Origin of the sequence: Lacrimispora sp., from assembly GCF_036758025.1 — a bacterium.
Taxonomy (GTDB): Bacteria; Bacillota; Clostridia; order Lachnospirales; family Lachnospiraceae; genus Lacrimispora.
Genome location: NZ_DAIOXM010000005.1, coordinates 61,815 through 119,485 on the forward strand (window position 1 = coordinate 61,815; position 57,671 = coordinate 119,485).

At 46.1% G+C, this 57,671-nt stretch carries 51 protein-coding genes and 1 pseudogene (1 of these 52 only partly in view); 8 read left to right on the plus strand and 44 right to left on the minus strand.

Annotation, left to right across the window (positions count from 1 at the left end; translation table 11 throughout):
- Positions 1-898: pseudogene (locus tag V7M78_RS06350) on the minus strand (putative DNA modification/repair radical SAM protein); the annotation flags it as partial.
- 233 nt (positions 899-1,131) lie between these two features.
- On the opposite strand from V7M78_RS06350, the gene V7M78_RS06355 reads away from it, so the two are divergent.
- The 4 genes from V7M78_RS06355 (at position 1,132) to V7M78_RS06370 (ending at position 5,459) form a co-directional block, all read left to right on the plus strand.
- Positions 1,132-2,118: a hypothetical protein gene (locus V7M78_RS06355; RefSeq protein ID WP_333647563.1), complete on the plus strand. Its 987-nt coding sequence runs from the start codon at positions 1,132-1,134 to the stop codon at positions 2,116-2,118.
- Positions 2,119-2,176: 58 nt separating this feature from the next.
- On the plus strand, positions 2,177-2,728 hold the full coding sequence (locus tag V7M78_RS06360) for a nitroreductase family protein (RefSeq protein WP_333647565.1): 552 nt from the start codon (positions 2,177-2,179) through the stop codon (positions 2,726-2,728).
- Positions 2,729-2,882: 154 nt separating this feature from the next.
- Positions 2,883-4,556, plus strand: coding sequence for a S8 family peptidase (locus V7M78_RS06365; protein WP_333647566.1), 1,674 nt, complete (start codon positions 2,883-2,885; stop codon positions 4,554-4,556).
- A gap of 144 nt (positions 4,557-4,700) precedes the next feature.
- Entirely contained in the window at positions 4,701-5,459 is a 759-nt protein-coding gene (locus V7M78_RS06370; RefSeq protein WP_333647568.1) for an AIM24 family protein, read from the plus strand.
- A 123-nt stretch (positions 5,460-5,582) separates the two neighbouring features.
- On the opposite strand, the gene V7M78_RS06375 is transcribed toward V7M78_RS06370, so the two are convergent.
- The 31 genes from V7M78_RS06375 to V7M78_RS06525 form a co-directional block, all read right to left on the minus strand.
- A complete protein-coding gene (locus V7M78_RS06375; RefSeq protein ID WP_333647570.1) occupies positions 5,583-6,170 on the minus strand; it encodes a methyltransferase family protein in 588 nt (195 codons plus the stop codon).
- A gap of 78 nt (positions 6,171-6,248) precedes the next feature.
- Positions 6,249-7,274, minus strand: a complete 1,026-nt coding sequence (locus tag V7M78_RS06380; protein ID WP_333647572.1) for an LCP family protein — start codon at positions 7,272-7,274, stop codon at positions 6,249-6,251.
- 238 nt (positions 7,275-7,512) lie between these two features.
- Entirely contained in the window at positions 7,513-8,166 is a 654-nt protein-coding gene (locus tag V7M78_RS06385; RefSeq protein WP_333647574.1) for an HAD family hydrolase, read from the minus strand.
- Positions 8,167-8,367: 201 nt separating this feature from the next.
- Positions 8,368-10,296 (minus strand): PTS fructose transporter subunit IIABC, encoded by a 1,929-nt coding sequence (locus V7M78_RS06390; RefSeq protein ID WP_333647576.1) that lies wholly within the window; start codon positions 10,294-10,296, stop codon positions 8,368-8,370.
- Positions 10,296-11,213, minus strand: a complete 918-nt coding sequence (gene pfkB, locus V7M78_RS06395; RefSeq protein WP_333647578.1) for a 1-phosphofructokinase — start codon at positions 11,211-11,213, stop codon at positions 10,296-10,298. The genes V7M78_RS06390 and pfkB overlap by 1 nt, the downstream gene beginning before the upstream one ends.
- A 259-nt stretch (positions 11,214-11,472) precedes the next feature.
- Entirely contained in the window at positions 11,473-12,327 is an 855-nt protein-coding gene (locus V7M78_RS06400) for a MurR/RpiR family transcriptional regulator (RefSeq protein ID WP_333647580.1), read from the minus strand.
- Positions 12,328-12,356: 29 nt separating this feature from the next.
- Positions 12,357-13,937 (minus strand): metallophosphoesterase, encoded by a 1,581-nt coding sequence (locus V7M78_RS06405; RefSeq protein WP_333647582.1) that lies wholly within the window; start codon positions 13,935-13,937, stop codon positions 12,357-12,359.
- 86 nt (positions 13,938-14,023) lie between these two features.
- Positions 14,024-15,193 (minus strand): cyclopropane-fatty-acyl-phospholipid synthase family protein, encoded by a 1,170-nt coding sequence (locus tag V7M78_RS06410; protein WP_333647584.1) that lies wholly within the window; start codon positions 15,191-15,193, stop codon positions 14,024-14,026.
- A 49-nt stretch (positions 15,194-15,242) separates the two neighbouring features.
- A complete protein-coding gene (locus V7M78_RS06415) occupies positions 15,243-15,800 on the minus strand; it encodes a 4'-phosphopantetheinyl transferase family protein (protein ID WP_333647586.1) in 558 nt (185 codons plus the stop codon).
- A gap of 5 nt (positions 15,801-15,805) precedes the next feature.
- Positions 15,806-16,465: an MBL fold metallo-hydrolase gene (locus V7M78_RS06420; RefSeq protein WP_333647588.1), complete on the minus strand. Its 660-nt coding sequence runs from the start codon at positions 16,463-16,465 to the stop codon at positions 15,806-15,808.
- A 100-nt stretch (positions 16,466-16,565) separates the two neighbouring features.
- Positions 16,566-17,861: a phosphopyruvate hydratase gene (gene eno / locus V7M78_RS06425; protein ID WP_333647591.1), complete on the minus strand. Its 1,296-nt coding sequence runs from the start codon at positions 17,859-17,861 to the stop codon at positions 16,566-16,568.
- 19 nt (positions 17,862-17,880) lie between these two features.
- Positions 17,881-19,524, minus strand: coding sequence for an FAD-dependent oxidoreductase (locus tag V7M78_RS06430; protein ID WP_333647593.1), 1,644 nt, complete (start codon positions 19,522-19,524; stop codon positions 17,881-17,883).
- A gap of 13 nt (positions 19,525-19,537) precedes the next feature.
- Positions 19,538-20,101: an alkyl hydroperoxide reductase subunit C gene (gene ahpC, locus V7M78_RS06435; protein ID WP_333647596.1), complete on the minus strand. Its 564-nt coding sequence runs from the start codon at positions 20,099-20,101 to the stop codon at positions 19,538-19,540.
- Positions 20,102-20,377: 276 nt separating this feature from the next.
- Positions 20,378-21,469, minus strand: coding sequence for a tryptophan--tRNA ligase (gene trpS, locus V7M78_RS06440; protein WP_333647598.1), 1,092 nt, complete (start codon positions 21,467-21,469; stop codon positions 20,378-20,380).
- Between the two features lie 31 nt (positions 21,470-21,500).
- Positions 21,501-23,939, minus strand: a complete 2,439-nt coding sequence (locus V7M78_RS06445; RefSeq protein ID WP_333647600.1) for a homocysteine S-methyltransferase family protein — start codon at positions 23,937-23,939, stop codon at positions 21,501-21,503.
- Between the two features lie 18 nt (positions 23,940-23,957).
- Positions 23,958-24,602, minus strand: coding sequence for a vitamin B12 dependent-methionine synthase activation domain-containing protein (locus tag V7M78_RS06450; protein ID WP_333647602.1), 645 nt, complete (start codon positions 24,600-24,602; stop codon positions 23,958-23,960).
- Positions 24,603-24,675: 73 nt separating this feature from the next.
- Positions 24,676-25,533: a methylenetetrahydrofolate reductase [NAD(P)H] gene (gene metF / locus V7M78_RS06455; RefSeq protein WP_333647605.1), complete on the minus strand. Its 858-nt coding sequence runs from the start codon at positions 25,531-25,533 to the stop codon at positions 24,676-24,678.
- Positions 25,534-25,569: 36 nt separating this feature from the next.
- Entirely contained in the window at positions 25,570-26,529 is a 960-nt protein-coding gene (locus tag V7M78_RS06460; RefSeq protein ID WP_333647607.1) for a hypothetical protein, read from the minus strand.
- 14 nt (positions 26,530-26,543) lie between these two features.
- Positions 26,544-26,870 (minus strand): hypothetical protein, encoded by a 327-nt coding sequence (locus tag V7M78_RS06465; protein ID WP_333647609.1) that lies wholly within the window; start codon positions 26,868-26,870, stop codon positions 26,544-26,546.
- Positions 26,871-26,940: 70 nt separating this feature from the next.
- Complete coding sequence (ftsZ, locus tag V7M78_RS06470) at positions 26,941-28,269, minus strand: cell division protein FtsZ (protein ID WP_333647611.1); 1,329 nt, start codon at positions 28,267-28,269, stop codon at positions 26,941-26,943.
- A gap of 118 nt (positions 28,270-28,387) precedes the next feature.
- Complete coding sequence (locus V7M78_RS06475; RefSeq protein WP_333647613.1) at positions 28,388-29,116, minus strand: cell division protein FtsQ/DivIB; 729 nt, start codon at positions 29,114-29,116, stop codon at positions 28,388-28,390.
- Positions 29,113-30,363: a UDP-N-acetylglucosamine 1-carboxyvinyltransferase gene (murA, locus tag V7M78_RS06480; RefSeq protein WP_333647615.1), complete on the minus strand. Its 1,251-nt coding sequence runs from the start codon at positions 30,361-30,363 to the stop codon at positions 29,113-29,115. Before murA ends, V7M78_RS06475 begins: the two co-directional genes overlap by 4 nt.
- A gap of 257 nt (positions 30,364-30,620) precedes the next feature.
- The gene (locus tag V7M78_RS06485) at positions 30,621-31,772 is read right to left on the minus strand and encodes an FtsW/RodA/SpoVE family cell cycle protein (protein WP_333647617.1); all 1,152 of its coding nucleotides are present in this window, start codon (positions 31,770-31,772) and stop codon (positions 30,621-30,623) included.
- 97 nt (positions 31,773-31,869) lie between these two features.
- Positions 31,870-33,222 (minus strand): UDP-N-acetylmuramoyl-L-alanine--D-glutamate ligase, encoded by a 1,353-nt coding sequence (gene murD / locus V7M78_RS06490; protein WP_333647782.1) that lies wholly within the window; start codon positions 33,220-33,222, stop codon positions 31,870-31,872.
- A gap of 3 nt (positions 33,223-33,225) precedes the next feature.
- Entirely contained in the window at positions 33,226-34,194 is a 969-nt protein-coding gene (gene mraY / locus V7M78_RS06495) for a phospho-N-acetylmuramoyl-pentapeptide-transferase (RefSeq protein ID WP_333647619.1), read from the minus strand.
- A gap of 80 nt (positions 34,195-34,274) precedes the next feature.
- Positions 34,275-36,035 (minus strand): peptidoglycan D,D-transpeptidase FtsI family protein, encoded by a 1,761-nt coding sequence (locus V7M78_RS06500; RefSeq protein WP_333647621.1) that lies wholly within the window; start codon positions 36,033-36,035, stop codon positions 34,275-34,277.
- Between the two features lie 70 nt (positions 36,036-36,105).
- On the minus strand, positions 36,106-38,247 hold the full coding sequence (locus V7M78_RS06505; protein ID WP_442914629.1) for a peptidoglycan D,D-transpeptidase FtsI family protein: 2,142 nt from the start codon (positions 38,245-38,247) through the stop codon (positions 36,106-36,108).
- Between the two features lie 40 nt (positions 38,248-38,287).
- Positions 38,288-38,770 (minus strand): cell division protein FtsL, encoded by a 483-nt coding sequence (locus V7M78_RS06510; protein WP_333647625.1) that lies wholly within the window; start codon positions 38,768-38,770, stop codon positions 38,288-38,290.
- A gap of 16 nt (positions 38,771-38,786) precedes the next feature.
- Positions 38,787-39,725, minus strand: coding sequence for a 16S rRNA (cytosine(1402)-N(4))-methyltransferase RsmH (rsmH, locus tag V7M78_RS06515; RefSeq protein WP_333647627.1), 939 nt, complete (start codon positions 39,723-39,725; stop codon positions 38,787-38,789).
- Positions 39,722-40,147, minus strand: coding sequence for a division/cell wall cluster transcriptional repressor MraZ (gene mraZ, locus V7M78_RS06520; RefSeq protein ID WP_333647629.1), 426 nt, complete (start codon positions 40,145-40,147; stop codon positions 39,722-39,724). The genes rsmH and mraZ overlap by 4 nt, the downstream gene beginning before the upstream one ends.
- 275 nt (positions 40,148-40,422) lie before the next feature.
- A complete protein-coding gene (locus V7M78_RS06525; protein ID WP_333647631.1) occupies positions 40,423-40,905 on the minus strand; it encodes a MarR family winged helix-turn-helix transcriptional regulator in 483 nt (160 codons plus the stop codon).
- A 266-nt stretch (positions 40,906-41,171) separates the two neighbouring features.
- Between V7M78_RS06525 and V7M78_RS06530 the strand changes: the two genes are divergently transcribed.
- The 3 genes from V7M78_RS06530 to V7M78_RS06540 are packed head-to-tail and all read left to right on the plus strand — an operon-like array spanning position 41,172 to position 45,480.
- Positions 41,172-42,365: a MalY/PatB family protein gene (locus V7M78_RS06530; RefSeq protein ID WP_333647633.1), complete on the plus strand. Its 1,194-nt coding sequence runs from the start codon at positions 41,172-41,174 to the stop codon at positions 42,363-42,365.
- Complete coding sequence (locus V7M78_RS06535) at positions 42,366-43,745, plus strand: cation:dicarboxylate symporter family transporter (RefSeq protein WP_333647635.1); 1,380 nt, start codon at positions 42,366-42,368, stop codon at positions 43,743-43,745.
- A 37-nt stretch (positions 43,746-43,782) separates the two neighbouring features.
- Positions 43,783-45,480 (plus strand): FAD-dependent oxidoreductase, encoded by a 1,698-nt coding sequence (locus V7M78_RS06540; protein WP_333647637.1) that lies wholly within the window; start codon positions 43,783-43,785, stop codon positions 45,478-45,480.
- Positions 45,481-45,546: 66 nt separating this feature from the next.
- On the opposite strand, the gene V7M78_RS06545 is transcribed toward V7M78_RS06540, so the two are convergent.
- The 10 genes from V7M78_RS06545 to V7M78_RS06590 form a co-directional block, all read right to left on the minus strand.
- Positions 45,547-46,464, minus strand: coding sequence for an ABC transporter permease (locus tag V7M78_RS06545; RefSeq protein WP_333647784.1), 918 nt, complete (start codon positions 46,462-46,464; stop codon positions 45,547-45,549).
- Between the two features lie 8 nt (positions 46,465-46,472).
- Entirely contained in the window at positions 46,473-47,537 is a 1,065-nt protein-coding gene (locus tag V7M78_RS06550) for an ABC transporter permease (protein ID WP_333647639.1), read from the minus strand.
- 3 nt (positions 47,538-47,540) lie between these two features.
- Positions 47,541-49,106 (minus strand): ABC transporter ATP-binding protein, encoded by a 1,566-nt coding sequence (locus V7M78_RS06555; protein WP_333647642.1) that lies wholly within the window; start codon positions 49,104-49,106, stop codon positions 47,541-47,543.
- 81 nt (positions 49,107-49,187) lie between these two features.
- Positions 49,188-50,279 carry a BMP family protein gene (locus V7M78_RS06560; RefSeq protein ID WP_333647644.1) on the minus strand — a complete coding sequence of 364 codons (1,092 nt, stop codon included), beginning with the start codon at positions 50,277-50,279 and terminating at the stop codon, positions 49,188-49,190.
- A 248-nt stretch (positions 50,280-50,527) separates the two neighbouring features.
- The gene (locus V7M78_RS06565) at positions 50,528-51,265 is read right to left on the minus strand and encodes a response regulator transcription factor (RefSeq protein WP_333647646.1); all 738 of its coding nucleotides are present in this window, start codon (positions 51,263-51,265) and stop codon (positions 50,528-50,530) included.
- Positions 51,266-51,307: 42 nt separating this feature from the next.
- Positions 51,308-53,083, minus strand: a complete 1,776-nt coding sequence (locus V7M78_RS06570) for a cache domain-containing sensor histidine kinase (protein WP_333647648.1) — start codon at positions 53,081-53,083, stop codon at positions 51,308-51,310.
- Between the two features lie 200 nt (positions 53,084-53,283).
- Entirely contained in the window at positions 53,284-54,120 is an 837-nt protein-coding gene (locus V7M78_RS06575; protein ID WP_333647650.1) for a MerR family transcriptional regulator, read from the minus strand.
- Positions 54,121-54,254: 134 nt separating this feature from the next.
- Entirely contained in the window at positions 54,255-54,746 is a 492-nt protein-coding gene (locus V7M78_RS06580) for a GNAT family N-acetyltransferase (protein ID WP_333647652.1), read from the minus strand.
- Between the two features lie 28 nt (positions 54,747-54,774).
- Positions 54,775-55,119 carry a GNAT family N-acetyltransferase gene (locus tag V7M78_RS06585; RefSeq protein WP_333647654.1) on the minus strand — a complete coding sequence of 115 codons (345 nt, stop codon included), beginning with the start codon at positions 55,117-55,119 and terminating at the stop codon, positions 54,775-54,777.
- Positions 55,120-55,145: 26 nt separating this feature from the next.
- Positions 55,146-56,015: a GNAT family N-acetyltransferase gene (locus V7M78_RS06590; RefSeq protein ID WP_333647656.1), complete on the minus strand. Its 870-nt coding sequence runs from the start codon at positions 56,013-56,015 to the stop codon at positions 55,146-55,148.
- A 191-nt stretch (positions 56,016-56,206) separates the two neighbouring features.
- Between V7M78_RS06590 and V7M78_RS06595 the strand changes: the two genes are divergently transcribed.
- Entirely contained in the window at positions 56,207-56,374 is a 168-nt protein-coding gene (locus V7M78_RS06595; RefSeq protein WP_333647658.1) for a hypothetical protein, read from the plus strand.
- Between the two features lie 59 nt (positions 56,375-56,433).
- Here V7M78_RS06595 and V7M78_RS06600 read toward each other — a convergent pair whose 3' ends face one another.
- Positions 56,434-57,177 carry a GNAT family N-acetyltransferase gene (locus V7M78_RS06600; protein ID WP_333647660.1) on the minus strand — a complete coding sequence of 248 codons (744 nt, stop codon included), beginning with the start codon at positions 57,175-57,177 and terminating at the stop codon, positions 56,434-56,436.
- A gap of 459 nt (positions 57,178-57,636) precedes the next feature.
- Positions 57,637-57,671, minus strand: partial view of a hypothetical protein gene (locus tag V7M78_RS06605; RefSeq protein ID WP_333647662.1) — the final stretch only. Its footprint extends 448 nt past the window's final position; the window shows 35 of its 483 coding nt (coding positions 449-483); the start codon falls outside the window, past its right edge; its stop codon occupies positions 57,637-57,639.

Consider the following 57,671-nt stretch of genomic DNA (forward strand, 5'->3'; position numbering starts at 1 on the left):
CGGCACGGAATCCGTAAAAACGCATAAGCCAGTCCGCCTGATAAAGCCTGTGTTCCCTTAAAAGAGGCGGACCTCCCGGAAGAGCGGGCAGGCTGCTGTCTTTATTGACGGGAACAAAAGCGGAATAAAAAACTCGTTTTAAGTCATAATTCTGATAGAGGGCTTCCGCCACCATCATCATCTGAAAATCATTTTCCGGAGTCGCTCCCACGATCATCTGGGTGCTCTGCCCTGCCGGAACAAAGGCCGGGGCCTTCCCATACTCCATCAGCTCATACTTGTTTACCGCAATTTTCTTCTGAATCTGCTTCATAGGTGTTAAAATCTTGCTCCTGCTCTTTCCTGGAGCCAGCTTCTTAAGTCCGTCAGCAGTAGGAAGCTCCAGATTGATGCTCATCCGGTCCGCCAAAAATCCAGTCTTTTCTATGAGAACCGGATCTGCACCGGGAATTGCTTTTACATGGATGTAGCCGTGAAAGTGATACTCTTCCCTCAGCTTTTTCAAGGTCTGGTATATCAGGTCCATGGTAAAATCAGCACTGTAGAGAACCCCGGAACTGAGAAACAGCCCTTCAATGTAATTACGGCGGTAAAATTCAATGGTCAGGCTGCACACCTCATCAGGGGTAAAGGCAGTTCTTGGCACATCATTGGAACTGCGGTTGATGCAGTATTTACAGTCATAAATACACTGGTTGGTAAATAGTATTTTCAATAGGGAAATACATCTGCCGTCTGCCGAAAAACTGTGACAGATCCCGGCTGCAACCGTATTCCCCAGGGTTCCTGCTTTTCCTTTCCGGTCTGAGCCGCTGGAAGTACAGGCAACATCATATTTGGCTGCATCTGATAAAATAGCCAGCTTTTCCTGAACGCTTAATTCTTCCTGAATTAACATATCCTCACCTCGAACGCATGTTCTTTTTCTTTATTCTAGCATACTTTTTTTCTCTTTTCAAGCATTTTCGAATGTACGTTCGTCTGTCAGTTTTTACCATTAACTTTTTATAAAAAAATCAGGACCCGGGTTTAAAGCCTTATCTTTTTGGCATAAGTAACCGATATATGTTTTGTAATGTAGGATAATAGATGTTTGATATCCGAATCAATGCATATGCGAGGAATATTACAATGCCAAATTCTCAAAAAACCCCTCAAACAAAAGCAGACGGAACCTCAAAAAAGGTGAAACCGGCTAAAAGCAGGGTCAAAAAAGCAAAACCTCCTAAAGCCAAGGAAAAAAAGGCCCATAAAAATAAAAAGGCATTCATCTTTCTGACAGCCATTCTGGTAGTTGCGGTTACCGGTTCTGCTGCTGCCATTACTTTGCTGACTTTGGCAAAGACAGGCACTTCCAGTGAAAAGGAACCGGAAGCGCCGGCTTATTATTTTTCAAAAGAAGAAGGACTTTCTTCTGTAACTACGGTTTTAGGTCCCAGAGACTTTAAAAAGCTGGACAGCCTCTCTTCAGAACAGGAAGAATCCCAGACCTCAGGCGAAGCGGAACCAACCGATGCAGGGGAATCATACAAGTATTTTCACGCAGCAGATGTGTCTGCAGATTTAAAAAGCTATAAAACCTATCTGGAAGAGGAAAAGAATTTTATTGATGTGACAAAAAACAGCCAGGAGGAGGAGAAGTCATCTTCCCCGGAAGAAAAGCTGGAAGTCTATCAGCTTTCAGGTCCTTCCGCCGATTCCGGTTCCTATCTTTCCATTACTTTGAAAGAGGAAGAAGACGGCTACACCGTGACTGCCTATAAGGGGGACCAGCCATGGAATGCCTATATTAAGGAAATCTGGAACCAGCAGAAAAAGGAACTTGCTGAATCTGACGACTCTTCACAAACAAACAATACCATCGAAGAAGCTGAAAGGTCTGTTTCTTCCCAGGAGCAGAAAAAGCTGGGACTTCCGGAACCGACAAATTCTTACGAGTATATTGCAGCTCCCGGAATCGCGAAGATAGATGGCAGCAATTATTATACAGTCAGAACCTACAAGCGTCAGGCAGACAGCACCCTGATTTACATTGCCACCTATTTATCGGATTATTCCACAGGCGATGTCGCTTTTCAGTATGATGAGGTTACCAGAGAGGTCACTCCTCTTCCCTGACCCTTGGCATCGTAATTCATATTTTAATTACTATAAAAATTAATAAGGAGACACGACTATGGATTTTTTACAATTGGCTAAGAAACGACATTCCGTCAGGAAATTCAGCAACCAGAAAATAGAGAAGGAAAAGCTGGACTTAATTCTGGAAGCAGGGAGAATCGCTCCCACTGCGGCAAATTACCAGCCCCAGCGCATCCTTGTTCTTGACAGTGAAGAAAGCCTGGAGAAATTAAAAGCCTGCACTCCCTGTCATTTCCACGCTCCTTTGGCATTGTTGGTATGCTATGATACTTCTGCCAGCTGGAAAAGATCCTATGACAACGAAGATACCGGAATCACTGACGCCAGCATCGTTGCCACCCAGATGATTCTTCAGGCTACTGAAGCAGGCATTGGCTGTACCTGGGTAGCCCACTTTGACCCTCAGCTGATACGGACTTCCTTTGGACTCCCTGATTACCTGGTACCTGTTGCCCTGATTCCCATGGGTTATCCGGCTGTGGATTCAGCTCCAAACCAGACTCATGAAAACCGTTTTTCTTTAAACCGCACTGTTTTCTTTAATTCCTTTGACGGAATTTCAAAAGGAAAACCTTCTGAAAAATAAGTAAAAAACCATGTCATCCCTCTTTCCTCTGCTGACGGCCTTCTTGACAGAATGGACCAATAAGCAGGAAAGAGGGATTTTTTATCTGCCTTCCCGCATACATATGACATAGTATATAAATATACCGGGTCTAAAAAGGACAGGGGGCTTTGCCATGGAAAAAATACTGGATAACCGATATTATGACCTGATCATTCATAACTCTATGGTGCCGTCATTTGACAGCGGAAATAATATTACAGTTTTAAATGAGACCCATTCCCTGCTTCACATTCAAAAAAGCAGCATGGATCCTTGTGACCTGGGACGTCAGCCTTATGACAGCTTTCCGTTTCTTTTTACCCTTTCTTCCAAGGTGAGTATGGAACGGTCAGGCATTAGCAACATTCAGCGTGTTCCCCAGCTTGGACTGTTTGGTTCAGGCATCATCATCGGTGTGGTTGACACGGGCATTGATTACCTTCACCAGGCCTTTCGGAATCAGGATGGAACTACCCGCATTCTTTCTATATGGGATCAGACAGAGGGGAGCGGAAGACCTCCCAATGATTTTACCTTTGGGTCTGAATACGGGGAAAATCATATCAACACTGCTCTGAGGTCTGAAAATCCTTTGTCCATTGTTCCAACCACTGATCCTTACGTTCATGGAACAGCCATCACCAGCGTTATTGCCGGTTCTCCCGACCAGCAGCACTCCTTTACAGGTGTTGTTCCCAGGTCAAGGCTCGTGGTTGTAAAGCTGAAAGAGGCAAAGAAGAATTTAAAAGATGTTTTTTTCGTTTCGGAAAACGCTCTATGTTATCAGGAATCGGATATTATGCTGGGAATCCGTTATCTCATCTCAGTTGCCAGGCGGTTAAGCCGCCCCATTGTCATATGCATTGCCTTGGGAAGCAGTCAGGGCGGGCACGACGGCAACAGCCCTCTCAGCATCTACCTAAACCATCTGACTGCCATGCATAAAACAAATGCAGTGGTGGCATCAGGCAATGAAGGGAACAAAGGAAGACATTATTTCCACAATTGCATTGAAGTTCCCTTTGAACACAGCTTTGATTTGAATGCAGGACAATATGATAAGAAGTTTTTCATGGAAATCTGGCCTTTTCCTCCGGGAAGAATCTCCATCCAGATCTCCTCTCCCACCGGAGAAACCATCGGCACCATCTCCCGGCCCACCAGCGACTGCGGGAAATTCACATTCTCCCGCAGTAAAACCGTTGTCTGGATCAACAACATTTTGCTGGAAGGGGACAGCGGAGACCACTTAATACTGGTGCGCTTTGACAATCCGGTTCCAGGAGTATGGAATTTTAAACTCAGGAACATGGAATCTGCACCCTTCTCCTTTCACTGCTGGCTGCCTTCCGGCGATATGATTTCAAATGAAACTTATTTCAGCCTGTCAGATCCGGATACTACCATTACAGCCCCGGGAAATGCCAGGCTTCCTCTTACGGTCACCGCCTATAATCAGTTTGATGACACCATTTTAGAGGAGTCCGGAAGGGGTTATACCCGGTCCAATCAGATCGCTCCTGACATCACTGCTCCCGGCTACCGGATTCCCTGTGCCCTTCCGGGAAATGAATACGGAACCATTACAGGCACAGGAGCCGCAGCAGCTCACGGGTCAGGAGCCGCCGCCATGGTGGTGGAATGGGGATTTTGCAAGGGCAATCTTACCACACTTACGGGAAACCAGGTCAACCGCATGATAATCCGGGGAGCCCAGCGCAGCCATGAAATGGTTTATCCCAACAATATATGGGGATATGGAATTCTGGATTTATACGAACTGTTCAAGCGGATAACAGTGTTTTAGCCAGATTTATCGGCAGCAGGAACACCCCGGAAAGACTCTCTGATGGAAAATTATAGTTGTGTTTTCTTTTTATTTTCTGTATAATCAAGTCAAAGAAAACCAAATGTCAAAATTTTCATTTAAGGATACAGAGAGGAGACTTCCATGTTTCAGATTCATAATTTTACAGACAATGATGATATTAAAACTTTAGGCTCTTTAGGCCCTTTCACCGTAATCGAATACCAGCGTGATTTAAGTGTAATGCCTTCGGAGGCTCAGTTCGCTTATTTCTGCAATGAAATGAATGTCCGCAAAAGGCAGGTCATCTGCGACTTATCCAAGGCCGATATCACCCTCCAGGCCGGAGCCATGCAGTGGACTGTGGGCAATGTAAGTGCCACCACCGGCATCAAGGGCGTAGGAGACTTATTCAGCAAGGCGGTCCGGGGAAAAGTAACCGGAGAATCCGCCATCAAGCCGGAGTACACCGGAGACGGCATTTTGGTGCTGGAGCCCACCTACCGCCATCTTTTATTGATTGATCTTCAGGAATGGAACGGTTCCATTGTACTGGATGACGGTCTGTTTCTCGCCTGTGATTCTAAATTAAAGCACAAGACTGTCCTGCGTTCCAATCTCTCCTCTGCGGTTGCAGGCAATGAAGGGCTGTTCAACCTGGGCGTAAGCGGCGACGGCATCCTGTGTCTGGAATCCAAATGCCCCCGTGAAGAATTGGTGGAAATCACATTAAATGGTGATGTCCTTAAGGTAGATGGAAATATGGCTATTGCATGGAGTGGCAGCTTAGACTTTACCGTAGAGCGCTCCGGAAAATCCCTGATCGGTTCTGCGGCTTCCGGCGAAGGACTTGTAAATGTTTACCGGGGCACCGGAAAGGTTCTTCTTGCTCCGGTCAGCTAAAAGCGAAATAACTTCAGATGGTACACAAGAAAGAGCAGCTGCGATTTACAAGCAGCTGCTCTTTCCCCTATGGTGCTTTTAAGTTGTGCGGGACGTAACTATGTATCTTGGGCTGCCTCATGCCTAAAAGTCCCTTTTTCTTCCTATATACCGCGCCACCCGGTTTTTGTATCTGATATAATCATCTCCAAAAACCGTAGGCAGGTATTCTTCTTCCTTTATAATCTGAAGATGGAGCAAGACAATGGAAAATATTGTAAAAGCCAGAAGGATCCAGTTAAAAAAGGTGAGAAGGATTCCAATATAAGTCAGGTAAAAGCCCACAAACGCAGGATTTCTGCTGATACTGTAAATTCCTTCCGTAACCATGGCTGTCTTCTCTTTTTCCGGAATTCCAGCCCTCCAGCTATCCCTCATGGTATATACGGCTATCCCAAAAACAATCACACCTGCAAAACCTATAAAAATTCCCGTTATCCGGACAGCCGGATCTAAAGAACCGGCATTTAAAACAATGCTGAAGACCTCAGCCGCCACAATGCTGTATGTGGCAGTCTTCATAACGGCCTCAGTTGTCATGAGGGCTTTTTTCTTTTCCCCTTTTGCAATGTGATCCGTCTGAATCCCCTTCTTTCTTTGGGCAAGCATTTTTCCAATATAGATTGTGTAAAACGCAGCCAATGTCAGAAGGGATAAAATCTGATACCCCAAATCGTCTCCTCCCGCCTTTTAATTGATTATCATACCTTTTTCAGTATACCATATTTTACCTTTCCGAGATAGCTTCTTTTACCTTCTCGCCTGAGCCTTTAGCTGAATTTGCCTGCTGATTTCCTTTACCTGCTCAGAGGGCTCATAATCCTCCTCCTGGAACAAAAATTCGTGAAGCCTTTTTACGTTTTCCTCCAGTGTCACCGGGATGACGCAGTCTCTTTTTCCAATCATCACATCCTTTAAATTGGAGGGAAAGCCTTCTGTTTCCGTCAAATGAAACCGCTTCATATTTTTTATCAGAGGAAGCAGATCCTTCATGCCGACGCTGGTAGAAATCTGAGGCAGTACGGCACCTGCCATCTGGTTTAAGGTGGAAAGATCCGCTTCCCTGGCCTTTTTTAACACCAGGTCTGCAACCTCTCTCTGCCGCTCCGTCCGTTTGAAATCCGTATCCATTTTCCTGAGCCTGGCATAAGCAACCGCCTGGACACCGTCCAAATGGTTAAGTCCCTCCTTTTTCAAGTGATGGGAACCCACTCCTGTAGACTCTACGGTTTCCGTAATAAAACCATTGATCACGCGGAATTCCTCCCGGCTGATGTCCACATCAATGCCTCCCAGGATATTGATGGCATCTGCCACCGCCTTCCAGCTAAAGGATGCGTAATCATCGATGTTTAAATCGAGATTTTCTTTTAAGGCTTCTATGGCCTGGTTAGGGCCTCCGTAAAAATAGGCTTCGTTGATCTTATCATACCTTCCCTTTTCATTGACTTTCAAATAGGTGTCCCGGTAAACAGAAACCATCCGGATTTCTCCTGTGTCCAGGTTCGCATTTAAAAGCATCTGCATATCCGACCTGGTGCCCCTTCCCAGCTCTCCTTCCCTGGAATCCACACCAAATACAGCCACCGTCCAGTAGCCCTCCATTTTTTCCTGGGTTTCTATGCTTATATTGGTATTTTTAATCTGGGGCATTTCTCCTGCCGGAAGCCTTTGGGGCATATGGATGATGTTCCAGCCGTGGCCCAGTATAATCCCCGCCAATGCGGCCCATACAGCTCCTATGACAATAAATCCCCATCTGTAATGATTCGCCATGAATTCCTCCCATATCGTTGAAAATTCTACAGTTCAGCCATGCATAGATAATTTGGTGGAAATGCACCACCAAATTATCTATGTCGGGCTGCGCCCTATAGAAAAATTAATGCCATTTGTGCTTAGTGAGCAAGCTCCCACGCACAAATCCCATTAATTTTTCTGCATGGCTTAGTTATCGCAAAAAAAGAAGAGATACTGTTTCTATCTCTCCTTAATTTTCCTTAATTTCAGAATTTTATTCAAAAACCGGTTTTATCTCATTGGGATGATCAATGACATACTTTGGCTGAAATGCTTCCAGCTCTTCCCGTCCCCTGAATCCCCAGGTTACGGCCACCGTATCCATTCCTGCATTGAGCCCTGTCTTCATATCCGTATCCGTGTCCCCGAAGTAAAGGCATTCCTCAGGCTTGGCCTGAAAGTGTTCGGCCGCCATCCATGCTCCGGAGGGGTCCGGCTTACACACAACGCCTTTTCCTTCCCCGATGATCAAGTCAAAATATCCCTTTTGGAAAACAGCATCCGCACATTCAACAGCCCTGTCATGGGGCTTATTGGTCAGGATTCCGATTTTGATTCCTCTTCCCTTTAGAAATTCCAGAAGCTCCGGAATGCCGTCATAAGCCTCTGCCCGGTAAAGGCTGTTTTCCTTAAATATTTCCCTATAAACGCCCAAAGCTTCCTCGTAATGAGTCAGAGCTTCATCTCCTGAGTAAATCAGGGCTCTTTCTACCAGCTTTTTATACCCATCTCCCACAAATACCTTAGTATGAGCCACATCCACATCACCATAGCCAAAGTGATTCATGGTCAGGCTGACAGAACGTGAAAGAGAATCAATGGTATTGACAAGAGTTCCATCCAGATCAAAAATACAGCACTTATACATATTGTTCCCCTTCCTGTTTTGTGAATAACAACTTCATTCCCGATCATACTGAATCAGGAAGTTACCCGGTTTTCTGCAATCTTTCTTAAGTATAGCCCACAGCAGAGGGGTTGTAAAGTCTTTTCCCGGAATCCCAAAAATACGCTTTGATCCGGCTTGTTAAAACCGGATCAAAGCGTATCCCAAGGGTTCAGAAACTATTTATTCTGTCTCTCTGTTCTTTTTCAGAACTGCCAGCACAAGACAGCCGGCCGCAGATCCGATTACAACAGCCAGCAGATATCCAAAGGGATTTCCAATGGTAGGAAGTACGAAGATACCGCCGTGAGGCGCCCTGAGCGTACAGCCAAGAGCCATGGAAAGCCCTCCGGCCACTGCAGAGCCTGCAATACAGGAAGGAATCACCCGGATAGGGTCAGCGGCTGCAAAAGGAATCGCACCCTCTGATATAAAGGACAGTCCCATAATATAGTTAACCAGACCGGACTGGCGCTCTTTTTCCGTAAATTTCTTCTTGAAAAATGTAGTACAAAGGGCAATTGCAATAGGAGATACCATACCGCCTGCCATAACTGCCGCCATAATGTCAAAGTTTCCTTCTGCCAGCTGGGCCGTTCCAAATACATAAGCTGCCTTGTTCACCGGACCGCCCATATCCACTGACATCATTCCTCCCAATACGATACCAAGAAGAATCCTGCTGCTGCCTCCCATGCTGTTTAATCCATTGGTCATGGCATCGTTGATGCCTCCGACAAAGGGATTGATAAAGGTAGTTACAACTGCAGCCAATAAAATACCGATCAGAGGATATAAAAGAACAGGTTTGATTCCTTCCAAAGATCTTGGAAGCTTACTGAAAAGCTTTTTCAGCAGAATTACAATGTATCCGCCGATAAAACCGGCCAAAAGCGCTCCAAGGAAACCGGAATTCACATCTCCGCCTCCGGGATTTGCAAAGGTGGAACCCATTTTAGCAATAAGCCCGCCTACAAAGCCCACCGCCAGACCGGGACGGTCCGCAATACTCATGGCAATATATCCCGCTAAAACAGGAAGCATCATGCCAAAGGCCTGCTCTCCCACAGTCTTTAAATAAGCTGCCAAAGGAGTATTTTTACCAAAATTGCCGGGATCAATGGAATAATCATCAAACAGGAACGCCAATGCGATCAGGATTCCTCCGCCGATAACAAAGGGGAGCATATGGGATACACCATTCATCAAATGCTTATAAATAGAACGGCCGATTCCATCCTGGCTGCCGCTGTTCTCTGAGGAAGCATTGGCTCCTCCTGTGTGGTGGTAAACAGGCGCTTCCCCGCCGGAGGCCCGTTTTATCAGTTCTTCTCCTTTGTGGATTCCATCAGAAACAGAAGCTATGACTACCCGCTTTCCGTCAAAGCGTCCCATATCCACGTTCTTATCAGCCGCTACGATGATTCCATCCGCTGCTGCGATTTCATCTTTTGTCAGAGGATTTCCAATACCTTCTGCCCCGTTAGTCTCCACCTTAACGGCGATTCCCAGTTTCTTGCCCTGCTGTTCCAGGTTCTCAGCAGCCATAAAGGTATGGGCAATTCCTGTCGGGCAGGCAGTGACAGCCAGAACCCGGTATCCGGCAGCAGCCTTTGAAGGTTCCGCTGGCTTTTCTTCCGTTTTCTTTCCGTACCGCTCTGATTCCTTGTCATCAATTAACTGGAAAAATTCTTCCTTTGATTTGGCTTTCACCAAATCACCTTTAAAATCGGGGTCCATAAGCAGAGTGGATAATCTTGACAGTGCCTCCAGATGAACATCGGCTCCGTCAGCCGGTGCTGCAATCATGAAAATCAGATTGGCAAGGGAACCGTCAAAAGCTTCATAATCCACGCCCTCCGGTACCACCATGGCAGCAAGGCCCGGCTCCTTTACAGCGGCTACTTTTGCATGAGGAATGGCAATCCCATCTCCCACTGCAGTGCTGCCCTGGGCTTCTCTCGCCAAAATCCCTTCCTTGTAACCGGCCTTATCCTTCAGCCTTCCGCCGGCATTCATTAAGTCCACAAGGCGGTCAATGGCTTCTTCCTTGCCGGAAACCTTTACCCCCAGTTCAATACTTTCCTTTTTAAGCAGTTCCGTAATCTTCATCAAAAGCCCTCCTTTGACAATTCCTCATACAATTTCATAATATCCTCCCTGCCTGCAAGCCCTTCAGAAAAAGCGCTGGCGCTTCCTGCGGCGCTTCCAAGGCGCAGAGCATGCTCATAGCTTCCATTCTCCAGGTAACCGGCTATGAATCCGGCCACCATGGAATCTCCGGCACCTACCGAATTCTTTACTTTGCCCTTTGGAACACCCATCCGGTAAACCTGTTTGTCTTCGGTAATGAGAATGGCTCCGTCTCCTGCCATGGAAATCAGCACATTTTGAGCTCCCCTCTCCTGAAGGCGCTTTCCATAGCTGATGATTTCATCTTCCCCGTGAAGCACCACTCCAAACATCTCCCCTAATTCATGATTGTTTGGCTTGATCAGGAATGGATGGTAAGAAAGCACATTGGCCAGCAAATCTTTCGTCGCATCCACAGCAATACGGACTCCCCTTCCGTCTAACTGTTCCATAATTCTCTCATAGATGTCATCATCAATGGATTTGGGAATGCTTCCGGATAAAATCAGTACATCTCCCTCTTTTAAAGCGTCCAGTTTCTCAAAAAGCAGCTTCACATCCTGGGCGGTGATCTCAGGCCCCATGCCATTGATCTCCGTCTCTTCCCTGGATTTCAGCTTGACATTGATTCTGGACATTCCTTTTTCCACCTGGATAAAATCTGACTGAAATCCAAGGCCCTTTACTCCCTGTTCAATTTCCCGTCCGGTAAATCCAGCCACAAAGCCCAGGGCGGTATTTTCATACCCTAAAGCCGCTAAAACTGCAGATACGTTCAGCCCTTTTCCCCCATAATAGATGTTTTCCTGCTGGGTTCTGTTGACTGCTCCCAGCGTGAACTGATCCACCTTTACTACATAATCCAGGGCGGGATTAAATGTTACGGTGTAAATCATATATCACCCCTCCTTTAATATATAAAATTTTATTTCTTCTCGTATCTATAATATAATACGATTTCTTCATTTCGTCAATAAGTTTATTCAAGAAAAAATATTTCTTATATCATTTCAGCATTTTAGCCAATCCTTAGAAAGCATTCCAAAGAATTATCCCAGTTTTTTATGCAAACTGCACTCTTCTCCTGGCTTTACCGGACAAAAAAAGCTCCCTTCATGGCCATACTGCATTATGCCGTACCCAGGGAGCATTTTATCATGTTTTATCGTCAGAAATAGTAATCTCATGGCGCCTGATACGGTCATGGGAATCCTTTATGCTGACAGATAAAAATAAGTATAATATTTCAATCACAGCAGTGGCCGTCACTCTGGAAAAACAGAATTCTCCCAGAAGAAGCTTCTCCCTTGTAGCCGTTGTAATGTGAAAGTCACAGGCTTTTCCAAGGGGAGAGGAGGCATTATTTGTGATTGCTATGGTTTTTACATGGTTTTCCTTTGCCACTGCCACAAGAGTCATAAGACGTTTGGAAAATCCGGAATTGGATATGATGATGACTACATCCTCTGCCCTTAAATTGCAGGTATAAGCCACCTGGGTTTCCCAGATAGACCCTGACACAGCGGCAATTCCCAATTGATTAAACTTAAAGGCACCATCCAAGGCAACGGGAGTGGTATTTCCCACGGCCACCAGCTGCACCATCCTGGCCTGTTCAATCACTCTTAAAATCTTTTCCAGGTTCTCCTCATCCATCATGGATATGGTCTGGGTCAGCTCCGCCACCTTATTGGCAAGAATATTCTGGAGGGACTGGGCGATGTTGTCACGGCTGATGTCATTGGAAACCTCAATGGAATTTCCCCGTTCCTCAGCCACTTCTTTTGCCAGATTGATTTTTAAATGATGAAAGCCGTTAAAACCGCATCTTCTGCAGAACCTGGACACCGTGGCATCGCTTGTACCGCTTGCCAGGGCCAGTTCTGCCACCGTCATGTCAATAATTTCACTCTTATGTCCTAAAATATAATCTGCAATCTTTTTTTCCGCCTCAAAAAGTGAATCATAAGATGAACAGAGAACACCGGATACGCTGATATTTTCCTGCATAAACAACCTTTCCCTCATTTCATGTAATATTATTTCACCATTATATCACGATGTGAAATATCTTGTAAAGAGGGTTCATACTCCCACTCATTGTGATCTCGCCCCGTATCCCTTAAAATCTCATCAATCTGGGCAAAGAGCTGGCTGTCAGGCAGGTTTCTCTGCCACAGGCGAAATGCTTCTTCGGACCGCACCGCCTTTGCATCAACCGGAATTCCCGCACAGTAATCCCGGTTTAGATCTCCGTAAAGGCCGGCCATCTTCTCCATCTGTTCCTCCGGCAGATTGCGGAGCTGGTCATAGATCTGACTGCTGACCACTTCTTTTAGAAACCCGGAAGCATACTCTTGAAAGGAAAGCAGGTTTTCATCTAAAATCCCCTGCTGTCTCGCCCAGCCCTCCACGTCCGTCTCCCGTGTTTCATAGGCCAGGCTGCCGTTTTCCGTCCATTTTAACACGCCGTACCTGCAGGGAGCGATGGGAAAGGCATCCGCCACCACTTCGCTGATCCGGAATGCACTTTCATCCTCTCCCGGTGACAGCTTATTTCTCTTAGTTCTTTGCAGATGGAGATGTCCGCTTATATAGAGAGGAACGTGATAGCTTTCTAACAGCTCCGCCACATCACGGCTGTTTTCCAGAGTGCAGTCCACCGGATAGAGGATACTCTCCTTTAACAGATTGTGATGGGCAATGGGTATTAAGGAGGCACCTTCCCGGTCTGCTTCCTCCAACTGCTCTTTCATCCATGCCAGAGTTTCTTCCCTGATACGCCCTCCCACCTTGTTCACCGGTTCATACTGGGCGGAATCCAGCATCAGAAGCCAGTTTTTCTCATCCAGCTCATAGACATAGCTGAGGGAGGCTTCATCAAGACTTCTGGCCTGATCATAGCCAAACTGGCGGTAAATCTCATAAAAGTCCTCAGGCCCGGTCATCTCAGCCTCTCCTTTTTCCTCACCGAAATAAGAGGCAGCGGCGTAATTATTGATATCGTGATTTCCGGGTATGACAAGCACCTTTACACCCTTTTCCTCCAGAATTTTCAGCTTTTCCGCCAAGGCTTCATGGCTTTCCATTTCCCCGTTCAAGGTCAGGTCCCCGCTTAAAACCACAGCAGAGGGGTTAAGCCTTTCCATATCGGCTGTAAAGGCATCCATAAGCTGGGGAATGTAATGAACCAGCTTACCGTCATCCTTCTTTAACATGGTTTCAAAGGCTTCCCCGTAATCAGTCAGACTGGGAGAAAGATAATGAACATCAGTAATCACGGCAATGACCGGAGGCTTATATGCCTCCGGCTGGTCTTCCCCTTCCTCAGGAAAAGGCATTACCGGTTTTGAGACTGTCTCAGCCCTCTTATCCGCAAGCTCTTCTCCATTCCCAAACTCTTCATCTTCTTCCGCTTTGTCCTCCGCTTTTTCTGTCTCCTCCCTATCAGGCGTTTCAGCCTGGCTTTCGGTTGCTTCCTCCAAAAGAGAACCGGAAGGTTCCTTCCCTCCCGGAGCCGGGGAATGGAGCCTGCCAATCACCAGCACAATGCCAAAGCATATAAGGAGAGTTCCTATATAAATCAGGGCCAGAAGGCCATTCTTCTTTTGTCTGCTCATGTTGTCCCACAAAGAGTCCTTTCCACATCCTGTCAATTTTTCTCCATGGAATCATAACACGCTTTTTTAAATAGGGCAACCCTTTCTCAATACCACCTGGTAAGGGGAAGCTCATTATTCACTCCCTTAGTCACAAGAATCTGATGCAGATCAATGATACCATTGTGGAAGGTGGCCGCGCATCCGCTCAGATAAAGATGCCACATCCTGGTGAACTCCTTTCCCATCTTTGCCTCAATCTCCGGGAGGTGGTCCCTGAAATTCCGTTCCCAATGAAGGAGAGTTTTGCAATAATGGCGGCGCAGGCTTTCCACATCCAGAGTATAAAACTGGTGTTCGCTGAACAAATGAATCATTTCCCTCAGGCTTGGAATCATGCCTCCCGGAAAAATGTATTTTTTGATCCAGGGATCACCGGGATACTCTCTCAATGCACTGATATAGTGAAGAAGCATCAAACCGCCCGGTTTCAGCACTGCTTCTGCGTTCTTCACAAACAGCTCATAATTTTCCCTGCCCACATGCTCCAGCATTCCTACGCTGACTATCCGGTCAAAGGTCTTTCCCTGGTCCTTTAAGTCCCGGTAGTCCATTAGCTCCACGGAAACCTTATCCCCAAGACCTTCGGCTTCGATCCTCTCTTCAAACCGCTTCTTCTGTTCTCTGCTCAGGGTAATTCCCACTCCCTTTACCCCGTACTCCTTAGCAGCCCGGATGAGGAGATATCCCCAACCGCAGCCAATGTCCAAAAGAGTCATATCTTCCTTTAAGTACAGCTTCTGCAAAATACGCTCCACCTTATTGCACTGAGCCTCATATAAGGTATCGGTTTCCGCCTTAAAATATCCGCAGGAATAGCTCATGGTCTCGTCAAGCCAGAGGCTGTAAAAATCATTTCCCATGTCATAATGGTAGGTGACCTCTTTTTCCTGGTTCTTTTTGGACTGAGAAGAAAAAATCAACTTCTTAAGCCTGGTCCTGTCAGTTGAAAACTTGTCCATCTGCCCAAGAAAGTGATCCAGGGCATGAAACAAATCGCCCTCAATCTCCAAATCCCCTTTCATATAGGCTTCTCCCAAAGCCAGGGAAGTACTGGTCAGAAGCTTACTGCTGTCGATTTCTTCTTTCAGATTTACAATAAAAACCGGATTCCCATTCCCAATGTGGTGAGTCTCCCCATGGAAGGTCACATCAAAGGGGTGGTCGTCAAATCTCTGAAGAAAAGAAACGATGAAATGATCCGTCATGTTTTTCATGGCAATTCTCCAATCTGTTCTTTATTTCTTCTGAGATTTTACCCGTTTTTCACAATTTTATAATCTGAACCTCCTCTTCTTCAAAGGTACAGACCGAAAGCACATACCCTCCCTCCAGTATTTCCTGATAAAAAAAGGCGTTGGGATCAGAGCCGGCAGAAATATCAGCCAGAGGCACAGTAATCCCGCAGCCTAAAGCTTTGACATAGCTTTCTTTCAAGGTCCATATACGAAAGAAATAGGAATCCCGCTCTTCCTCCGGCAATTCCTTCATACGGCTCTTTTCGGCAGACGAAAAGACCCTTTCCGCAACACTTTCCGGAAAGGGCCGTATCCGCTCCACATCAACTCCAAGGCTGCTCCCTCCCAGCCCGCAGGCCGCCAGTCCTGACGTATGGCTGATATTGTAATGAATGCCGGGAAAATCCTTCAAGTAAGGCTTTCCATGCTCCCCCTTTAAAATTACAACCTGATGTTCCTGCTCCGGAGCAATTCCATACACTTCTTTGAGCCCCTGATAAAGAAGGCGTTTTCCAAGCAAATGCTCTGTCTGCCGTTTTTCTCTTCCATGGACAGCCTCATACTGCGCCAGATAAATCCGTATCATCTGCCTTACCTCTCTGCTTCCTCATTTCCCCGGCCCCAGTTCCGGTTTTCCAACCGGCAGCCATGGCCGAAATATATGGTTCTCGGTCCAAGGGTGCTGATCTTATCCGCACTTTTTAACATGGCCTCCCGGTCATAATAAGTCATGGAAACTCCGGGATAAAACATGTTAGTCAGCGCATCTCCCACAATCACTGCTTTTCCATCTATATCAAGCCCAATAGAGCCCCCGGTATGTCCCGGAAGCTCTATGACTCTGGCATTGATTCCATAATCCGTCAGCCAGTCCCCCTCATTCAGGAGGATTTCCGGGGTAAATTCCGGTATGCGGTCTGTCTCCATGCTTTTAGAAGATATCTCCGCAACCACCATTCCCAGAAACCCCTGATAGCATAAGGGTTCTATATTTTTATCTTTTATAAGTCCTAAGTCTGCCCTGTGCATGGCCGCAGGCACTCCCAGGGCAGACTTTAAATAAGCCGTATTCTGCACATGATCCACATGACCATGGGTGAGTACGATCAGCTCTACCTTTGTTTTCCGGCATTGGGCCAATATTTTTTCTTCAAAACCCTTCCGTCCTGTATCCACAAGAATGGCTCTTCCATGGTCTTCTACCAGATAGCTGTTAACGCTTCCGCACCTGATACGCTTTATCTCTGCCATCGTTTCCTCTCCCCTTCAAATAGTCGGATTCCTGCCGGACTGCCTTCCGCGGAATTCTTTCCTATTCATTGTATTGAAAGAGAGTCAAGTATATTCCTTATTACCGTTTAATATGAAAGGCATCAAGGCCTGGATAAACGGCTCCCTTGCCCAGTTCTTCCTCAATTCTGAGAAGCTGGTTGTATTTTGCCACACGCTCACTTCTGCTGGGTGCTCCCGTCTTGATCTGGCATGTATTCAAAGCAACTGCCAGGTCTGCGATGGTAGTGTCCTCTGTCTCACCGGAACGGTGGGAGGAAATGGCTGTATAGCCTGCGCTGTGAGCCATCTTAATGGCTTCAAGGGTCTCTGATACGGAACCGATCTGATTGAGTTTAATGAGAATGGAGTTGCCGCATCCCTCTGAAATACCCCTTTTCAAACGCTCTGTATTGGTTACAAATAAATCGTCTCCAACTAACTGAATCTTGTCTCCAAGGGCCTGAGTAAGCTTTTTCCAGCCCTCCCAGTCCTCTTCATCAAGACCATCCTCGATGGAATAAATAGGATATTTTTCACACAGATCTTTCCAATGCTCAATCAATCCCTCTGAAGTGAAATGCTTACCGCACTTAGGAAGGATATATTCTCCCTTGTTTGCGCCCTTCCATTCACTGGCGGCTGCATCCATAGCCAGAACAAAATCACGTCCAGGCTCATATCCGGCCTTCTTAACAGCTTCCAGGATTAAGTCAATGGCTGCCTCATCACTTTCCACGTCAGGGGCAAAGCCTCCCTCATCACCTACGGCTGTAGCCAGACCCTTGGATTTTAAGATGCCTGCCAGACAGTGGAATACTTCTGTACACCAGCGAAGGCCTTCTTTAAAGCTGGAAGCACCTGTCGGCATGATCATAAATTCCTGCACGTCCACAGTATTGGCCGCATGAGCTCCTCCGTTTAAAATGTTCATCATAGGAACCGGAAGCCTGTTTCCTGTCACTCCGCCTAAGAAACGGTATAAGGGAACTCCCAGGCTGATGGCTGCAGCTCTTGCAGCAGCAATGGATACAGCCAGAATGGCATTAGCACCCAGCTTGGATTTATCGCTTGTCCCATCTGCGGAAATCATAGCTTCGTCAATGGCATAAATATCAGAAGCATCCATTCCCACAAGCACGTCATTGATTACGGTGTTGATGTTGTTAACTGCCTTGGAAACGCCTTTTCCTCCGAAGCGGGTCTTATCCCCATCCCGAAGCTCCAGGGCCTCAAATTCACCGGTGGAAGCTCCGCTGGGAGCTGCTCCTCTGCCCACGGTGCCGTCGGCAAGATATACCTCAGCCTCTACCGTAGGATTTCCTCTTGAATCAATGATCTCCCGTCCTATTACTTTCTCAATTTCCAGATAATTCATCGCTTTTTCTCCTTTTCTTTTAAATAGCTTCCAGAATGGAAAGAAGGTCCTCTACAGATTTCTTTCCAAACTCAACCGTTTCATCGTTGATGATAATACAGGGAACGCTCATGATCTGGTATCTCTCTTTTAAATCAGGATACAGGGCCAGATCGTAGGTCCGGACCTTTACCATATCATTTTCAGCAGCAATCCGGCCTGCAGCCATGACCGTAGCCGGACACATGGTACAGGAAAGGGAAACCGCCACCTTGATATCGGCAGGTTTTTTGATCCCCTCTATGCGGGCCTGTTCTGATCCGGAAAGGGCCTGTCCCGGTCCCGCCACATTATAAAGGCCTATGACAAAGGAATTAAACTCATGGCCTCCCGGGATTCCATAAAACCGGATTCCCGATTCGCTGCCGTCTTCCTTAAATACAGCCAAAGCCGGAAGGGTTTCATCTGCCTCTGTTTTTTCAGATTCCCAGCTGACCAAGCATTCCACCTGTTCAGAGATGCCGGAAAGCTCCTTTAAAAAGTCCTCCATCTGACCGGACAGACTGCTTTTGTCGAGCAGAGCCTTTACCGTTACCTTGCTCTGGAACCTGCCGAATAAATCCTTCAGCTGTCCCTTCATCTCTGAGGAGATAAGACCTTCCCCAGACTCTGTTTCTGTTTCTTCTTCTCTTACTTCCTGAGAAGCTGTGGCTTCATAAACAGTCTCTCTCTCAGGAAGCCCCAGCTTTTGGCTTATATCAGAAACATACTTTTCCAGGGATGTGGCCGCAACTGCTCCATCGGAAACAGCCGTTACCACCTGCCTCAATTCCTTTACACACACATCACCGGCCCCGAAAACTCCTGCCGTCTCAGTCATCTGGTTTCTGTCTGTCAGCAGGTATCCACGGTCATCTAATGGAAGCTTTCCCTTGATCCACTCCGTATCAGGCACATAGCCGGCAAATACAAAGATACCGAAGGACTGGCCCCCCGGCGCCTCATACAGCCACTCTTCCCCAGTCTGGCTGTTCCGGAATTTAGCGGACCGGAGCATCCGGTCCCCGGCAGCCTCTACGATTTCCGTCTGGTAATGAATCTCGATCTTTTCATGGTTCTTTGCCTTGTCAGCCACAGCACCTGCACAGGTAAAATCTTCCTCCCGCACAATGATGGTCACCTTTTTTGCATACTTGGTGAGAAAAACGGCTTCCTCAGCAGCAGCGAATCCGCCTCCGATTACAAACACATCCATTCCGGTAAAGAACTCTCCGTCACAGGTAGCGCAGTAAGCCACTCCCCGTCCTTTGAATTCCTTTTCCCCTTTAAAGCCAAGGGATCTGGGATTGGCACCAAGAGCCAGAACAATTCCCAGTGTCTGAAAATCACCTTTGTCCGTCTTTACCACCCGGATATCTCCGGACAAATCCAGATCAGTGACCCGGGCCGCCTTAAACTCAGCCCCAAAAGCCTGCGCCTGTCTGCGCATCTGCTCTGTCAGTTCTTTTCCATCGGTTTTTCCGATTCCGGGATAATTCACAATTTCGGAAGTAATGGTAATCTGGCCGCCTATGGCTTCCTTTTCCAGCACCAACACCCGGAATCTGGCCCTTGCGGCATAAATGGCAGCGGACAGGCCCGCTGGGCCTGCTCTGACTATCACCACATCATACAATTCATCCATTAACATCCCACCTTTACAGAAGGCCTACTAAGTCCAGACTGGGCTTTAAGGTCTTGGCTCCGGGCTGCCACTTGGCCGGGCAAACCTCGTCGCCGTGCTCATGTACAAACTGGGAAGCCTGTACTCTGCGGAATAACTCGTCTGCATTTCGTCCCACATTTCCTGCGGTCACCTCGTATGCCACGATTTTTCCTTCCGGATTGATGATAAAGGAACCTCTTTCTGCCAGTCCTTCTGATTCAATCAGCACATCAAAATCTCTGGCAATGGCTCCCGTAGGATCAGCCAGCATGGGATACTGAATCTTTTTAATGGTCTTGGAGGCGTCATGCCACGCCTTATGGACAAAGTGTGTATCACAGGATACGCTGTAGATTTCGCAGCCGATCTTTTTGAACTCCTCATACTTATCAGCCAGATCCTCCAGCTCTGTGGGGCACACAAAGGTGAAATCTGCGGGATAAAAGAAAAACACACCCCATTTCCCAAGAATATCCTTCTTGGTCACCTCTTTAAATTCTCCGTTTACAAAACTCTGTACCTTAAAATCACTTACTTCTTTTCCAATGAATGACATACAATCCATCTCCTTTCCTGTTTTATTGCCATGTTTTTTGGTATAACGGGATTACCCATAGGGTGCTTCCCTTATTCTTGCCATGTTTTTGGTATAATGGATACTCATAGGGTGTTTTCTATTATTATACCAGATTATTATGGTTTGTTTCTATACTTTTTATGAGTTAGTTATTACTAATCCACGCATTAATCATAGCACGTTTATTTTGAAATTTCAAGAAATAATATCGATAATAATTATTGTTTTTTAACCTGAAAATTTTTAAGGGATTTCTTACTCCTGCCCTTTGTACTTCCTTGCCTGCTCTTCAATGAAATCCAGATCTTCAAAATAATTGATCTTCATAGCTTCCTTTACGCCCTGTAAGGTCTGGGCTGCCACTGCTTCCGCTTTCTGACTTCCCTCCTTTAATACCTGATACACATAAGGGATATTGGCCTCATATTCCTTTCTTCTCTGACGGATGGGCTCCAACTCTGCCTGGAGAATACTGTTTAAGAACCGTTTCACCTTGACGTCACCCAGTCCGCCCCGCTTATAGTGGTCCTTCAGTTCGTCTAAGTTTTTGTAATCAGGAAGGTATTTTTCAAAGTCCTCTTCTTTGCAGAAGGCATCCAGATAGGTGAACACCGTATTTCCTTCCACCTGTCCCGGATCGGAAACCTGGAGGTGGTTAGGGTCTGTATACATGCTCATGACCTTTTTCTTCACTTCTTCTTCTGTATCAGACAAATAGATGCAGTTGCCCAGGGACTTGCTCATCTTGGCTTTTCCATCTGTTCCCGGAAGTCTTAAGCAGGCTTTGTTGTCCGGAAGGAGAATGTCCGGCTCCACCAGAGCGTCACCGTAAACGGAATTGAACTTGCGAACGATTTCCCTGGTCTGCTCAATCATAGGCTCCTGGTCCTCTCCCACAGGCACAGTGGTGGCCTTAAAAGCCGTAATATCAGCCGCCTGACTGATGGGATAGGTGAAAAATCCAACAGGAATGCTGGTTTCAAAATTCCTCATGGCAATCTCGGATTTCACCGTAGGATTGCGCTGAAGCCTGGATACGGTCACCAGATTCATGTAATAAAAGGACAACTCCGTCAGCTGAGGGATCTGTGACTGGATGAATAAGGTGCATTTCTTTGGGTCCAGCCCGCAGGAAAGGTAATCCAGAGCAACCTCAATGATGTTCTGGCGAACCTTTTCCGGGTTATCCGCATTGTCCGTAAGAGCCTGGGCATCTGCAATCATAATAAAAATCTCATCAAATTCACCGGAATTCTGCAGCTCTACCCTTCGCTTTAATGAGCCAACGTAATGGCCGATATGAAGCTTTCCGGTTGGGCGGTCTCCCGTCAATATAATCTTTCCCATGTGTTTCTACCTCCAAGTGTATATTCAAAATTTATTTTCCTGCAAATAATCCTTCTGCATAGTTTACGGAAGCCATGGCATCCCGGCAATACTGGTCAGCCCCTATGGTTTCTGCATACTCTTTCGTCAAAACAGCTCCTCCCACCATCACCTTTACGTGAGGTGCTTCCTTGCGAAGCTGGCGGATGGTCTCCTCCATGCTGGGAACTGTGGTAGTCATAAGAGCACTTAAGCCCACCAGGCTCACACCGTCCCTTACAGCGGTTTCCACCACTGTTTCCGACGGCACATCCTTTCCAAGATCAATCACATCGTAGCTGTAATTTTCCAAAAGCACCTTGACGATGTTCTTTCCGATATCGTGGATGTCTCCTTTTACCGTAGCCAGAATGATACGGCCCTTTTTCTCCTGTGCCGCACCGCTCATAGCCATCTGCTCTTTTATGACCTCAAAGGCCGCCTTGGCCGCCTCTGCGCTCATGAGAAGCTGGGGAAGAAATACAGTGCCTTTTTCAAAGCCCTTTCCCACCCGGTCCAGAGCAGGAATCATCTCTTCATTGATAATGGTCAAAGGCTCTTTTTCCTTTAAAAGCTCCTTTACCGCAGCATGGGCCCTGTCCTTTAAGCCCTTGGCAATGCTCTCTGCCAGGGTAATCTCACCAACCGAAGCGTTTCCTGACCCAGAACTGCCTCCCGGCTTTACCGTCTCTCCCAGAGTGGTTACCTGGCCGCTGTAGACGGCAATGTAATCGCTGCACTGGGGATCTAAATCCGCAAGGGACCTGTAGCTGTAATAGGAGCGCATCATCGCCTCTGAATTGGGATTGATGATGGCAGCGCTCAATCCGTTCTGCAATGCCATGGCAAAAAAAGTGGCATTGACGATTTCTCTCTGGGGCAATCCAAAGGAAATGTTAGAAACTCCCAAGGTGGTTCTGCCTCCCAGCTCATCCCTGATCCTTCTCAGGGCTTCCAGAGTGACTAAAGCGCCCTGGCTGTCGGAGCTTACGGTCATACACAAAGCATCAATCACAATATCCTTTGGAGAAATTCCGTATTCCGCTGCATAGGCATATATTTTCTTCGCCACCTGGATTCTGCCTTCGGCTGTTTCCGGTATTCCGTCTTCGTCAAGAGCCAGAGCCACTACAACACCTCCGTACTTCCTGACAAGAGGGAAGATCGCATCCATCACTTCTTTTTTTCCGTTTACAGAATTGATCATGGGCTTTCCATTATAAATTCTCATGGCCTTTTCCATGGCTTCGATATTGGAAGTATCAATCTGGAGAGGCAGGTCAATGATGCTTTGAAGCTCCTTTACCACCTCCACCATCATGGAAGGCTCGTCAATTTCCGGAAGACCCACATTAACATCCAGTACATGAGCACCGTTATCCTGCTGGGCCACACCTTCTCTTAAAATGTATTCCAGGTTGTGATCCCTGAGGGCCTGCTTAAATTTAGCCTTTCCCGTGGGATTGATTCTCTCTCCGATAATGACCGGATCACGGCCGATGACAACGGCCTGAGCATAAGAGGACACCACAGTCCGGTTCTTTTTATCCGGCATTCTGGCGGTCAGGTCTTTACAGAGGGCGGCGGTCTTTTCAATGTGCTCCGGCGTAGTTCCGCAGCAGCCTCCCACCACACAGGCTCCCATGTCCACAATTTCCTTCATGGTAACTGCAAACTCATCGGCATCAATGTCATAAACTGTCCGTCCGCCTTCGCTTCTTGGAAGACCGGCATTGGGATTGACAATGACCGGTGTGGAAACCACCTTCATGATATCGGATAAGATCCCCTTCATCTGCACCGGGCCGAGGCCGCAGTTGATTCCAAGGGCATCCGCTCCAAGGCCTTCCAAAAGGGCCACTGTGGACTCCACATTTCCGCCTGTCAGAAGTTTTCCCTTTTCATCGAAGATCATGGTCACAAATACGGGAAGGCTGGAGTTTTCCTTGGCAGCCAGAACAGCGGCCTTGGCCTCATAGCTGTCGCTCATGGTCTCTATAATGACCAAATCTGCCCCTTCCCGCTCTCCGATCCGCACCACCTGGGCAAACAGCTCATAAGCGTCTTCAAAATCCAGATCTCCCAGAGGCTTTAAAAGCTTTCCCGTAGGCCCTATATCAAGAGCAACGTACCCTTTATCCTTTCCGGCAGGGTAGGAGGCCGTTTTCACCGCCTCTTTGGCATTTCTCAAAGCACCTGCCACCACTTCCTCCAGGTCAAACTCCGCACCCTTATGAAACTTCAAGCCATTGGCCCCAAAGGTATTGGTGGTTATAATATCTGCTCCTGCCTCCAAATAGTCCCGGTGGATCTTTGTTATGATTTCCGGATGGCTGACATTCCAGGTTTCCGGCAGCTCTCCGGGCTTTAAGCCGTTAGCCTGGAGAAGGCTTCCCATACCTCCGTCAAAAAATACGATCCTCTTCTTTATCTCTTCCAAAATCCCTGTCATATGTTCCTCCGTCTATTTCTAACTTCTTCTGTAAGCACAGTCTGTCTTTGCACACGCCTCGCAGCCCTTTACATCACAGCGGTGAGGCTTCCCGCTGACTCCCATTACGGCAGTAACCGACTTGGAAGGAGCCATGAGAAGGCTGTCCGTCAGCATAATTCCCACCCTCTTGGGGGTTTCTAAAACTGCGGTAATGTCTCTCTGGCATTCCAAAGGAAAATCCCCGTAGCCCGGACTGAACCGGGGTCTTAAATAAAGGCCCTTGGCTTCATATTCCTGCTTTAAAAGCCTGTTTTCCTCATCACAGTACTCCTCAATCATAGCCGCTGCCGCTGCCTGCATAATCACAGCTTTGCTCATTTGAAGCTTTGTATACTTATGAAGCAGTACATCCACACCGGCTCCCAAGGTTGCGGCAAATAAAATCACCTGCTCACAATCCTTTAAATTCTTGCTCAAGTTCCTGCTCTTTGCCTGAAATACAGTAAAGTCAATTCCATCATCAGGAAGCAGTCTTAAGGGATAGACCCTGCTGATGCTTTTGGGGGAGGCTGCGGCCGTAAGCTCCTTTAAACACTCCTCTATCAGGGCATTTACAGTTTCATCCCCTTCATTTCCCCCGTATCCTAAATATCTCCGAATTTCCCGGCGGCTGATTTCCATTGCCATTCCTCCCTGTCAGGTTTTAAAAATGGGACCGGACCCTTGAAAAGGAACCGGACCCATTTGACGTAAATTACAGTATCTCAGAGAGGTTCTCTTTGATTTTTAAAGCAATATCCGGCTTGTTAAGAGAATAGACGTGAATGGCATCCACTCCGTTGGCAATGAGATCAATGATCTGTTCTGTGGCATAGGCAATTCCCGCCTGCTTCATGGCCGCCGGATTGTCTCCGAACCGGTCTAAAATGGCCTTGAACCTGGAAGGCAGATAGGTTCCGGAAAGCTGGCATATCCTGGCGATCTGCTTCACATTGGTTACAGGCATAATTCCTGCCACCACCGGAACTGTGACTCCCTTTTCCCGGATGCGGTACAAATAATTATATAATATATTGTTGTCAAAAAACATCTGAGTAGTGACAAAATCACATCCTGCCTCCACCTTCTGCTTTAAATAATCCATGTCAATGGTCTTGCTGACAGACTCCACATGTCCCTCCGGATAACAGGCTGCGCCGATGCAGAAATCTCCTGCCTTCTTAATATCCCTGATCAGCTCCGAAGCATAGCGGTAATCAGTGGCAATGGGGCCATCCTGAGGAATATCTCCCCTGAGGGCCAGAACATTTTCAATTCCTGCTTCCTTTAATTCCTTAAGAACCTGACGGACTTTTTCCTTTGTAGAAGACACACAGGTCAAATGAGCCAGAGCGGTCACGTTGTAATTGTGATAAACACCGGAAGCGATATCCACGGTATATTGGCTTGTGCCTCCGCCTGCTCCGTATGTAACACTCATAAAAGCCGGTTTCAGCTTTGCAATCTCTGATGCCGCCTGCTCTACGGACTCATACTTATCCTCTGTTTTTGGAGGAAATATTTCAAAAGACAGGGTTGGCTTTCCCTGGCCCAATATTTCTTTTATCTTCATTCTGTCTGTCTCCTATTCCTCGCCTCTTTTAATCTCTTATAATTCCTGATCTTCTATTTCTACGGGAGCTCCGCACTCCACAAAGACCGAAACTCCGTCCTCCTCCTGATAAATGCTGACGTAAAACAGCCCTTCCAGAACAAATCCTTCGCCGTTTTCTGCAAAATCCGCCCTGGCCTTTTCCATAATGCCGGAAATGCTGCTTTCCTCCTCCGGAATCAGGGCCAGAGACTCTACAACTCTTAAAAACTCCTCCAAAAAGGCGAAGGAAGCTTCCTCACTCTTAAGAAAGGATGAGTACTCATGAAGATCACCTGTGGCTGTGTCATAATCTATGTCTGCATACTGGTACACATAGTCCTCACCGTCTGTTTCCTGTCCTTCCGGCACCTCCTCCTCAAAGGAAAAGCTTTCCAGGGTCTGATAATAAGTGACAACGCCTGTCTCCTCTTCAAAGCCGTAGTTGTCTGAATAAACCGCTTCCCGCTCCACCTGGTATTCATAGTAAGATTCAATGAAAAAACGGTTCATGGCATCTGCAGCTTCTTTCCCGTTTACAGGAAAATGCTCATATCCGGTGCATGGTACTCCGGCAGATTTCACGTCCTCCTCTTCAAACTCCAAATAGTCCGAATCACCGTAATACTCTTCTTCCCAATTGCTTCTGTTGTTCACATTAGACTCTTTTGCAAGCATGAGGCCTATACAAAATACAAAAACCAGCAATACAAAGAACATTCCCGCCGCTATGCCGCCATAAACATAAATCTTGCCGGATTTTCCGGCAGGAGAATTCCGGGGCGGCGTTGGGACGGGAACCGGTTTCCGTTGTAAAGCAGCTTTCTGCTCCCCTTCTTTTTCGCCGCCAGGACGCATTTCATTCAAGTAATAATCTGTATTCCACATGACTGGCTGCCGCACCACCCGTCTGCACTGCTTACAGTAATTGGTATCGCCCAGCTGAGTATCGCATACCGGACAAATCTTTTTCATCATGGAAACTTCCCCCTTTATCCCAGCACCAGATGGGCCACAGCAATTTCATCATCCTCCCGAAATCCCTGGGCGCAGACCTGGATGTCGTAAACGTACTTTGCATCGAGCCCGGTTATGGACGCAATGGCTTCAATGCTGTTCCCCTTCTGAGCCAGGTCCAGCACCTGACGTACATCTGAAATGGTTTTTTTCAACAGCTCATCAGAAGGACCGCCTGTATTCAACCCTTCCACCCTGACATCAGACTCAGAAATAAAATCCTCCAGAGACAGCTTCTTTTCTTCCCCATTTCCGCCGTAGTATTCGTCGGACAGCTCCCAGTCCCCATCCTCCTTGTACATGGTCTGTCACTCCTTTCAAAAACAGGCAGGTTCCCGCGAACCTGCCTCATTATTTATTCGGTGTACTTAATTATCTCTTATTTCTCAAAAAATCCGGAATATTGATCTGTACTTCCTTATTTACCGTAGGACGGTACGGCTGACCGGCTGGCTGACCAGCACCCTGTCCGCTGTTTTGTCCCTGGTAATTCGGCCTTGTGTAACCGCCCTGAGCTCCATAATTAGGATTCTGGCCGCCGTAGCCGCCGCTGTTGTTATTAGGATTATTATAAGCCGGATTGGAATAATTAGCATTTCCATAACTGGGATTATAGTTCTGATTGTACTGAGGAGCTGCCGCCGTAGCCGCTGCCTCCTGATTTACGGCCTGGTTGGGGACCGCTTTAGGCTGTTTAAAGTTAGGGTTGGAAAAATTGGTCATCACTTTAGAAACAGGAGTTTCCGCCTGCTTGTCCTCTAAACCGGTGGCAATGACTGTGATGCTGGCTTCGTCATGGGCATTCTCATCATACATGGCACCAAAGATGATGTTGGCATCGTCTCCTGCCATCTCCTGGACATAGCTGGCCGCTTCATTGGCCTCGATCAGGCTGATATCGCCGGAAATGTTGATGATCACATGGGAAGCGCCTTCGATGGTGGTTTCCAGCAGAGGGCTGGAAACGGCCTGCTTCACTGCTTCCAGTGCCTTTTCATCGCCTTTTGCCCTTCCGATTCCGATATGTGCAATGCCCTTGTCCGTCATGACGGTCTGAACATCGGCAAAATCCAGGTTAATGAGACCGGGAACATTGATCAAGTCAGTGATTCCCTGAACGGCCTGCTGAAGAACTTCATCGGCCTTTTTTAAAGCGTCAGGCATGGTGGTACGCCTGTCCACGATTTCCAGCAAGCGGTCATTGGGGATGACAATTAAGGTGTCCACATTCTCTTTTAAACGCTCAATACCTGTAGTGGCATTGGCCATACGGGTCTTTGCTTCAAAGCGGAAAGGCTTTGTTACAACGCCTACTGTCAGGATTCCCATATCCTTTGCAATCTTTGCAACAACAGGGGCTGCACCTGTACCGGTACCGCCTCCCATGCCGCAGGTGACGAATACCATATCCGCACCCTTCATGGTCTGGGCCAGATCGTCCGCATTCTCTTCTGCCGCTTTTTCTCCGATTTCCGGCTTAGCTCCTGCGCCAAGTCCTTTTGTCAGCTTTTCTCCGATCTGCATAGCAGTAGGAGCCTTGCAAAACTGCAACGCCTGCTTGTCCGTATTGATTCCAAGAAATTCTACACCAGCTATATTCTCATCTATCATGCGGTTAACCGCATTGTTTCCGGCACCGCCTACACCGATCACCAGAATCCTTGCGGCATTATCCGCCTCATTTATCTTAATCTCCAACAAGATTATATCCTCCTTTAACCATAAACAGCTTACTGTATAAACCTATCTAATATAATATTTGATTTTCCAAAAAATATCAACCATTTTTTAAACAAAATTCCAAGCAAAATATGTAAATTCATGAATCCTTCACAAACCGATAAGAAGTGACTGTTTCCGCCTCATTATAAGTATCCAGATAAAGAGTTCCCGACAGCCCCTCCAAAACAGGCAATTGATCCTTCAATTCCGAGATCTTGCCGTTCATCTGATCATTGCTTCCCAGAAAAACACGGACCTGCCCGATGGTCAGGCTGGCATTGCCATGGGTATCATAGTGAACCTCATCCACTGTGATCTCATGAGTGGTCAGCATCTGGGTCAGAGTAAGAATTTCATCAAAGACCCGGCTGTTTTCCACCGGAAGGGGCTGGTGGAGGGCAATGTGCCCGAATTTCAGCCCCGTAATCCACGGAATTCCCTCCAGACGCGCGCTGAAGCTTTCCACCACAATCCCGTCCTTATCAAAATATAAGTAGCTGCCCATATAGGAAACATAGCCCACTACCGACTTTTCATAAACAATCACTTCCACCTTGAACGGGCTTGTGAATACGATTTTGTAATCCTCTACAAACGGAATCTGTTCATGCTCCTTAAACCGGTCCCGGTAAAAGCATACAGCCGCATTCCGGCTCCAGCCATCCTGAAACAAAAAGCTCTCGATCTGCTCTGCCGTGTATTTTTTGTTTCCGGTCACCTTGATTTCCTTGATCTGCAGGAAAAAAAACAAGACGGCTCCCAAAAGGAGCACCGATACCGCTGTCATTAACTTTACTTTTCTTCTGCTCTTTTTTGTATCCTTCATTCCATTCCTCTGATTGCTGCCCCAAGACTGGTCAAATCCCGGCAAATATCTTCATATCCCCGCTCAATATGATGGCAGTCGTGAATCTCCGTTATTCCTTCACTGGCCAGACCTGCTACCACAAGAGCCGCACCACCCCTTAAATCCGTGGCTGTCACGGAATTGCCCTTTAAGGGATGCTGTCCATGGATGACAGCCTTTTTTTCCTTTACAATAATGTCAGCTCCAAGCCGCTTCAATTCTTCTGCCGTCTTAAACCGTCCTTCAAAAATCGTCTCTGAAATGCGGCTGGTTCCTCTGGAAACAGCCATAACTGCCATGAGCTGTGACTGAAGGTCTGTGGGAAATCCCGGGTAGGGCTCTGTCACCACATCCAGGGCGTCAGGCCGCCCCATCATGGATACTTCCAGGTGATTTTCATACTCCCTGATCTCTGCTCCCATTTTTTCAGAAATCCGGAGGGCAGACCTTAAATCCTCAGGCAGAACACCTTTCATCACAATGCTTCCCTGTGCCGCCATAACAGCCGCTAAGTAGGTTCCGGCCACGATCCGGTCTCCTGCTACAGTAAACTCAGAATCGTGAAGCTGTTTTACTCCTGTAACCGCCAGCCTTGAAGTTCCTGCTCCGTGGATTCTGGCTCCCATGTTGTTTAAAAAGCTGCACAGAGACTTGATTTCCGGCTCCTTTGCCGCTCCATGGATTACCGTGACACCTTCTGCATAAACCGCAGCCATCAGGGCATTTTCCGTGGCTCCCACGCTGGGGAACGGGAAGTAAATGTCAGCGCCTTCAAGTTTCTTTGCCGAAACAGTCAGCTTATCCCCTTTCTCTTTAACTCCTGCTCCAAGGGCGCGAAAGGCCATCAGATGCAGGTCAATGGGCCTCTTTCCTATGGAACAGCCGCCGGGAAAGCTGGTGACCGCACTGCCGGTTCTGCCAAGGAGGGGACCGGACAGGATGATAGAGGATCTCATGCTTTTTATATACTCCTCCGGAATCTCTGACTTAGATAAGGAGGAACCGTCAATGGTCAGCCTGTGGCCGTCTAAACTGCAACTGCATCCAATGCTCTGAAGTATCCCCAGCATACAGAACACATCCTGTATCCTGGGGACGTTATGGATCACTGTCCTGCCTTTGTGAAGAACCGCTGCTGCCATTATGGGCAGTGCCGCATTCTTGGAACCCTGAACTTTTATCTCACCTTCTAAAGACCGTAACCCCTGGATCTGTATGATAGACAATCCGCTACCTCCCGTGGCTTCTTATATACTATCCTATGTAAAAAGCGAGAGAATGGTTTCATATCTCATCAAAATCGTTACAGTTCGGCCATGCCATTCATAATTTGGCGGGCTTCACTTATTATCTAAATCCGAATTAATTGGCCGCCAAATTATTCATGAGGGCGTTCCGCCCTATAGAACATCGTATAACTTGTGCTTAATGAGCAAGCTCATACGCTCCAGTTCCACAATGTTCTGCATGGCAGAACTTTAATTCAAACTTCCAGACGTATCTGGTTGGAAACTCCAAGGACCATGCCTATTTCCGCCATGAGGAAAAGCACTGAGGTTCCTCCGTAGCTGATAAAGGGAAGGGTGATTCCCGTATTGGGTATGGTGTTGGTAACTACCGCTATATTCAAAATAACCTGTATGGCAATGTGCCCCATAACTCCTACAACCAAAAGGGACCCCATCAGATCCGGAGCGTTGTCTGCAATGAGCATAAAACGGTAGATCATAAAAAGGAAGATCAGGATGACGGAAACTGCTCCGAACAATCCAAGCTCTTCACAGATGATGGAAAAGATCATGTCATTCTGTGCTTCCGGAACAAAGCCCATCTTCTGGATGCTCTCTCCCAGTCCCCTTCCCACCAATCCGCCGGAGCCGATGGCATAAAGGCCCTGGAGCACCTGGAAACCGCCGGTAGAGGGGTATGCTTCCGGTTCCTGCCACACCAGAATACGGCTAAGCTGGTAATCGTGGAGAAGGTTGATCTTCACCAGAAACTCGGCAATGGGCCCGGCAAATGCCAGAAGGGCCACGGCAAAAAATCCGCAGGCGAAAAACGGCCACTTCTTTTTGCAGGCCACAAACAGCATGACAAAGGCGATCCCCACAATAATAATGCCGGAGCTCAAGTTATTGGCAGCCACGATTCCTGCAATGGGAACAGCGGCAAGGATCACCGACAATACGCCCTTTCTCGTATTAATATTTCTTCCCATCTGAACGATCATAGCCGCCAACATAACGATAAGGGCGACTTTTACAAATTCCGTAGGCTGAAAAGAAAGACTTCCCACACCCAGCCATCTTTTTTTTCCGTTCCTCTCCTGTCCCACAAGGGATACGGCAATCATAAGAACGTAAGAAAGGATGTATGCCAGAACGGAGAATTTGGCGTACCAATGGTAATCCATCTTGGATATGATGATCATGACAACAAAGCCGCCTAAGGCGATCATGGCCTGCCTCTCCATGAAATAAGCAGGATTATTGAATTTTATCTGGGCTGCGTAGGAGCTGGCGCTGTATATCATGACCAGTCCAAAAACAGTCAGGAATATAACAGTAAACAAGAGGCTGTAATCGTAAAAACGGCGGGGTTTATTTTTTTTCTTCACTGGCCTTCTTTCTGCCATGTCATTCCTCCTTGCCATCTTCTATTCCCGCAAGCAATGAGCCAGGGGCAGGAATGCGAGCATTCCTGCATTTGGCAAATGCTGTGAGGGGCCGCTTCTACAGCTTTTGGACGCATTCCTTAAAGATTTCGCCCCTCTGTTCATAATCCTTAAACATTCCCCAGCTTGCACACGCCGGAGATAACAGCACATAGTCGCCCATATTGGCATAGGAGGCACAGACTTTTACAGCCTCCTGCATATCCTCTGCATACATTACATTGTCAAAGCCGTGTCTGGCCGCACATTCTGCGATCTTCTCCCTGGTCTGGCCCAGAAGCACCATGTACCGGACCTTTCCCTCAAAGGATTTGATCCAGGAGTCGTACTCGGAATTTTTATCATACCCGCCTGCAATGAGAATGGTGGGGCCGGGCATGGCCTTAATAGCCTGGATAGCTGCGTCAGGATTGGTTCCCTTGGAGTCATTGTAATACTTCACCCCTGCTTTTTCCGCAACAAACTCAATCCGGTGCTCCACAGCCTTAAACTCACAGACAGCCCTTTGGATCACCTCCAAAGGAACTCCCATTTCCGCCGATACGGCAACAGCAGCCATCACATTCTCGTAGTTGTGGCGTCCAAGGAGCTGAAGATCGTGAATATTTACGATTTCTGTCCGTTCTCCTCCATGGTTGCAGATAATCAAATCTCCATCCATGCAGTACCCCTCTTCCAGCAGCTGGGTGCTGCTGAAATATACGGCTCTGGGTTTTAATGTTTTCCCAAACTCCCTTAAAACAGGGTCATCGTAATTTAATACGCAGGAATCCTGTTCTCTCTGGTTTGAGGCAATGCCTTCTTTCACTTTTATGTAGCATTCCATTGTTTTATGACGGTCCAGATGGTCCGGCGTAATATTTAAGACAGCGCTGACATCAGGCCGGAAGTCCGTAATAGTCTCCAGCTGAAAGCTGCTGATCTCCGCCACAGTCACCGACTCTGCTGTCGTCTTTAAGGCTTCCTCTGTATAAGGAATCCCGATATTGCCTACCACAAATACCTGATCATAATAAGCCTTCATAATGGCTCCGGTCAGGGCCGTGGTTGTGGTCTTTCCATTGGTTCCCGTAATGGCCGCCAGCCTTCCCTTTGCGTGATGAAAAGCCAGCTGAATTTCACTCCAGACAGGAATCTCCGCTTCTTTTAAAACAGAGACAAAAGGGGCCTCCAAAGAAATTCCGGGGCTGATGACACAGAGGCTTACTTCCTTTAAATCCTCTTTCTTCAGCTCCCCCAGTAAAATTTCAATCTTGTCTTTTCCTTCAAACCGGCTGCCCAAAGCATCCCGGTCCAGGGCAGCATTGCTGTCATAGAGAATCACTTCATTTCCTGTTTCAAGAATCAGCTTAGAGGCGGCGATGCCGCTTTTTCCGCTTCCTGCAACTAATATTTTCTGAGCCATAATTATCTCCTATAATCCAAGGTATGCAAACAGGCAGAGAAGGGAGGTTACAATGGCAAATACGGCCACTACCCTTGTCTCCGACCAGCCGGTAAGTTCAAAGTGGTGGTGGATGGGAGCCATCTTAAAAAACCGTTTCCCGCCTGTTCGTTTAAAATATGTCACCTGAATGATGACCGATAGCACTTCAACCAGATAAACAAATCCGATAATTGCAATAAATATCGGAAGCTGCATCATAAAGGCGCTGGAAGCCACAAAGCCTCCAAGGCCAAGGGAGCCGGTATCTCCCATAAACACCCTGGCCGGATAGACATTAAAGAGAAGAAAGCCCAAAAGACTTCCCACCACCGCACCGGTAATGGGGCTGATGCCGGTATTTTCCCCAATGGCCACCACAGTCAGAAACGTTGCCACCAGAATGGTCACGCTGGTGCAGAGCCCATCTAAGCCGTCTGTAAAATTCACTCCGTTGTCGGTTCCGATTACAATGAAAAATACGGCTGGCACAAAAAATATACCCAGATTCAGATATAATCCCGTATTAAATCCGCCTGTAAAAGGAAGGAGCATTCCTGTTCCCACATCATTTGAATGAACCAGGTAATAAGAAAAAATTCCTGTGATGATTAACTGCCCCGCCATTTTCTGAATAGGGGTCAGCCCTTCTGAACGCTTCATAACGATCTTGATATAGTCATCCAGAAAGCCCACGATTCCAAATCCCACTGTCACAAAGAGTACAGGTATGATCTTCGGATAATCCTTCACATAAAACAGGGAGGTAATGATAATGCTGGTCAGTATAATAAGCCCTCCCATGGTGGGAGTTCCCTGCTTTTTCAAATGGCTTTCAGGTCCTTCTTTCCGGACCTCCTGACCGAATTTCAGTCTGTGAAGAAATGGTATCACTATGGGGCAAAGTATGGCGCTGATGGCAAATGCTATGATAATCGCCAGAATGGTTTCGTTAATCATGTCACACCTCAATATTTTATGTATTGTACGTTAAAATCCCTGGTACACAATAAGTAGTATACGTCTTTTTTTCCGAATAATCAACTATAGATTCGAAAGGAGGATACAGTTTCTTCCTCTTCTGGATCAATTCCCAGGTATGGAAGAATATTCTTAAAAATGTCTCCCACCACTGGTGCAGCTATGGTTCCGCCGTAGTAAATGCCTTCCGGTTCGTCGATAGTAATGAGAATAATCACCTTAGGATCATTGGCCGGAGCAAATCCAATAAAGGAAGAAATATACTTTTTTAAGCTTCTTGGAAGCTTTTCAGAAGTGGCCGTCTTTCCTCCGATCCGAAAGCCCTCCACACCCGCTCTTTTACCGCTGCCTTCTGCTACTACCTGCTCCAGAATATAGCGCATGGTCTCACTGGTTTCTTTAGAAAGGATTCCCTCTTTCACCGGATAGTCAAAGGTACGAACCCCTTTCCCGTCGGAGGTAACCGCTTTTAAACCAAAATGCGGGGTGACTCTGTTTCCGCCGTTTATGATGGAGGACGCCGTGGTAATGAGCTGCATAGGCGTGATCTGAAAGGACTGGCCAAAGGAAACCGTTGCCAGCTCCACAAGGCCCATATTTTCTTTTTTGTGCATAATGGTAGACGCTTCTCCCGGGAGGTCGATTCCTGTCTTACCCTTTAAGCCAAATTGTTCAAAATACCGGTAGTACTGGTCAATTCCCAGACGCTGTCCCACATCAATCAGAACCGGATTGCAGGAGTTCATCATCCCATGGAGGAAATCCTCGGAACCATGGCCTCCCACCTTATGACATCTGATCTTTCTATCCTCCACAATCCGAAAGCCCGGACAGGAGAAACGGTCTTCCAGTTTTACCACTCCTGCCTCCAGACCTGCGGCTGCCGTCACAATCTTAAAGGTGGAGCCCGGCTCATAGGTATCATTGATGCAGGGATTTCTCCACATCTGGTTTAACAGGTTTTGCCGCTCCTTTTCAGAAGCAGGAGCCGGGATATCAGGGCTCAAAGCAAAGGGATCATTTAAATTAAATTCCGGGGCATTGACCATAGCCATAATCTCCCCATTTTGAGGATTCATGGCAATAATCGACACCCTGTTTGCCCTTTTTTTCTCCAAAGTTTGATAGGCGGCCTGCTCGCAGTACCTTTGAATATTCACATCCAGGCTGATGTAAAGATCCTGTCCTGCTATAGGCTCAATTCTGTCCTCTGCCTCATTTTCAATCTCCACTCCCGCCGCATCGGACATGGTCAGGATTTTTCCATTCTGGCCTTTTAAATAATCTTCATACTTCACTTCCAGGCCGATGATTCCCTGATTATCTCCTCCGGTAAATCCCAGAACTGTGGAAGCCAGGGTATCGTAGGGATAGTAACGCTTGTAATCCTCATCCACTTTTACTCCAGCCAGATGATAGGTTCGGATCTGATCTCCCAGAGCCTTGTCTACATTTGTCTTAATAATCTCCCTGGAGCTGTACTTTTCCACCTTTTTGCGGACCTCTTCCTCCTTAAGCCCCAGTTCCCTGGAAAGGATCTCCACCACCTGATCTGGTTCTCTGATCTGGTTGTGTATAACCGATATGGTACAGACTGTCCGGTTTGTGGCAATGACCGTACCGTTGGCGTCTATGATATTCCCTCTGGCCGCCTTGATGGTTCTCTCCCTTTGGTGAAGGTCTTCCGCCATTGCGCTGTAATGCTCGGAACGGTAGACCATTAGAAAAATAAGCCGCCCCATAAGTCCTGTCACGGCAAGAAATAACAGGAAAAACAGGAGGGCTATTTTCTCTCTGTGATGAGTCTTATTTGAATTCATATGCTGCTCCACTGCCATCATTATTACAGTATATGAATTTCAAGACTTTTTATGAGCTTTTAAAGGCAGTTTACTCCTGTCCGGTCTGGCTTGGAAGAGCTGCCGGAAGATCGGAACCGTCATCTCCCTCATTTCTGTTTACATACTCCTCTGACGGATTTAAATACTCTTCAGGAACCCGCTCCCCATTTTCCATGGTAGGAGCCGTACTTGGGTCTTCCTCTCCCTCCGTGCCCTCTTCTCCGGGAGCCTCCTGGGTCTCGCTGGTGATTCCCTCCTGATCAGGAAGCTTTGCCTCTTCCTCAGAGGAAAGCCGGGACTCTGTGTCGGTATCAGGAAACACATTTAAATAAGGAAGAATATCTGTCATTATCTTCTGGAAAATTCCGCTGGCATAGGTACTGTGAGGCTGATCATCCACGTGAGGTTCATCAACTACCACGTATACAAGCACCTGAGGATTTTCGGAAGGGGCATAGCCTAAGAAAGAAACCAGGTAGTTGACCTTATCCCTGGGAATCTTCTCCGCTGTCCCTGTCTTTCCGGCAATTTTATATCCTGTGACCCTGGCAGTGCCTCCGGTTCCGCCCTCCACATTGACCGTTTTAAACAGAGCTTCATTGATAAATCTGGAGGTGGATTCTGATACGGTTTCCCTTACCAGTATTGGTTCTGCCTTTTTTACAACCGCCCCCTGCTCATTGAGGATCTGCTTCATCACGTGAGGCTCGTAATAGGAACCTCCGTTTATGACAGAAGAATAGGCGGCAGCCATCTGAATCATGGTGCTGTTAAAGTTCTGTCCAAAGGAATTGGTGGCAAGATCCGTGGGGCCTGCTGTTTCTGCCGTATACATAAGAGCCTTGTTATCGGCCTCTCCCGGCAAATCGATTCCTGTCTTGGAACCAAATCCAAACAGCTTCTGGTACTTGTAGAATTTATCTTTTCCCATCTGCTGGGCAATACGCATCATGACCACGTTGCAGGACTTCATAAGCCCTTCCTCCACCGTGATCAGTCCGTGGCCGTACCGGCTGGCACATCTGATTTTGTAGCCTCCCACCTCCAAAGAACCGTTGCACTCATACGTTTCACTTCCCGTAATGGACCCTTCCTCCAGGGCTGCGGAAACCGTGAATATCTTTTCCGTTGAACCCGGCTCAAAGCCGTCGCTGACGGCGAAATTACGCCAGGTCTGGTTCCACGCCACCTGGGTTCCCAGGGAAATGATTTGCTCACTGCTGTAATGATCGGGTACCGTTTCCGGGGTCAGAGGCTGGGCATTTTTATTCTTTCTCTTGTAGTCGTCAACGGCCTCTTTGATTCCCAGCTCACGCAGCACTTCCGAGGTGTATTCAGGCCGAAGCTGCCGGGGATTGTTTAAATCAAAGGCCTTGTCATTTGCCATTGCAAGGACTTCTCCGTTATTGGGGTCCATGACCACCACGCCTACCCGTTTGCTTCCCGTCTGCTGTTCCCATTCACTGATGTATTTTTCCACAATTTTCTGCACATTGGCATCCATAGTGGAAACCACAGTGTTGCCGTTGGAGGCAGGCTTGATCACCCGCTCCAGGTTGGAATCGTCATTTAAATATCCGTATTCCCTTCCATTGGTTCCCGTAAGGGTGGTGTTGTAATACTGTTCAATGCCTCCGGTTCCATCCATTCCATCCCCATTGGCAAAGCCGATGATGTTGCACCCCAGAGTATTATAGGGATATACTCTCTTGTATTCATCCTCAAACCAGATTCCCTTAATGGCTTTCCGGCTGCTCTTCAGTTCCTTTGACTTTTCTTCTTTGTACTTTTCGTAATTTTCCTTATCCGTATAGGTCAGCTGCTTTGCATAGCGGACATACTGCTTATCCTTTTTTTCCTGGATCAGATTCATGATTTCGGTCCGGTCATATCCAAAACATTCCGTTAAAGCGGCAACCGAAGGCTCTAAATAGGCTTCCGCATCTGACATGATCTGCTTGGGATCCAGGATCAGGTTATAAACCTTTTCGCTGGTTGCCAGATATGTACCGTTCCGGTCCAGAATATCACCTCTCCGGAAGGGAATCACACGGCTGTCATACTCCTGCTGGGACAAAACAATCTGGTTAAAATCGTCCTTTTTCTTTGTCATCAGATTATAAAGGCTCATAACCAATGCAAACAAAGCCAGCGTAATTACCAGAACAGTAATCGCCAGCTTCTCCTGCATATAACGAGGGAATACCTTATTCTTTTTATTTCTTTTTCTGTTAATATTTCGGGATGTCCTCATTCTGTCTTACATACTCACTTTCCGTTTTATCATAGTGAAGGATCTGATCCTTATTGGCATAGACCATACCTAGTTCCTCTGTAGCCACTTTATATACGTGGTCCAGATCAACGGAAGTGTTAATACTCATTTCCAATGCATCATTTTCAGCTTTCAGCTTTTCCAGCTCTGCCTCCTTGGACTCAATAACATGAATGCTGGATGCAATGGAAGACTGCAGGTGCAGATAATGCACACAGAAAGCCAGAGTGATGACTACGGCAACAGTCATCAGAACAACATAGGGAAGATCCATCTGCAAGGCTTTTTCCTGATTTCGTCTGACCCGGTGATTGACGGCAGGCCGGCGAACTTTATCTGGTGTATGTACCGGCATAGACGCCGGCATGGCCTTACGGACAGTATTTCCCTGTACATAAGCGGTATTTCCATAAGAACGCACATTTCTTCTTGCAGCCACTTTCTTTTCCTCCCTTTCAGTTTCGTTCAAAGACACGAAGCTTTGAACTCTTCGCCCGTTTGTTTCCTTCTATCTCTTCTTCACTTGGTACAATAGGTTTTCTCGTAATGACCTTTCCCTTGCTCTTCTTTCCGCAGACACAGACCGGAAAATCTCTGGGACAGGTACATGGGTCTTCATTGGTTTTAAATCTCGTCTTTACAATCCGGTCCTCTAAGGAGTGGAATGTAATGATGGAAAGCCGTCCTCCCGGATTCAGCAGATCGATCATCCCGTCAATAGACCGGATGAGAACCTCCAGCTCCTGATTCAGTTCAATCCGGATAGCCTGAAATGTTCTCTTGGAGGGGTGCCCTCCCACTGCCCTCACCTTTGCCGGAATCGCTGCCTTGATGATCTCCGTCAGCTCTCCTGTAGTCTTGATGGGACCGGCTTCTCTGTTTCTTACAATGTGTTTTGCAATGTTCTTTGCAAATTTATCTTCTCCGTAATCTCTTATGATACGGTACAGATCAAATTCACTGTAGGTATTGACAATATCGGCTGCGGTCTGTTCCTTTCGCTGGTCCATCCGCATGTCCAGGGGAGCGTCATCTTCCCGGTAAGTAAATCCTCTTTCCGGCATATCAAGCTGGTAAGAGGATACTCCCAGGTCTAAGTAAATTCCGTCCACCCTTTTAATCCCTAAGTCATCTAATACTGTCTGTATATTTTCGTAATTGCTTCTTACGACTGTTACCTTATCCTTATAATCCTTCAGCCGTTCTGCAGCAGCCTCAATGGCGTCTGCATCCTGATCAATTCCGATTAATCTTCCGTGTTCTCCCAGGCGCTTGCACACCTCCAGGGCATGTCCGCCGCCTCCCAGGGTACCGTCCACATAAATTCCGTCCGGCTTTACATTCAGGCTGTCAATGGTCTCATATAGCAGCACTGACTTGTGTTCAAACATCATATACCAAGTCCTTCCATAGCTTCCGCGATTTCTTCCATATCATCATAGGTATTGGCTGCTGTCCATGCATCCTTGCTCCAGATTTCTATACGGCTTCCCACACCTACAAGCACTGCGTCTTTATCAATGCCTGCATGTTCTCTTAAAACCGATGGAAGCAGGATTCTTCCCTGCTTGTCCACCTCGCAGGAAGAAGCTCCGGCCAGGAAGAATCTGGAAAACTTTCTGGCATTGGTGTTGGTCAGCGGCAGGCTTTTTAACTTTTCTTCCAGGGCGGTCCACTCTTTATTATCATACACAAACAGACAGCCGTCTAAGCCCTTCGTCACGACGAATTCTTCTCCAAGCTGCTCTCTGAACTTCGACGGGACAATGAGACGTCCCTTTGCATCGACTGTATGATTGTATTCACCCATGAACATATCAATCACCTGCTTGTACACCGAGGGCTTTTAAACCACATTCCCTCCATTTTCTACCACTTCGTACCACTTTCCACCACTTGTACATTAATTCTAGTACATTTAAGCGGAAATAGCAAGGATAATTTCGATTAATTTCCATTTTTTGTGGTGTGTACCCTGTTTTGTAACATTACTTTTCAGCTTTTCCAAAAAAGGACAAAAAAATCCCCAAACCAGCCGGCCTGTCCCTTCTGGTTTGAGGATATTCCCCGAATTATTTTCAATTGATACATCTATGATTCTAAATCAGATTTCAAAAGTTCATTATACTTCTCAATGATCCGGTAAAAGGCATCCAAATCGGATTCACCGCACTGCTCGATAAGGTAAGAAGTAGTCTGCGTAATGTCTGCAACGTCATAAGCCTTATGGACAGAAGAAAGCCTCCGTCCTTTTTCCGTCACATATAAACATATGGACTTTTCATTATTTTCCTTATAGCGTTTTTCTACATATCCGGAGTCAACCAGTTTCTTAATCACCTGGGAAATGGCGCTTTTGCTTTTATGCCATATCTTTGTCAGTTCCGTGGCAGTGATTCCGGGAGAATCATCAATGTAGGTAAGGGTGTGTATCTCCATCATGTTAAATTTTTCATTCTCATATGTGTGGTGAGAATAAATGTAATTATAATATAGGATGACAAATTCATATAATGTATCTGCCCGTGCGTTTAACTTTTGATACGCACTGTTTATATCTGAAATGTGGCTCATATAGATGCTCCTGTTCTATCAGTAATGTCTGTAAATGAATAATACCATATATAGAATCAGGCTTCAATATTTTATTTGCAAAATAATATAGTTAATCAATTTAACAATAAATTAAATATCATTATATTTTATGTAAATATTGTACTAATTATAAAAAATATATTAAAATTATATTGACATTATGCACTAAACATTTTATAATATTGTTTAGTAGTTAAACCATATTACTATATCTTGCTTACATAATGGAAAGGATGGTGTTTTTCATGAACATTGAAAAATTCTGCAGGGAAAATTGCAGGGAACGGAGGGGAACCGGTACATTAAAGTGGGACTCACTTCATGAAATCTTTGGAGATCCGGATCTTCTGCCTCTCTGGGTTGCCGATATGGAGATTCAGTCACCGGCAGCAGTAAGGGAGGCACTGATGAAGCGCGTAGATCACGGGGTGTTTGGCTACAGCACAGTAGGGGATGCATATTTCGATTCTTTCTTTGCATGGCAGAAAAAGTATCATAATGTGGAACTTACCAGAGAACACTTAAGATTTGCCACCGGTGTGGTAGGTTCCCTGTACGCAGCTGTAAGGGCATATACCAGGGAAGAGGATTCCGTTATCATCTGCCCTCCTGTATACTATCCTTTTTACGATTCCATCCTGAACACCGGCAGAAAACTGGTCACATGTGAGCTTGATAATAATAACGGCTATTACACCCTGGATTTTGAAAAGTTCGAGAAGGATATTGTGGACAATAAGGTAAAGATGTTTATCCTCTGCTCTCCTCATAATCCCGTAAGCCGGGTATGGTCAGAAGAAGAACTGGACACCATGTTCCGTATCTGTCACAAACACGGGGTACTGGTAGTCTCCGATGAAATTCACCAGGACTTCACCTATGATGAAAAGAAATTTATATCATCCGCGCTGGTAGGAGACGGTAAATACAAAGACATTTTAATCATCCTGAATGCAGGTTCCAAGACCTTTAACCTGGCCGGCCTAATTCACTCCCATGTAATCATATTTGACAAGCAGCTTATGGAAACCTATGATGCATACATCAAAAGCATTGGTTCAGCAGAAGTCAATCTTATGGGAATTATAGCCGTAGAAGCTGCCTTTCGTGATGGGGAGGAATGGCTGGAGAATGTGAAAGAGCTGATTCTCCACAATTACAATTATATGAAACAGGAATTTGCAGAGGAACTTCCAAAGGTTCTGGTCACACCTCTTGAAGGAACATACCTGACCTGGATCGACTTAAGGGGTTATCTCACCGGTGAAGAAACTGCAGTTTTCATTCAAGACACGTGCCGTCTTGCCTGTGATGCGGGAGAATGGTTCAGTCACATGGCACATGGATTTATTCGCATCAATCTGGCTACAGATACAAAGAATGTTGTTACTGCTGTTGAGAGCATTATCAGAAATATCAAAGAAAAGGAGAAAAAATAAATGTCTGTTTATATCAGTATAATCTGTTTTTTAATCTATCTTGGCTTTCTATTCATATTACAGAAAAAAGGAAAATCTTTTAATGTGCGTGTGGTTGCCGGTCTCTTCGGCGGTATTGTATTTGGTGCAATCTTAAAGGCAGTGACAGATGACGCAGCCGTTACCCAAAGCATCCACTGGATCAGCCTGGTGGGAACTGCCTATACCAAACTTTTGAAGATGATGGTCATTCCCTTGATTTTTGTATCCATTGTATGTGCCATCATCAACCAGAAATCAGGCAAAAACCTTGGTAAGATTACCGCCCTTGTACTGGTAGTCCTCCTGTCCACTGCAGCAGTGGCAGCTGTCGTAGGCGGTGCTACAGCTATGGCCTTCCATGTCAGTGCCGAAGGACTGGAAATCGGCGAAGCTGAGAGCAAGAAAACTTCCCAATTAGAAGAAAAGGCTCAGGATGGTCTTTCCATAGAAGATACCATCATTGACATCATTCCAGCCAATCCAATTGCAGCCCTATCCGGCCAGGGAAGTAATGCAACGCTTTCCGTCGTGTTCTTTGCAGCATTTCTTGGAATCGGATTAATCGGTGTACGGACATATGCCCCCGAACAGGCGGAGTTTTTCACTAAATTGATGAATTCACTAAACACCCTGGTGGTGGAAGTGGTTATGATGATCATCATGCTGACCCCTTTTGGCATTTTCTCATTGATGACCAAGACCATTGCAGGAAGTGACTACACCAGCATCCTGCGGCTTGTGACTTTTGTTCTCGCATCCTATATAGCCATACTTATCATGTTCATCATTCATGGCTTAATACTGGCTGCAGTAGGAATCAGCCCTCTTATATATTTTAAAAAGGCCATGACAACTCTGGTATTCGCCTTTACTTCCCGTACCAGTGCAGGAACCCTGCCTCTGACCATCAGGACTCTGACAGATGATATGGGCGTGGACAGCGGAGTGTCAAACCTTGCCGGTTCTCTCAGTACTTCAATTGGCCAGAATGGATGTGCCGCCATTTATCCCGCTATGCTGGCAGTTATGGTAGCTCCCTCAGTAGGGCAGCCCATTACAGTTTCCTTCTTTATCACAATGGTAATTGTCATCACCTTTGCCTCCATCGGTATTGCAGGTGTCGGCGGCGGCGCAACCTTTGCCGGCATCATAGTACTCTCAGCACTGGGTCTCCCTGTGGGCATCGCAGGTCTGTTGGTAGGAATCGAACCCGTCATTGATATGGCCCGAACAGCCCTCAATGTAAGCGACGGTATGATAACCGGCCTGGTAACTGCAAAAATGACAAACAATATTGACATGAACGTATATAACAACAAATCACTGAATCTGGAAAAGAAATCAGCTTCAGCAAAATAGGAACAATAACAAAAATATTTAAAAAGGATGTGTATACATGGGAAAACGTGTTCTTATTGTTGGAGGTGTTGCCGGCGGTGCATCCGCCGCAGCCAGAATCAGGCGTCTGGATGAAGATGCGTCCATAACTATATTTGAACGGGGAGAGCATGTATCCTTTTCCAACTGCTCACTCCCCTATTACTTAAGCAGAACCGTAGAAGAGAAAGACTATCTGGTACTGATGACACCGGAGGACTTTAAGAATTCCTACGATATTGAAGTGCGTGTTAACAGCGAGGTGTGCGGCATTGACCGCACCCTCCGGAAGATACACATTAAAGACAGCGTATCCGGACAGGAATATGATGAGCCATATGATGAACTGGTGCTTTCACCGGGTTCATATCCAATCCGCCCCAAGTCAATTGAGGGCGTGTCCCTCCCTCATGTTTTCACTGTACGTAATGTAAATGACATTGTAAAGCTGGACCAGTATACGTCCCGGGAAGATATCCGCAGAGTGGTTGTGATCGGAGGCGGCTTTATTGGCCTGGAGGTAGCAGAAAACCTGAAATCTGCCGGGAAACAGGTGTCTGTTGCAGAAGCCGCTGACCAAATTATGACACCTTTTGATTACGATATGAGCCAGATTCTTCAGAAAGAACTCCTTGACCAGGGCGTGGAACTGGTGGTAGGTGATGGGGTTAAATCCATTACTGAAAGTCATGTAATCTTAATCTCCGGCAGGGAACTGCCCTGCGATGCAGTGATCCTCTCCATTGGCGTGTTACCGGAGACAGAACTGGCAAAACAGGCCGGCCTGGAAATCGGCGAAACCGGCGGAATCACCGTAACACCGGATTACAGGACCAGTGACCCACATATCTATGCCGTGGGTGATGCTATCCAGGTATACCAACGCCTGACCCATAGACCTGTCAGACTTCCTCTGGCCGGCCCGGCCCTGCGGCAGGCAAGAGCTGCTGCCGATGCCATATATGGAATCCCCGCCAGGAATAACGGAGTCCTGGGTTCCTGTGCAGTCAGAGTCTTCAGCCTCAATGCTGCTGCCACCGGACTTAACGAAAGAACTGCAAAATCCAACAATATCCCCTGCGATTCTGTTTACACCATGTCCATGGACAAGGTTGGACTGATGCCCGGCAGTTCTCCCCTGCATTTTAAACTTGTCTTTGAAGTACCTACGGGAAAAATTCTGGGAGCTCAGGCTATAGGCAGGGGTAATGCAGACAAACGAATCGACGTCATAGCAACCCTTATTGCTATGAACGGAACTCTGGAGGATTTAAAAGAACTGGAACTCTGCTACTCACCGGTATTTGGCACAGCAAGGGATGTGGTCAATCTGGCCGCACTGGCAGCGCTGAACATTCTTCACGGAGCCGTCAAACAAGTTCATGTGAGTGAAGTACGGAAATTAGTGGAAAACAAAGCCTGCATCATTGATGTGAGAAGCAGGGGCGAATTTGAGATGGGTCACCTCATCGGAGCCGTAAATATCCCCTTAGGGGAATTGAGACAGCGCACATCAGAGATCCCCCGTGACAGACCGGTATATCTGCACTGCAGAACCAGTCAGAGAAGCTATAATGCAGCCATGGCATTAAAAGGCCGTGGATTTGACAACATCATTAATATTTCCGGTTCTTTCCTTGGAATCAGCTATTATGAGTATTTTACGGATATGACTACAGGCCGGGAAAAGATACTTACAGAATATAATTTTCTTTAAAAACCAGGCATCCTTTGACCAGTAAATCTGCCTTTCCGGTCAAAGGATGCCTTCTTAACTGTGTATTTAATTTTCCTTGCTGTAAGCCGTTCCCAATCTGGCGGGAACATTGAAATTCTTTCTGGAAACAGTCAGCACAATGGTCAGGATATAAGGCAGAGCAATGAATAATTCATTGGGGAAGTAGCCCCCTCCTCCCACTGACTGCATATAGATGGCAATGGCTTCTGTGAATCCGAATACCACAGTGCCCGCCACCGCTCCCTTGGGATTCCAGTTGCCCAAAAAGCAGATGGCAAAGGCAATCCAGCCCCGGCCGCCGATCATATTGGTGGTGAACATTCCCAAATATCCTACAGAATAAAATGCTCCTGCAACACCACCCATCATCCCGGCTAACAAAACTGTAAAGAAACGGACTGCATTGACGTGAATGCCTGCCACATCCACTGCCTCAGGATTTTCTCCGGTGGAGCGGATGGTCAACCCCAGAGAGGTCTTAAACAGCATGAAGTAAGATGCCGGAATGAGCAGATACACCACATAGGTCAGTATATTCTGCTGGAAGAAAACCGGCCCAATAAGAGGAATCTTGCTGAGAAGGGGAACAGCAATCTCAGGAAGAGGGCTGATTTTCAAAGGGGTGGTCGGTACGCCAAACAGTACTCTCTGAAGATAGGTGCAGACACCTGCTGCCAGCACATTGATGGCCGTTCCCGTCACCACCTGATGCTGTTTTAAGAATATACAGACCACACCGTAAACAGCCGCTGCCGTAAGCCCGCAGGCCATGGCTGCCAGAATTCCGATAAAGGCACTTCCAGTCAGATAGGTCCCTACAAATCCGCCCCAGGCTCCCATGAGAAAGATTCCTTCAATGGCAGTTACCATCATACCGGAGCGTTCTGCAATTACCTCAGCAATAGAGCCTAAGAGCAAAGGAGTACTCATCATTAATGCACGTTTTAATAAGCTTATGATCATAACCATTTTCACCCTCCTTTCTGCAGCTTACGCTTCTCTCGCCTGATTTCCATATAATGCCGGAAGAAATAGGACACGATGACGAAAAGCATAACAAATCCCTGCATTAAATCCACAATACTGGCAGGAACATTAACTCCTGGCATACGGCCCATGAGATTACCCATAACGCCTAAGGCTCCAAACAGGATAGATGCAAAAATGATGCCGATAGGATTGGCATTGGCCAGTATGGCAATTCCCAGTCCGGCAGAACCCACTCCTGTGTTAAAATCCTGAATCAGCATGTGCTGAACGCCGTTGACTTCTGTAAAACCAGCCATCCCTGCCAAAGCACCGCTGATAAAAAATGCAGTCACAAAGATCCGGCTGGAATTAATTCCTGACATCCTGGCTGCAGAAGCATTGCTGCCCACTGCACGGATCCGGTATCCTAAAGGTGTCTTATAAAGCAGCACCCATATTCCAATGGCAACGCAGACCGCCAGAATAAATCCTGCATGAAGCCGGGTCCCCTTTATAATAGAAGGAATCCATGCAGCCTTTGTAATAGCGTCGGTCTGAGGATACTCCCCTTTGGTCTCTTTTAAAAAGGTTCGCAGCAAATAATTCATAACAGCAAGAGCCACATAGGTGGACATCATGCTGACCAGGAATTCATTGGCCTTGTATTTTGCCTTTAAAAATCCAATCAAGGCTCCTGTAAGCCCGCCTGCCAAAGCTGTCACAAGGCAGACCATAATCAGAAGAACAGGGCCCGGAACCTTTCCATCAAGCTGGAGGGACAGAGCAATGGCTGCAACAGAACCCATATAAAACTGACCCTGGGCTCCGATATTAAACAGATTGGCCTTATAAGTAAAAGCAAATGCCAATGCCGTAAAAATGAGAGGTGTTGCTTTTAAAAACACTTCTCCCATGGTATATTTATCCGTAAACATAGTTTTCACGGAATATGCAAATACCTCTGCCGGGTTGATGTCCAAAAGCAGGAGCATCAACCCGCTTAACCCTAAACCGGCGGCAACGGCAATGGCATTTGTCACGATCATATCCCTGATTTTTGCATTCATCTCCTATGCCTCCTTCTCCTCTTTGTATCCGGCCATCAAAAGACCGATCCGCTCCGTGTTTAACTGTCCCTGATCGTAAATTCCCATAAAAGTGCCCTTATACATAACGGCAATCCTGTCACAAAGCTGGAAAATCTCCGACAACTCTGTTGACACCAGAAGAATTCCCTTTCCGTTTTTGGCCTCTGTCAGAATATTGTTGTGTATGTTATTAATGGCTCCCAGGTCAAGACCTCTGGTAGGCTGATCCATGACCAGTATCTTTCCTGCGTTTCCCACTTCTCTTGCCAGAATCACCTTCTGCTGGTTTCCTCCTGACAAGCCTCTGATCTGGGCATCAGGCCCAGGGGCCTTGATATTAAAGTCCTCAATGGCTTTCTGGGTGTCACTTTGCAGTTTCTTTTTATTTAAAAAGCCGTGGGTAGTCCACTTTTTATTAAAACTGGTCTTTAACATCATGTTTTCAGCCAGAGTCATTTCTCCCACCATTGCATCCCGGTAACGGTCCACCGGAACGTATCCGATCCCTAAATCAATGCGCTCCCTGACGGAAGTACCTGTAATATCATTTCCGTCTAAAAGCACCTTTCCTGAAGTCACTGGAAGGGCTCCGCTGATAACCTGACACAGTTCCTCCTGGCCGTTTCCGCTGACTCCTGCCACTCCGAAAATCTCACCTTCCACAATCTGAAAAGACAGATCGCTTAAAACCGGAGTTTCTCCCTTTCTCTGTACCGTAACAGAGGAAAGTTCCAGACAGACCTTTTTTCCCTTTTCAGCCTTATCCTCCAGGAGATCTTCTCTTTGCCCTTCAGGCAAATTCACCTCACCTCGTTCCCGCTTTGCAACGGTCAGCTCTTTTCCCATCATCAATCTGGTAAGAGCTACTTCATCGGTATCCTTTGCAGAAAGGTCACCCGTAAGCCGCCCGCCCCGCATGACCACAATCCGGTCCGCCACCTTCATGACCTCTTTCATCTTATGGGTGATGAAGATAACGGAATTTCCCTTGGAAACGTATTCCTTGACAAACTCCATTAGCGTGTCGGCTTCCTGAGGCGTTAAAACGGCAGTGGGCTCATCCATGATCAAAAGACTTGTCTTTAAATACAGGGCCTTGAGGATTTCCACCTTTTGCTGCACTCCCACTGCAAGGTCGCTAACTTTTGCATCTACAGGAATGTCAAATCCATACTGTTTTGACAACGCTTCTACTTCTTTTCTGCATTGATCATAATCAATGACGCCCTTTACATTGCCCAGGATGATATTTTCTGTCACTGTGTGGGCGGGCACCAGGGAAAAATGCTGCTGTATCATGGAGATTCCAAGAGCCATGGCATCCTTGGGAGAGGTGATTTTCTGTTCCTTCCCATCCATGAGAATCTGCCCTTCATCGGCCCGGTAAAGGCCGTAGAGAATTTTCATGACCGTACTTTTTCCCGCTCCGTTTTCTCCTAACAGCGCCAGTACCTCTCCCCTGTTTACAGAAAAAGAAATATCCTTGTTTGCCACTACCCTGGCAAAATATTTTGATACATTCTTTAATTCAAAAAACGGTGTGTCCACAAAGTACCTCCTTTTTCAAAGCAAAAAGCTGCTGCAATTAAACATTTTTCTTTTTAACTGCAGCAGCCTGACCCTTATCCCTTATTTTTCAAACAGAGCCTGTAAATCAACTTTTCCTTCTTTAAATTCCTCAATTCCTTTATCGACTGCATCCCTTATTTCCTGAGAAATGTGATCCGTATATACGGGTACAAAAATATCCTCGCTGATACCTGCCTCGTGAACCCTATTTCCGGCAAGTCCACCTTCCATGTAAAGGCCTAAAGCCCAGGTATAGAAATTGGTAAAATCAAAGTTAACGGAAGCCACTACAGTATCAGGATCAATGGTGGTCTGGTCGCTGGAAAAGCCGATGAATTTAGCGCCCTTTGCCTTGGCTGCTTCAATGCTTCCAAGACCAACCTCATTGGCATATACGAATAAAGTATCCGCTCCATTGTCAATCATCTGCTCTGCCATCTGCTTTCCAAGTGCAACGTCATTCCAGCTATTGGCATAAGCCCTTGTAGCCTTTGCACCGGAAATGCCCCGGCTTGTTGCAATGTCAACAGAATTCTTTTCATATACATCCATCAAATGCTCCATTGGCTCATTGGGAAATCCGCCGATGGTAGCAAAGTTTCCGTTTTCCGTCACATTTCCTGCGATAATGGAAGCAATATAGCTGGCCTCATACTCTTTGGGGAAAATGGGAGCCACATTGTCTCCGTCATACTTAGAACCGTTTACCACGCAAAATGTAGTATCGGTGTAATTGGGGGCAACTGCCGCCACTGCCTCGTCAAACTGGGAGCCTGCTGCCATAACCAGATCATAGCCCCGTTCTGCATACTCCCGGAAGGTTGATTCATAGTCGGAAGCCTGTACATTTTCCACGTATTCCATATTGGTTCCCAGGTTCTCGTTGCATGCAACAAGACCTGCATAGTTTGTGGCATTCCAGCTTTGGTCGTTGATAGGGCCGGGAAGGATGAGGACGATCTTATAATCTGCCGCGCTCTTTCCGCCTGTCTCCGCCTTTGTTTCTGCCGGGGCATTGGTTCCTGCCTCTGCCTTTGTCTCTGTACTTGCTCCTGCCGTAGTCTCTGCCTGCTTTGAAGAACCGCAGCCGCTTAATACCAGAGCCGCCGCCATTGCTGCTGCAATGAGTGATGTGCCAAATCTTTTCTTCATGAATAAATTCCTCCTCTTTTGATTTGCCCTCATTAATATCTGACACTTACTTTTGATTGGCACGTTTTACCGACGTTTCCCAATCTTTGTATCAATAGATTATCATTCTTTCACATTCATCACAATTCTATCAGATTACTATTTATTCCAAAATATTATGTTCTTTGTGATTATGTATAAATAAAATAAAGACAGGAGATGATTTTTAGTCATTTTTCCTGCCTTTCCCAAAATAATATAAAGTCAGCCTACCGTCTGTTCCGGTATTCCAGAGGTGTCATCCCATATGCCTTCTTAAAGGCACTGCTGAAATATTTCGCCTCCTTATAGCCCACCATTTCCGCTACATCTCCCACCCGGTATTCCACATGGCTTAAATATGTCTTTGCTTTTTGCATCCGGTATTCCGTCACATATTCCATGAGATTCTTTCCCGTGTGGCGCTTAAAAAGCTCACATAAATAATTGGGGGACAAATGAAGCTCCTCCGCCATATCCTTTAAGGTAATTCTGCCCCCATAATGAACCTCAATGTATTGAATAGCTTTCACCACCAGGAGATTTCCCACTTCATTTTCCCCGTCCGGCCTTTGGTCAGGTTCTGCTTCCGGGACTTTGGGAAGAAGTTCCCGTTCCATTTCCTTTAACAGGGAAAGAAGCTCCCTGGGATCAGTGGGTTTCAGCAAATATCTGGTCACTCCCAGTTCAATGGCTTTCTGGGCATAGGAAAAGTTGCTGTATCCGCTGAGGATGATGATTCGGATGTTTAAACTTCTCTCCCGAATCTGGCGGATCAAGTCCAGGCCCGATACCTCCGGCATCTTTATATCTGTAATGATCACATCAGCTTCCAGCTCATAAAGGTCTTTTAAAGCGGAAGGTGCATCTTCATACACCCCAACCACCTGCCAGCCTTCCTGCGCACTCAGCAGTTTAAAAAGTCCTTTTCTGATCTTCGGCTCGTCATCCACGATCATCAGTTTCATCTTTTAAGTCCTCTCCCTTCTCATCTAAAAACTGAGGCTGTCTTAAGGTGAATTCGTCCCTCTGGAGGATTTGGGAATATGCAGGCGCACCAGAGTTCCTTTTCCGTATTGGCTCTCTATGGAAACTCCGTACTGCTCCCCATAGTGGAGACGGATTCTCCGGTCCACATTTCTGAGTCCAATTCCCGTATGTCCTTCCTTTTCAGCATCAGGCTCTTCAACCTTTAAATGCTTAAGCTGATCCGGGTTCATGCCCATTCCGTTGTCTTCTACGGAAATGACCATGGCTTCTCCCTGGTCTTCTATACAGATGTGTATGCTTCCTTTTTGGTTTCTCGGCTCAATTCCATGGGTTATGGCATTTTCTATAATGGGCTGGAGAATCAGCTTGGGTACCTTTTCTTCCATTAGATTTTCCTGAGCCTCCATGGAATATTCCAACCTGTCCTCCAGTCGGTTTTTCTGGATCTTTAAATAACAGAGCACGTATTCCACTTCCCTTTTAAGGGGAACAAAAGCGTTTTCATCTTCTATGCTGTAACGCATTAATTCTCCCAGGGAAATAACAATATCGCTGATATCGTATTCTTCCCGGTCAATCAGCATCCAGTTGACCGAATCCAGGGTGTTGTAAAGGAAATGAGGATTAATCTGGGCCTGGAGTGCCTGGATCTCCGCGTTCTTCTGCGCGATTTTTTCCTGGTATACCTGTTTGATAAGGGTGTTGATCTCATCCAGCATGTAGTTGAAGGATTCCGCCAGCTTTCCGATTTCATCTTTTCTATTCCCCGGCACCCTGACGGCAAAATCCCCTTTCTGCACCTGTCCCATTGCGTTGGAAAGCCGCTTGATGGGCCTTGCCATGGCATAGACTAAAAGAACAATAACGACCGCACTTCCAAAAGCACTTCCAAGGACCACCAGCCATATGGAACTGTTCAAAGCACGGGCCTGGGGGAATAACCCTTCTAAAGGAATGACAGAATAAGACCTCCAGCCTGTAATACCGTTATACTGTCCACAGACATAATACTGTTTTCCATTCCATTCCAGTTCAAAACGGCGGTTTCCTCCATTAAAACGCTGGTTAATTTCGTCTTGCCATTGGTTGTTTACCTTGGGATTGCTGCAGATCACATGCCCACTCTGGTCTGCAATGAACAAATACTGATATTGAAACAATCCCTGATTCCCCAAAAGCAGGTTGCTGAACATATCCGGATCCAGTTCCATAATCATAATTCCCAGATTGTTTTTTCCGCTCTCATCCGGAATCGCCCGAATTACAGTAACTGCCTGGTCATCCTCTTCCCACCTGGAAAACATCCTGGGCATAATGCCTGTCCACACCGCTTTATTGTTTCTGCTGCCCATAATAGAATAATAGGTGCGCAGCACCTGTTCGGAAACTGCTTTCGCACCGGAATCTTCAGGATCAACAGTAGTATACATGACTTGGGAAGTATTAATAATGGAAATGTCAATGTCTTCCCCTACGGACTGAATAAGACTTTTACAGTAATCGTCAAGATAAGCCCGCATAACGTCTCCATCGTCCTGATCCCAGCCGGGAATACAGGCATTCTGCACAAGCTGGCTCTCAGACGCGTTGTCAAGTATTTCCATAATATAGCGGACCTTCACATTGATATTAATATCAATGCGGTTAATGGTATCCGACATTTCCTGCTTTTTGTTCTTCACAACAATTGCCTTGCTGTGGGAAAAAGAGAGGCTCCCAATAATAGCCCCTTCAATCATGGCTGCCACAATAAATACCAGGGTCAGCTTCATTTGAAACGACAAATGCTTTGACAAAGCGTTCTCCTCCTCCCGGATTTTTCTCTGTTTCTGTTTATACGAAAATAGGATTCCCATATCTTTATTTGCCAGTTACAAGGAACCTGTTTATTTTTCAAATTATACCATGCACATAACAGCTTTGCCACACATTTCATGAAACCTGTCTATATTCAAAAAGCCGGAGATTTCTCCCCGGCCCATGTTTGCTTTTTTGACTACGATTTTATTGAATCCTCACGCCTCTTTACTGGGTAACACACCTCTGTCACGTACTCGTCGGGATTCTGGGTTTCATGAGGGCTTACATGATAGATGCTGAAAGAAAGTCCTGCAAATTCATATCCATTATCCTGAATCCACCTGGCAACCGCCTCGTTGACCTGCCCGATTTGCTCATAGCTTCCTTTGTAAACAGCGCTGGCTATTTCTACAGGGGGCATTGTTTTAAATTTCACATGCTCCGTATCCTTGTATGTGCCGATAACAGATTTCTGAACCTCTACATCCACATCCTGCTCCTTGTATTCTCCGTCATGAAAAATAGCCAGTGTGTAACACGGGGACCCATCCTGCATGTGAAGGGGGGCTGTTTCCTCCATCAGAATTCCCCACAGCATTCCTTCGTGTGCGAAAGAGGGGATCACCTTCCTCACACTTGCTACATACCGCTTCGGCAGAGTCTTTAAACTAACGTCATATCCCATGATATTCCCATCCTTTCTCAGCCATTCAATGGCATTGTCAAGCAACCGTATCCTCTGCTGAAGCATCTGCTCCTCTTCTTCCATTTCCTGCTTCTTGATCACAAGAAACCGCTCCATTTCTCTGGCATCCTCGTATTTAGCAAGGATTTCTCTGATAACAGAAAGCCCAAAGCCTAAGTCTTTTAACGCCTGGATTCTTCCGGCTAAGGGAAGCTGTGCTTCGCTGTAGTACCGGTATCCGGTCATATGATCGACGTCAACGGGATGGAGTATTCCGATTTCATCATAATGCCGCAGCATACGGATGGTGATTCTTGACAACTTTGAAAAATCTCCTATTTTTAACATTGGTTTCACCTCACATATATATGTGTGTTTCTGAGCTCAGTTCTACTTTAAAGCATACCACTGTGTGAGAGTCAACCCCTCTGCCATTTATTTTTCAATTTTATATTTCTGTTCATACCTTGGGAAATACATTATTACAATGTATGATAATGAGGAATAATATCCTGATAGCTTCCGTCCTTCATATGAAAGCCTCCGGGAATGACACCAAGCTGGACAAATCCCAACTTTTTATATAAGCGGAGCGCTGCCGTATTGGTGCTTACCACTGCATTAAACTGCAATATTCTGAAGCCGATTTCCTTTGCCTTTTCCAGGCAATGCAAGACCAAAATTTCTCCTATTCTCTTCCCTCTCTGGCCGCTTTTTACTGCATAGCTTGCATTTGAAATATGTCCGCATCTTCCCACGTTGTTTGGATGCAGGATATAAAGACCTACAATGGTATCCGTTTCTTCTTCAACTGCAACTCCGGTAAAGGACTGGCTTTCAAAAAACTCCAGGCCAGTCTTTTCATCCAAAAGTTCTTTCTGCGGAAAAGCTACTCCCTCTTCAACCACTTCATTCCAAATGGCAATCATATCCTTAATATCTTTGTTTGTAAACTCTCTGACTGTAATTCCCATAACTCGGCCTCCTAAATTTAATCTGTATTTATTTGCACATCTTCATAAACCTGATCTGTTCTTTTTCCAAGCCATATCCTTTTGACCGGTAAAATTCATGGGCTTCTTTTCTTGATGACCCAGAATTAATTCTTATTGCATAAGCATTGGTTGAAGCAGCCCAACCCTCTATTGCATTTAAAAGCGATGTACCAACACCTTTATTTTGATATTCCTTTAAAACAGCAATCCCCAGTACATTTTTCATATGCTGAAGGTATAAAACATCATAATTTTCCCCATGAATATATCCAATGACATGATTGCTGCTTATAGCGACAAAAATTTTCTCTCTATGGCTTTCCAGTGTATTTTTCAACTTTTCCTCAACCAAATGACCTTCCAAATTTTTGTGTTTTGTCAGGTATGAAACATTTCTGGAAATATTAGCTTTTGGCCTTCAAAGATATTTTCTTTGCTTTTTAGCACAAACAAAGCGTTATCACTGTCATCCACCGGCTTGACTTCATAATTCAGACCATTTTTCGGCGTAAATCCTAAAACCACCTCCTTTGTGCCCTCCGGTGTCGCCGAACAAATAATATCATTGAGATTTTTACCATCATCACAAAAAATATCAAAACAATGGAGCATACTGCCTTTCTGTTCCGCTATGACAACAGCATCATACTGGGGAATGTAATACAAGCAGTCTTTCATAAATGAACTGCAATAAAACATCAATAAACTATAATTATTGACAACCTGTAAACTTGAAAAAGGGTTGGATTTCGTATAGTACTTTTTCAGCATCTCCCTGTCCTGTAAGCAGCTCATATCCATTTTTCTTCTTAATCCCAGTGCCTTATTAACCCTGGTACTGTACTGATACTGCTTCTCCCTTTTGAAACCGAATTTAGGATAAAAGTCTAAAACAGTTTTATTGGCAAAAAGAAAAATCGAATCACATTGATTTTCCCAGTCTTTCATTATTTCATCCATAAGAAATCTGGACAAGCCTTGATTGCGATAAGCACCATCTGTCATAACTGTGCCTAACTGTATATAACGTCGCCTTTTTCCCCGCCAGATCAATTCCATTCTGTTAGCGGAAACATTTGCCACTGCCTTCTCATTGTCAAAGAGCGTATAAGGCATATTCGTTTCTTCCCAGTATCCAGCCTGATACCAATTTTCAAATGACAGTTGAAATGTTTTAACGGCAAGTTCGTTAAACGCTTTTCTCCTGGCATCATTGCACATCACATCTTTGCATAGATGATAGTTCATTCTGACTCCCTTTCTTATTCTTCTTTTTCGTAATAACTTCTTATTTTCAACCCTCTAAAGTTCCGGTTTTTCCCATCCTGCTGTTTCCTGAAATATCTTTATATATTCTCAAATACTGTGACAAAGTACCTATACTTAGCTTTAATCCTGTGATAAAATTAAGTACCATATTAGACTGAGAGGAGAAATCTATGAATAACTTTCTTAATCGTGAATGGAGCTCTTGGGATTATAAGCTCATCACAGTCATTGCTTTTTTATCGGGTATCATTATTGGGTTTATGTTCTCTCCGATCAAAAAAGGAATTTACTGCGGCAATCACAATGGAAATACCCAGATTACCGAAAAAGACATTTAAAATCTCCGGATTATTGACCGTTCTTATGATGAAAGAGCGGTCATTTTCTTATCACAATCTCAACGATCAGCCAGAATATATGTTACATAGGGATAGTCAAGGTGATATCCCAGCTTTTCGGCTAAGGCGACAGAGCGTAAATCATGAGCATCCCAACCGGGATAAATATTCCTTTGCAAACATTCTAATATCAACCTGGCTCCGCATACTGTGGCAAGTCCTTTGCATCTGTATTCGGGTTTTGTATCTATCTCAATTTCAATTCCGCCAGGATATACTGCATAAGGAGATGCTCCGGCCACCAGCTTTCCCTGATGTAAAATTGCTGTGCCTATTGCTCTCTTTTCATAATCCTTATAGTCCTTAAACTGGGAACACAGATCGACAGACCATTTTTCACTTTTTGCCATTTCAAAAGTTTCCTGGTCAAATAGCTTTAGCTCATAACAACAATCCAGTGCTTCTATATAAGCATTCAGCCTCTTAATATCAAATACATCCGGTTCTTTTTTAATCGCATAGCGAAAAGTCTTGCTCACTCTATTGCCGTAAAAATCTTCTATTAACTTCTCCCAAGGCTCGTCTTTGGGTATCAGTAGCTTTTCTCCATGAAGAGCAGTCAGCAATGTATCATTGGGATTTCCCGCAAAAAAACAAAAATCACCAAGCTCAATGACTGCTGAAACAGGATTTTTCTCATTATCTAAAATTATATTTCCCATATGACCTTGTAAACAGGATCTTACTAACCCATCCTCCCAGCCATGAAACAGCGCTGCTGCTTTGTTTTTATCAATATTCATTCCATTCTCCATATTATATAAACGGCCTTTCGCTCAAAAGTTTATTGTTATGCCCATTATATCACAGGAAAACAGGTTTTGCAGACCAAACATTTATCTGGCAAATTATTAATGATCAGCAATATGTTTTCTTTGTTTCTCGCTTATATGCTGAAAAACAGCGGATCACAGCGCATTGCCCTTTAAGTGGCGGTTCTTATACTTTCTCTTTCTTTTACAATGTTATTTGAAGATGCATTGGGAACATTTCTGTTTTCCTTGGCATTGCAGCAGGAGTGGATATCCTTGTTTTACAGGGATTTTGGTTGAATTATATTTCCTGTTACTGCTTTATGATACACCGCAATCACTGTGTGGAAAAATTCATGAGAACCGTAACACCCGGCAAAAATCATTTCAGCAAGCAAAAGAGAAAAGGCGGTAAGAATTTGGGTTATCCATCTTCTTACCACCTTCTGCCTATTTATTAAACTTTTTCTTTTTACTCTCCAACA

Excerpts from the sequence above, each read along its gene's own strand:
- V7M78_RS06465 (WP_333647609.1), bottom strand. The coding sequence starts at position 26,870 with ATGTACAAGGAGGATGGGGACTGGGAGCTGTCCGACGAATACTACGGC.
- V7M78_RS06445 (WP_333647600.1), bottom strand. The coding sequence starts at position 23,939 with ATGACAGGGATTTTGGAAGAGATAAAGAAGAGGATCGTATTTTTTGAC.
- V7M78_RS06545 (WP_333647784.1), bottom strand. The coding sequence starts at position 46,464 with ATGATCATAAGCTTATTAAAACGTGCATTAATGATGAGTACTCCTTTG.
- eno (WP_333647591.1), bottom strand. The coding sequence starts at position 17,861 with ATGAATTATCTGGAAATTGAGAAAGTAATAGGACGGGAGATCATTGAT.
- V7M78_RS06600 (WP_333647660.1), bottom strand. The coding sequence starts at position 57,177 with ATGAATATTGATAAAAACAAAGCAGCAGCGCTGTTTCATGGCTGGGAG.
- V7M78_RS06590 (WP_333647656.1), bottom strand. The coding sequence starts at position 56,015 with ATGAACTATCATCTATGCAAAGATGTGATGTGCAATGATGCCAGGAGA.
- V7M78_RS06550 (WP_333647639.1), bottom strand. The coding sequence starts at position 47,537 with ATGAATGCAAAAATCAGGGATATGATCGTGACAAATGCCATTGCCGTT.
- V7M78_RS06575 (WP_333647650.1), bottom strand. The coding sequence starts at position 54,120 with ATGTTAAAAATAGGAGATTTTTCAAAGTTGTCAAGAATCACCATCCGT.
- V7M78_RS06415 (WP_333647586.1), bottom strand. The coding sequence starts at position 15,800 with ATGATACGGATTTATCTGGCGCAGTATGAGGCTGTCCATGGAAGAGAA.
- V7M78_RS06450 (WP_333647602.1), bottom strand. The coding sequence starts at position 24,602 with ATGGAAATCAGCCGCCGGGAAATTCGGAGATATTTAGGATACGGGGGA.
- V7M78_RS06430 (WP_333647593.1), bottom strand. The coding sequence starts at position 19,524 with ATGGATGAATTGTATGATGTGGTGATAGTCAGAGCAGGCCCAGCGGGC.
- V7M78_RS06370 (WP_333647568.1), top strand. The coding sequence starts at position 4,701 with ATGTTTCAGATTCATAATTTTACAGACAATGATGATATTAAAACTTTA.
- rsmH (WP_333647627.1), bottom strand. The coding sequence starts at position 39,725 with ATGATGTTTGAACACAAGTCAGTGCTGCTATATGAGACCATTGACAGC.
- V7M78_RS06420 (WP_333647588.1), bottom strand. The coding sequence starts at position 16,465 with ATGGCAGAGATAAAGCGTATCAGGTGCGGAAGCGTTAACAGCTATCTG.
- ahpC (WP_333647596.1), bottom strand. The coding sequence starts at position 20,101 with ATGTCATTCATTGGAAAAGAAGTAAGTGATTTTAAGGTACAGAGTTTT.
- V7M78_RS06475 (WP_333647613.1), bottom strand. The coding sequence starts at position 29,116 with ATGAAGGATACAAAAAAGAGCAGAAGAAAAGTAAAGTTAATGACAGCG.
- V7M78_RS06505 (WP_442914629.1), bottom strand. The coding sequence starts at position 38,247 with ATGCAGGAGAAGCTGGCGATTACTGTTCTGGTAATTACGCTGGCTTTG.
- pfkB (WP_333647578.1), bottom strand. The coding sequence starts at position 11,213 with ATGATTTACACCGTAACATTTAATCCCGCCCTGGATTATGTAGTAAAG.
- V7M78_RS06525 (WP_333647631.1), bottom strand. The coding sequence starts at position 40,905 with ATGAGCCACATTTCAGATATAAACAGTGCGTATCAAAAGTTAAACGCA.
- V7M78_RS06400 (WP_333647580.1), bottom strand. The coding sequence starts at position 12,327 with ATGCAGGAAAATATCAGCGTATCCGGTGTTCTCTGTTCATCTTATGAT.
- V7M78_RS06385 (WP_333647574.1), bottom strand. The coding sequence starts at position 8,166 with ATGTATAAGTGCTGTATTTTTGATCTGGATGGAACTCTTGTCAATACC.
- V7M78_RS06405 (WP_333647582.1), bottom strand. The coding sequence starts at position 13,937 with ATGAGCAGACAAAAGAAGAATGGCCTTCTGGCCCTGATTTATATAGGA.
- trpS (WP_333647598.1), bottom strand. The coding sequence starts at position 21,469 with ATGGGAAAGATTATATTGACGGGAGACCGCCCAACCGGAAAGCTTCAT.
- V7M78_RS06360 (WP_333647565.1), top strand. The coding sequence starts at position 2,177 with ATGGATTTTTTACAATTGGCTAAGAAACGACATTCCGTCAGGAAATTC.
- V7M78_RS06580 (WP_333647652.1), bottom strand. The coding sequence starts at position 54,746 with ATGGGAATTACAGTCAGAGAGTTTACAAACAAAGATATTAAGGATATG.
- V7M78_RS06380 (WP_333647572.1), bottom strand. The coding sequence starts at position 7,274 with ATGGCGAATCATTACAGATGGGGATTTATTGTCATAGGAGCTGTATGG.
- metF (WP_333647605.1), bottom strand. The coding sequence starts at position 25,533 with ATGAAGATAAAAGAAATATTGGGCCAGGGAAAGCCAACCCTGTCTTTT.
- V7M78_RS06530 (WP_333647633.1), top strand. The coding sequence starts at position 41,172 with ATGAACATTGAAAAATTCTGCAGGGAAAATTGCAGGGAACGGAGGGGA.
- V7M78_RS06540 (WP_333647637.1), top strand. The coding sequence starts at position 43,783 with ATGGGAAAACGTGTTCTTATTGTTGGAGGTGTTGCCGGCGGTGCATCC.
- V7M78_RS06485 (WP_333647617.1), bottom strand. The coding sequence starts at position 31,772 with ATGGCAGAAAGAAGGCCAGTGAAGAAAAAAAATAAACCCCGCCGTTTT.
- mraY (WP_333647619.1), bottom strand. The coding sequence starts at position 34,194 with ATGATTAACGAAACCATTCTGGCGATTATCATAGCATTTGCCATCAGC.
- V7M78_RS06535 (WP_333647635.1), top strand. The coding sequence starts at position 42,366 with ATGTCTGTTTATATCAGTATAATCTGTTTTTTAATCTATCTTGGCTTT.
- V7M78_RS06560 (WP_333647644.1), bottom strand. The coding sequence starts at position 50,279 with ATGAAGAAAAGATTTGGCACATCACTCATTGCAGCAGCAATGGCGGCG.
- mraZ (WP_333647629.1), bottom strand. The coding sequence starts at position 40,147 with ATGTTCATGGGTGAATACAATCATACAGTCGATGCAAAGGGACGTCTC.
- V7M78_RS06595 (WP_333647658.1), top strand. The coding sequence starts at position 56,207 with ATGAATAACTTTCTTAATCGTGAATGGAGCTCTTGGGATTATAAGCTC.
- V7M78_RS06410 (WP_333647584.1), bottom strand. The coding sequence starts at position 15,193 with ATGAAAAACATGACGGATCATTTCATCGTTTCTTTTCTTCAGAGATTT.
- V7M78_RS06460 (WP_333647607.1), bottom strand. The coding sequence starts at position 26,529 with ATGATGAAAAAGATTTGTCCGGTATGCGATACTCAGCTGGGCGATACC.
- V7M78_RS06500 (WP_333647621.1), bottom strand. The coding sequence starts at position 36,035 with ATGAATTCAAATAAGACTCATCACAGAGAGAAAATAGCCCTCCTGTTT.
- V7M78_RS06565 (WP_333647646.1), bottom strand. The coding sequence starts at position 51,265 with ATGAAACTGATGATCGTGGATGACGAGCCGAAGATCAGAAAAGGACTT.
- V7M78_RS06365 (WP_333647566.1), top strand. The coding sequence starts at position 2,883 with ATGGAAAAAATACTGGATAACCGATATTATGACCTGATCATTCATAAC.
- V7M78_RS06390 (WP_333647576.1), bottom strand. The coding sequence starts at position 10,296 with ATGAAGATTACGGAACTGCTTAAAAAGGAAAGTATTGAACTGGGGGTA.
- V7M78_RS06355 (WP_333647563.1), top strand. The coding sequence starts at position 1,132 with ATGCCAAATTCTCAAAAAACCCCTCAAACAAAAGCAGACGGAACCTCA.